This window comes from Sinomonas susongensis (assembly GCF_005877005.1).
GTDB lineage: Bacteria > Actinomycetota > Actinomycetes > Actinomycetales > Micrococcaceae > Sinomonas > Sinomonas susongensis.
Genome location: NZ_SSNH01000005.1, coordinates 227,225 through 273,755 on the forward strand (window position 1 = coordinate 227,225; position 46,531 = coordinate 273,755).

The window sequence follows — 46,531 nt, forward strand, 5'->3', positions numbered from 1 at the left end:
GGAGGTTGCCCTCCGGTGAGGGATCCGGGACTTCGGCGAGCAGCACGGCTGTGCCTTTGTCCAGGCCGTCCGGGCTGAAGATGCCGCCGGACGTTTCGAGGGACCGCTCGGCTCCTTCGAGGACGACGGCGAGGGGTCGCCGGACATCGGGCACGGCCGGCTGGGCGTTGAAATAGTGGGCGGGTTCCATCATCAAGTAGAATAGATCCATGCGCCTGTTCAAGTAGCCACCTCTCCCCGCTGGCCCACGCCCCGCCGTCGACCTCTGTCCGGTCGGGGCCAACAGGACAAACCCTTTGGAGACGCTTTGACGCGTGACCTCTCTTCTGTCACCCCTGAGACCTATTCTGGAAAGGAATCCCCTACGAAGGAGAACATGACCAACAACAACGCAGCGCCCGAGCCGCAGCCGCAGGACCTGAGTGCGCAGGACATCCAGGCAGTGATCGACCGGATCCTCGCCAAGGAGGAGGCTGCAACCGCCAAGGGCGCCGCCCACCGAGCGGAGGACGACGGCGACGGCGCCCCGTCCGCTCGGCGCGGGGGCCTCACGAGCGGCAAGGCGCTCGCGCTGTCGGAACTGGACGACGAGCACGGCGAGTACGACGGCGAACAGCGAGACCTCGAAGAGCGCCGGGCCCTTCGCAGGACCGCGGGACTCTCGACGGAGCTCGAGGACGTCACCGAGGTCGAGTACCGGCAGCTGCGCCTCGAGCGCGTCGTGCTCGCAGGACTCTGGAGCGAAGGAACGCTCGAAAACGCCGAGAACTCGCTCCAGGAGCTTGCAGCACTCGCTGAGACCGCGGGATCCGAAGTGCTCGACGGCATCGTCCAGCGCCGGCTCAAGCCCGACGCAGGGACGTTCCTCGGCTCAGGCAAGGCCCAGGAGCTCAAGGACATCGTCTACGCGACGGGTGCCGACACCGTGATCGTCGACTCGGAACTGTCGCCGTCGCAGCGACGCGGACTCGAGGACATCGTCAAGGTCAAGGTCATCGACCGCACCGCGCTCATCCTCGACATCTTCGCGCAGCACGCCAAGAGCCGCGAGGGCAAGGCACAGGTCGAGCTCGCGCAGCTCGAGTACCTCCTCCCGCGCCTCCGCGGCTGGGGCGAGTCGATGTCCCGACAGGCCGGTGGCCGCGTGGGTGCCGCCGGCGGCGGCATCGGCTCGCGTGGTCCTGGCGAGACGAAGATCGAGCTCGACCGGCGCCGCATCCGCACGCGCATGTCGAAGCTGCGGCGGGAGATCGCGGGGATGAAGCCCGCGCGCGAGACGAAGCGCGCGAACCGCAAGCGCAACGAGGTCCCCTCGGTCGCGATCGCCGGGTACACGAACGCAGGCAAGTCCTCCCTGCTCAATCGGCTCACCGATGCCGGGGTGCTCGTGGAGAACGCGCTGTTCGCGACGCTCGATCCGACGGTCCGTCGGGCGGAGACGCCGGACGGCCTGCCCTACACGCTCTCCGACACCGTCGGCTTCGTGCGGTCGCTTCCGACGCAGCTCGTCGAGGCGTTCCGCTCGACGCTCGAGGAGGTCGCGGACGCGGACCTGATCCTCCACGTCGTCGACGCCTCGCATCCCGACCCGGAGGGCCAGATCGCCGCCGTGCGGGCGGTCTTCTCGGAGGTCGACGCGCGCAAGGTCCCGGAGATCATCGTCCTCAACAAGGCCGACGCCGCGGATCCCTTCGTCCTCGAGCGCCTTCGCCAGCGCGAGCCGCGCAACGTCGTCGTCTCGGCGAGGACGGGACTGGGAATCGAGGCGCTCAAGCAGGCCATCAGCGCCGCGATCCCGCGGCCGGATGTCCTGCTCACGCTGCTGATCCCCTACAACCGGGGCGATCTCCTCAGCAAGCTCCACGAGAGCAGCTCGGAGATCCGCTCGCTCGAGCACACCGCGGACGGCACCGTCGCCCGCGTCGTGGTGCGCGAGGAGTTCGCGGCAGAGCTGGAGCCGTTCGTCGTCCATGACTGATGTGAGGGTGAGCGGGGCTGAGGAGACCGCCGTGCGCCTGCTCGACGTGGCCGTTGCCGCGATGGGCGGCCAGCAGCGTGACGGCCAGCACGAGATGGCGCGGCAGGTGGCCCGCTCGATCGAGGAGGGCAGGCACCTTCTCGTCCAGGCGGGGACGGGAACCGGAAAGTCGCTGGCCTACCTGGTCCCGCTCATCGCCCACGCACAGCAAAGCGACCGCCCGGCCGTCGTCGCAACGGCCACGCTAGCCCTCCAGGCCCAGATCGTGGGCCGGGATCTCCCTCGACTGCTCTCGGCGGTCACTCCGGAGCTCGAACGCCCCGTCGAGGTCGCCCTCATCAAGGGGCGTTCGAACTACCTGTGCAAGCACAAGCTCTCGGGAGGCTTCCCTTCCGACGAGGGCGGCGAGGGGACGCTCTTCGCCCTCGGCGAGGACACCGGCGTCGCCCATCCTGGGGCCTCCGGCCCCTCCTCCCAGCTCGGCCGCGAGGTCAAACGACTTCGGGAGTGGGCGGAGGAGACCGAGACGGGGGACCGCGACGACCTCGTCCCTGGGGTCACCGACCGAGCGTGGCGCCAGGTCTCGGTCACCGCACTCGAGTGCCTCGGCGCCCAGCGGTGCCCTCTGGCGGCGGAATGCTTCAGCGAACTCGCACGCCAGCGGGGCTCGGAGGCAGACATCGTCGTGACAAACCACGCGATGCTTGCGATCAACGCGTTCGCCGGGCTCAACGTCCTGCCGGAGCACGACGTCGTCGTCGTCGACGAGGCACACGAGCTCCAGGACCGTGTGACCGGGGCGGTGAGCGGGCAGCTGTCCGCAGCGATGGCGACAGCCGCAGCGTCGAGCCTGCGACGGCACTGCGGACTAGCGGTCGAGGCGCTGCAGTCCGCCGCTGCTCAGCTTGAGCTCGCGCTGGCGAACGTACCGACCGGGCTCCTGGCCCGGGGACTCACCGAGGAGCTCGGCCAGGCCCTGGTGCTGCTGCGCGACGCGAGCCGCGCGGCGCTCTCAGACTCCAAGCCCGCGGACGGGCAGAGCGCCGACGGCGGGCGGCAGGTCGCACGGTCGAGGACGAGCGCCGTGCTCGAATGCTGCGAGCGCATGCTCGACGCCGAGGCCCAGGGCGAGGTCGTGTGGGTTTCGCGAACGGGGACCTTCGATCCCGCGTCCGGCTACTCCGCGCCCGGCGACGACGCGCCCGCGACCCTATGCATTGCCCCGCTCAACGTGGGAGGAAAGCTTCGGGACGGGCTCTTCGCCGACCACACCGTGGTGCTGACGTCCGCCACCCTGGCGGTCGGAGCGGCGTTCGAACCCGCGGCGGGAGGTCTCGGGCTGCTCGGCAACGGAGCTCCGAGCTGGACCGGGGTCGACGTCGGCTCTCCCTTCGACTATCCGCGCCAGGGCATCCTATACGTCGCGCGTCACCTGCCGAAGCCGGGCCGGGGAGTGTCCGTCGAGGCGATCGACGAGCTCGAGGCCCTCATCCGTGCGTCCTCCGGTGGGGCGCTGTGCCTCTTCTCGTCGCGGCGGGCTGCCGAGGACGCCGCCGACGAGCTCCGCGGGCGGCTTGACGTTCCGATCCTCTGCCAGGGCGAGTCCTCGATGAGCGCCCTCGTGCGCCAGTTCGCGGACGAGCCGAACACGTGCCTCTTCGGGACGATGTCCCTGTGGCAGGGAGTCGATGTGCCCGGGCGCTCGTGCCGCCTCGTCGTGATCGACCGCATCCCGTTCCCGCGCCCCGACGACCCTCTTGCAACGGCGCGCTCTCGCGCCGTCGCCCAGGCGGGTGGGAACGGCTTCATGAGCGTTTCGGCCTCGCACGCCGCGGTGCGCCTTGCCCAGGGCGCGGGGCGGCTCATCCGCTCCACTGAGGACCGCGGCGTCGTCGCCGTCCTGGACTCCCGGCTCGCCACCGAGCGCTACGGGGCCTTCCTCCGCGCGGCGCTTCCTCCCCTGTGGGGAACGACCGACCGTGGGGCAGTCCTCAGTGCGCTCGAGCGCCTCGCCGCGGCGGGGTAGGGCTGACCGGGGGTAGCTCAGACCGACCGGGGGCAGGTCAGACCGACCGGAGGTAGCTCAGACCGAGCGGAGCACCGAGACGACGCGGCCCATGATGGTGGCGTGGTCGCCGAGGATGGGCTCGTAGCGGGTGTTCTGGGGGAGCAGCCACGTGTGGCCGTCACGCTGCCGGAACGTCTTGACCGTCGCCTCGTCGTCGAGGAGGGCGGCAACGATGTCTCCGTTGTCCGCGTTGTTCTGGCGCCGCACGACGACCCAGTCGCCGTCGCAGATCGCGGCGTCGACCATCGAATCTCCCCGGACGCGGAGCATGAAGAGCTCGCCGTAGCCCACGAGCTGCCGGGGGAGCGGCATGACGTCCTCGACGACCTGGTCGGCGAGGATCGGGCCGCCCGCGGCGATGCGTCCGACGAGCGGGACCATCGCCGTGTCCGCCGCGCTCGCCATATCGTCCAGGGGAATGCCGCCGATGCCGAGGACAGGGGCCGTGCGCTCGGCATCCATGGTGAGCGGACCCTCGTCGAGGCTCAGCGGCATGAGGACCTCCATCGCCCGCGGGCGCTTCGGGTCGCGGCGCAGGTATCCGAGCTTCTCTAGCTGGGCGAGCTGATGCGTCACACTCGACAGGCTCGCGAGGCCCACTGTGTCGCCGATCTCGCGCATCGACGGAGGGTAGCCCTTCGTCTGGACTGAGCGCTGGATCGTCTCGAGGATCTTCCGCTGGCGGACCGTGAGTCCCTTGGCGGCTCTGGCCACTCCTGCCATGCGTGCCCTCTTTCCAAGTCTGGTGGTTCTTATTTTGTCGGTGCCCGTCTGGATGCTGGTTCCACCGTAGGGGACACAGCGGCACCTTTCAAACATGTGTTCTAGCGAGTCTGGACATCATTCGTCGAGAAGTGCTAAAAGTGTTCTGGATGGTTCGAAGACATGTTCGAAAACATTCCTGAGGAGGAAGAACCGTGGCACACGCATTCGCAGTCCCGTTCGGAACGGCACCGGCCCAGCGCACCCGCCTGCGGCTGACGCGCCGCGGCCGGCTCGTGCTCATCGCGCTCCCGGCATTCCTCGCCTCGGTGCTCCTGCTCGCGGTCCTGAGCGGACTCATCGCGCCGGCGCACGCTGGCGATTCGCCGGCTTCGGTGACGCACACGACGCAGGTCACGCTCCAGGAGGGGCAGTCGCTCTGGACGGTCGCCTCGCAGTACGCTCCCGACCGTGACCCGCGCGTCGTCATCGGAGAGATCGTCGAGCTCAACAACCTCGACTCCACAAAGGTCCTTCCGGGGCAGCAGATCCAGGTGCCGACCGCCGGTTGAACCCGCCGTTTCGCGGAGCGGCCGGTTCAGGTCACGAATACGGGCCGCCAGCAGTGCGGGCGTAGGCTGGACCGGTGAACGAGCAGACTGTCCAGCCCACCTCCGCCGAGGAGCGCCTCGCGCGGCTCCCCTTGCGTGAGGACCTGCGCGGTCAGCATCCCTACGGGGCGCCGCAGCTGGATGTTCCCATCATGCTGAACGTCAACGAGAACACCTACGGTGTGCCGCAGGATGTGCAGGATGCCATCGCTCGCGCGATCCGCGATGCCGTCTCTAGCCTCAACCGCTATCCGGACCGTGAGTTCACCGAACTGCGCGAGGCGCTGGCCGAGTACTTGGGGCATGGCCTGAGTCCGGACCAGCTGTGGGCAGCGAACGGGTCGAACGAGGTGCTCCAGCAGCTCCTCCAGGCTTTCGGCGGCCCCGGTCGCTCGGCGCTCGGCTTCCCCCCGACGTATTCGATGTACCCGCTGTTGGCCGCAGGCACGGGGACCGCCTACCTCAAGGGCGTCCGCGACGACGACTACGCGCTCACCGCCGAATCCGCCGCGCGCCAGGTCCGCGAGCTCGCACCCAACGTGGTCTTCCTCTGCTCTCCGAACAATCCGACGGGGACGGCGCTGGGCTTGGACGTCGTCGAAGCGGTGTACGAGGCCGGCGAGGCAAGCCAGGCCATCGTGATCGTCGACGAGGCGTATGCGGAGTTCGCCAAGCTCGGGACGCAAAGCGCCCTCACGCTCCTCCCCGGCCGCCCACGGCTCGTCGTCAGCCGGACCATGAGCAAGGCGTTCGCCCTTGCGGGCGCGCGTCTGGGGTATCTGGCCGCGGCGCCCGAGGTGACGGATGCGCTCCGCCTCGTCCGGCTCCCGTATCACCTTTCCGCAGTGACCCAGGCGACGGCGCTGGCCGCCCTGCGCCATCGTGCGTCCCTCATGGCCGAAGTCGAGGCCATTAGGCACCAGCGCGACCGCATCGTGAAGGAACTCAAGCGGCTCGGCCTGAGTCCTGCCTCCTCCGACTCGAATTTCGTGTTCTTCACGGGACTCGCCGATCAGCAGCGGATCTGGCGCGGCCTGCTCGAGGCCGGGGTGCTGGTCCGCGACGTCGGGATTCCGGGCAGCCTTCGCGTGACCGCCGGGACCGAGTCCGAGACCTCCGCGTTCCTCTCGCGGCTCGAGGAGCTCCTCGAGGAGGAGCGAGCCGAGGTCCACGCGAACTGAGCGCCGGGCATGCCAGCTGTCTGGCTCCTGCGCGCCCAATGTCCCGCCCGTAGAATGAATTGGTCCCCCGCATTAGCTTCAGTGAAGGACGTTCACCCATGACCACCGAGCTGCAGTCCGCGCTTCGTACTTCGCGAACCGCCAGGATGGAGCGCATCACGTCAGAGTCGTCCGTGTTCGTCGAGATCAACCTCGACGGCACTGGGCGATCTGACATCTCGAGCAGCGTCCCGTTCTACGACCACATGCTCACGGCGCTGTCGAAGCACTCCCTCATCGACCTCACGGTCAAGGCAACGGGGGACACCCACATCGATGTCCACCACACGGTCGAGGACATCGCGATCGCGTTCGGCGAGGCGCTCAAGGAGGCACTGGGTTCGAAGGCCGGCATCCGTCGGTTCGGCGAGGCGACGATTCCGCTCGACGAAGCTCTCGCGAACGCCGTCGTCGACGTTTCCGGGCGCCCCTACCTCGTGCACTCCGGAGAGCCTGCGGGGCAGGAGTACCACCTCATCGGAGGCCACTTCACGGGTTCCCTCACCCGCCACGTCTTCGAGGCGATCACGCTGCACGCGGGCATCTGCCTGCACATGACCGTGCTGGCCGGCCGGGACCCCCACCACATCGTGGAGGCGCAGTTCAAGGCGTTCGCGCGGGCCCTCCGCGCCGCCGTCGAACGCGATCCGCGCATCGGGGAGGCGATTCCGTCGACGAAGGGTGCCCTGTGAACGAGGTAGGCCCGGCGGGCGGGGAAGCGAACTCCACCCCCAACGGCATTGCCGTCGATGCCCGCAACGAGGGCGGTCCCGCCCCGGACCCCGAGGGCCGGCCGACCGTCGTCGTCCTCGACTACGGTTCGGGAAACGTGCGCTCCGCCGTGCGGGCGCTCGAGCGCGCGGGTGCCGCCGTGACGCTGAGCTCCAAGCCGCAGGACGCCCTCAATGCCGACGGGCTCGTCGTGCCGGGGGTCGGCGCCTTCGCGACCGTCATGGACGAGCTCAAGTCCGTGGACGGCCTGCGGATCATCGGCCGACGCGTCGCCGGCGGCCGTCCTGTCCTCGCGATCTGCGTGGGCCTGCAGGTCATGTTCGAGCGAGGGGTCGAGCACGGCGTCGAGTCCGAAGGACTGGGGGAGTGGCCCGGAACGGTGGAGCTGCTGCCCGCGCCCGTCGTCCCGCACATGGGGTGGAACACGGTGAGCGTCCCCGAAGGGTCGACGCTCTTCGACGGAGTGGAGAACGAGCGCTTCTACTTCGTGCACTCCTACGGGGTGCAGGAATGGGAGTTCGACGCGAGCCACCCCGGCATGGCCGCGCCCCTCGTGACCTGGTCGGAGCACGGCGCGCCGTTCATCGCTGCCGTCGAGAATGGCCCCCTGTGCGCGACGCAGTTCCACCCCGAGAAGTCGGGCGACGCCGGCGCGCGGCTCCTGCGGAACTGGGTTGCCTCGCTCAAGCCGAAGAAGTCGCCGTCGACGGATACGGCATCGACGAATACACCGTCGACGGATACGGCATCGACGAATACACCGTCGACAAATACACCGTCGAGCAGTGGCGGGGCCGTCTGATGTGGTCCGTCCTGCTGTTCGGCCTCGCCGGAATCCTCATCGGCGGAGTCGTGTCCTTCCGCCGTCAGGGCATGGCGAACTGGATCTGGATCTCGTTCGGCGTCCTCGCCGCAGCGTCCCTGGTTGCTGCGTACCTGTTCACCCAATCGGCCTGACCGCCGCCCCACCATCCCAAGGAGATCCTCCATGACCGTTGGCGAGTCCATCCTCGAGCTGCTGCCTGCCGTCGACGTTGCCGACGGCCAGGCCGTGCGCCTCGTGCAGGGCGAGGCCGGGAGTGAGACGAGCTACGGAGAGCCGCTCGAGGCGGCCCTCGCCTGGCAGAACGACGGGGCCGAGTGGGTGCACCTCGTCGACCTTGACGCCGCCTTCGGCCGCGGCAGCAACCGTGAGCTGCTCGCCGACGTCGTCCGCCAGCTCTCGGTGAAGGTCGAGCTCTCCGGCGGCATCCGGGACGACGAGTCGCTCGATGCCGCGCTTGAACTCGGGGCGGCGCGCGTCAATCTCGGCACTGCCGCGCTCGAGGACCCGGCCTGGACGGCGCGCGCCATCGAGCGCTACGGCGACCAGATCGCCGTCGGCCTCGACGTCCGCGGCACGACCCTCGCGGCGCGCGGCTGGACGAAGGAGGGCGGGGACCTCTGGGAGGTGCTCGAGCGCCTCGAGGACGCCGGCTGTTCGCGCTACGTCGTCACGGACGTCACGAAGGACGGGACCCTCCGCGGCCCCAACGTCGACCTCCTCCGCGAGATGTGCGAGCGCACCGACAAGCCTGTCGTGGCCTCGGGCGGCATCTCGAGCCTCGACGACCTCCGCGCGCTCCGCGAGCTCGTGCCGCTGGGCGTCGAGGGCGCGATTGTGGGCAAGGCGCTCTACGCCGGAAAGTTCACCCTGCCGGAGGCGCTCGACGTCGCCGGCCGGCGCTGACATGGGCGAAGAGCACGCACCCCGGCACCTTCCGGGACACATCGCTGCCGCCCTCGCGCGCGCCGGCGAGCCGTCGGATTCGGCCGGAAGGCCGTGGTCGGGGCGTGACCTCGCAGGAGAGGGCAACCCGCTCCATCGCTTCGACGCGGACGACGGCGCGGCGGATCCCGGCGTCGAAGCAGCCCTGGAGGCCCTCGCGGCGGACGGCGACGAGGAGTCGGTGCATGTCGCGCTGGCCACAGCACGGCTGTTCGTGCCCGTCGTGGCAACCCTTGCTGAGGGTGCCGTGGGGCTCGAGGGCTTCACGGAGGACAAAGAGGCGGACATGGCGCTCGTGACGCTCAGCGCGCCCGACGGCCGCAAGGCGCTGCCGGCATTCACGTCGGTCGACCGGCTCGCGGCATGGCACGCGGAGGCACGCCCCGTGGCTGTCTTCGCTCCCCGGGCCGCCCTCTCCGCGGTCTCCGAGGGGGCGGAGCTGCTCGTCCTCGATCCGGGTGCCGAAACCACGTTCGTGCTGCGACGGCCGGCCGTGTGGGCGTTGGCCCAGCAGAGGGTCTGGACGCCGTCGTACCGCGACGAGGGACTCGTGGATGTCGTCGGAGACGCGATCGAGGGGATCGGCCAGATTCGGGGCGTCCGCCTCGAACCGGGCAGGGGGGTCGTGAGCCGGGCGCGCTCTGGGAGGATCCTGAACGGCGGCGGGCACGGCCCGGAGCTCCGAATCGTGCTCGAGCTGAGCCCCGGCTTGCCTGCCGACTCCGTGCGTGACATCGTGGCAGAGCTGAACGGCCGTCTCGCCGGCAGCGAGCGCTTCGCGGAGGCCGTGGACTCGGTCGAGATCTCCCTCCGCTCTGCGGCGGACTGAACGCTGCCGACCCGGTCCTCTACGGTGAGGCCCGGGGACGGGAATGAGGGGGATCGATGGACTTCGCCCTGTATGGGCAACTATGGCGGCGGCGCCCGGTGCGGAAGCTGCTGCTGGTCGCGATGGTCGCCAGGCTCCCGCACTCGGCGGCAGGCATCCTCCTGACCCTCCACGTGGTCCAGACCCTCGGGCTCGGCTACGGCGCGGCCGGCGCAGTTGCCGCGGTCCTCACCATCGGCATCGCGGTCGGTGCGCCCTGGCGTGGTCGCCGCGTCGATACGGCTGGGCTGCGCGTGGCGCTCATCCCGTCGATCGTGGCGGAGGCCGTCGTCTGGGCCATCGCACCGCACCTCAACTATCCGGGGCTCCTTGCAGCCGCCCTCGTCGGCGGCATGTTCGCCCTGCCGATCTTCTCAGTGGTACGTCAGTCCCTCGGCGTCATGACGACCGCGGCCCAGCGGCGGACTGCCTTCGCGCTCGACTCGATCTGCACCGAGGTCACCTTCATGGTCGGCCCCGCCCTCGCGGCCCTCGTCGCGGTGCAGCTTTCGACGACGGTCGGCCTGACCGCGGTCGGGCTCTCGGCTGCCCTCGCGGGACTGGCCCTGGTCTGGTTCAACCCGCCCACGCGCTCCGGCCAGCCGGGCGCCGTGGCGAACGAGGGCGACGAGGCCTGCGAGAGCGACGTGGCTGCTGGTGTCGAATCGGCTGAGAGTCCCGCGCCCACAGAGGTCGCCGCGGGCCAGGCCGACGGCGCCTCGGGCCTCCGGCGCCTCGTGGGCCGCACCCGTGGAGGGCTCGCCTGGCTGACGATCGGCGTCGTCGTCGTCCTCGTGGTCGCCGCCGGCGCCGGGATCGTCCTCTCCGGGACGGACGTCGGGATCGTCGCGGTGCTCCGGGGCCACGGCGAGGGAGAGCAGCTGGGCGTCGTGTTCTTCGCGTGGTGCCTGGCCTCGCTCGTCGGAGGCCTCGTCTACGGGGCGATGACCCGCAAGGTGCACCCGCTCGTGCTCCTGCTGCTCATGGCCGCGCTCACGACGCCCATGGGCTTCGCAAGCGATGTGTGGAGCCTCGCCCTGCTTTCGTTGCCCGCGGGACTCCTCTGCGCGCCCACGCTGTCGGCGGCCTCGGAGGCGGTGGCCTCGCTCGTCGACGAGGCGCGCCGGGGCGAGGCGATGGGCTGGTACGGATCGGCCCTCACAGCTGGGACAGCGCTTGGCTCACCGTTCACAGGACTCATGATCGACACGACGGGACCCTGGGCGGGCTTCGTGGGAATCGGGGTGGTCGGCGTCGTGCTGTGTGCCGTGGGCCTTCTTGCGCAGGCGGTCCGACGGCGGCGGCGAGCCGCCGTCGGGCGCGTCAGTTGACCGGACCGGTGTACTTCTCGCCCGGGCCCTTGCCCGGCGCGTCCTGGATGGCGGACGCCTCGCGGAACGCGAGCTGAAGCGAGCGCAGGCCGTCGCGGAGCGGGGCGGCGTGCTGGGACCCGATTTCGGGGGCGGCGGCGGTCACGAGGCCAGCGAGGGCGGTGATGAGCTTCCGTGCCTCGTCGAGGTCCTTGAGCTCGTCACCCTCGTCGGCCAGACCCACCTTGACGGCGGCCGCGCTCATGAGGTGAACGGCGGTCGTCGTGATGACCTCGACGGCGGGAACCTCCGCGATGTCCCGGAGTTCGGTGCTGGCTTCAGTGTTCGTGCCTGCGCTCATGCCGTGCTGGTCAGTGTGGTTGGTGCTCATGCTGCTAAGCTTGGCACAGACCGACTGGATGTCGTTATTCAGGTGCCCGTTTGCCTGTATACTTGATTGACAGTTTGCAAGCGGAGTTCTCTCCCACCCGCGTCGGCGTGCAGATTGCTAAGGATTCAAATCCCTAGGAATCGCATTGCTGCCGGGTACTCAGGTTGGCTGGCGCGGCTTCCGCCGCAGCCGGACATGGCGTTCACAGGGACGTTCACCTTCCGAGGCCTCCGATTGCACCGGCAATCGGGGGCCTTCCTCGTTGCCGGGCTGTACCGGACAACTTGAGGAGCTTGAACATTAGCGATCCACGCATCAATGAGCGAATCCGCGTCCCTGAGGTGCGCCTCGTGGGGCCTGCTGGCGAGCAGGTCGGCATCGTGCGTATCGAGGACGCGCTGCGTCTGGCGGCGGAGTCAGACCTTGATCTCGTTGAGGTAGCACCCCAGGCGAAACCGCCGGTGTGCAAGCTGATGGACTTCGGCAAGTACAAGTACGAGGCCGCGGTCAAGGCCCGCGAGGCGCGCAAGAACCAGACGAACACCGTTCTGAAGGAAATTCGCTTCCGCCTGAAGATCGACACCCACGACTACGAGACGAAGAAGGGCCATGCGCTGCGCTTCCTCGGAGCCGGGGACAAGGTCAAGGCGATGATCCAGTTCCGTGGCCGCGAGCAGCAGCGTCCCGAGATGGGCATCCGCCTTCTCCAGCGCTTCGCGGAGGACGTGGCGGAGGTCGGCACGATCGAGTCCGCTCCGCGTATCGACGGCCGCAACATGGTCATGGTGATCGGTCCGCTCAAGAACAAGGCCGAGGCGAAGGCCGAGGCCCGCAGGGTTGCACAGCGTGCTGCCGACAAGGCCAAGGCCGAGGCAGCGAAGACCGCGAGCGTGACCGAGGGCCAGGCGCCGCTGACGCAGTCTCTGGGCGATGCGCTGCCCGAGGCCCTGCGTCAGGCCGCGATGCAGGCCGACGAGCAGCCCTCGGAGGTCGGCGAGCTTGCTGAGGCTCCTGAGGCTCCCGAGGCCTCGGAGGAGCAGGCCCCTGACGAGGCGCCTGAAGCCCCTGAGCCGGTCGAAGAGCCGGCCCCGGTGGCTGAAGAGCCCGCCGCGGAGGCTGAAGAGCCGGCGGCTGAGGCTGAAGAGCTGGCCGCTGAGGCTGAAGAGCCTGCGGCTGAGGCTGAAGAGCTGGCCGCTGAGGCTGAAGAGCCTGCCGCTGAGGCTGAAGAGCCTGCCGCTGAGGCTGGCCAGCCTGCGGCGGAGGCTGAAGAGCCGGCCCCGGCTGCTCAGGCTGAGCGCCGTCCGGCCGCCCCTGCTGCGCCAAGGCCGGCACCGGCTCCTCGTCCGCAGGCACCCAAGCCAGCTGAGGCAGCCAAGCCCGCAGCGCCGAAGCCGTCGGCGCCCCGGCCCCAGGCCCCGAAGCCCGGTGCGCCCCGCCCCGGAGCGGGAACGCCCAAGCCCTCGGCACCCCGCCCGTCGGGACGCCGGGGCAACTAGCCCACCGCAGCCGCTCTGACCTCCAGGTCTGGCGGCCAGCGGAACCACCAGTCGGCCCGCGAAAGCGGGCCGCCAGAGAAAGCCGCGGCCTCGTGCCGCGGGAAACGAAGGAGATCGGTCACCATGCCGAAGATGAAGACCCACAGTGGCGCCAAGAAGCGCTTCAAGCTGACCGGCTCGGGCAAGCTCAAGCGCCAGCAGTCGAACCGCCGCCACTACCTCGAGCACAAGCCGACGACGCTCACGCGCCGCCTGCACGCGGACAAGATCGTGTCCGGTGGCGACGCCAAGGTCATCAAGCGGATGCTCGGCATCTGAGTTCTTTCCCAGTCAACCGGCCCTTCGGGGCCACCTAGCCGTCCCGGCCGGGCGCAGGGCGCCCGCGGCTCTGGGAAGGATTTTGAAGGAGTACCCCCATGGCACGTGTGAAGCGGGCGGTCAACGCCCACAAGAAGCGCCGTACAGTCCTCGAGCGGGCGTCCGGCTACCGAGGCCAGCGTTCGCGCCTGTACCGCAAGGCCAAGGAGCAGCTGCTGCACTCGTTCGTGTACAGCTACCAGGACCGCCATAAGCGCAAGGGCGACTTCCGTCGCCTCTGGATCCAGCGCATCAACGCCGCTGCCCGTGCGAACGGCCTGACGTACAACCGCCTCATCCAGGGCCTCAAGGCCGCCGAGGTTGAGGTCGACCGCCGCATGCTCGCCGAGCTCGCAGTCTCCGACGCGGCCGCGTTCGCCGCGCTCGTCGAGGTTGCCAAGAAGGCGCTCCCGTCGGACGTCAACGCTCCGGTCGCAGCAAAGTAGTCTTCGCTCTCACAGCGTTCCGAACGCCCGCACTGCCGCTCGGCAGTGCGGGCGTTCGCTTTGGCAAGGATTGCGGCTCCGATCACCTCAGGGCCGATCAGTTTAAGGTGGACCCGTGACCTCAATGACCAACCCGCGCGCCGACCGCGTCCGGGATGTCGCCAAGCTCGCCCAGCGCTCGGCCCGGCAACGGCGGGGCCTGTTTCTCGCCGAGGGGCCCCAGGCCGTGCGGGAAGCGCTGAGGCTCGATGCCCGGCGCCGCGGCCCGCTGGCGGCTGGGGAGACGAAGGCGGCTGGGCAGACGAAGGCGGCTGGGGAGACGAAGGCGGCTGGGGAGACCATTTCGCCGCTCGTCACCGAGGTCTACGCAAGCCCTGCCTGCCTCGAGCGGTATCCCGAGCTGGACGAGCTGGCCTCAGCCGCGGGCGTCCTCCGCGTCGCGACGGAGGAAGTGGTCGCGGCGATGGCCGACACCGTCAACCCGCAGGGCATCGTCGCCGTGTGCAGGCAGCTCGACGTGTCCCTCGACGAGGTCCTCTCCCGATCACCGCGCCTCGTCGCCGTCCTCTGCCGGGTGCAGGACCCGGGGAACGCCGGGACCATCCTGCGGGCCGCGGACGCGGCGGGCGCGGACGCGGTGGTCTTCGCTGAGGGCAGCGTCGACATCTACAACCCGAAGGCGGTCCGCAGCACGGCCGGGTCGCTGTTCCACGTGCCCGTCGTAGTCGGAACCGACGCCGACCAGCTTGCCGTCCGGATGCGGGCCGCGGGCTTGGGCGTTCTCGCCGCAGACGGCTACGGCTCTATAGACCTCGATGTGCTGCAGGACGAGAGCGCTTCCCGCCGGCTGGGACTGCCAGCGAGCGCCGGCCCGAGCGCAGCCTCCGGCCCGAGCGCTACTGGGAACGCGCCGTCGTACGCCCTCGAGGCGCCCACCGCGTGGCTCTTCGGCAATGAAGCCCAGGGCCTTTCTGGAGACGAGCTCGCGCTTGCCGACGCAAGGGTCGCGGTGCCCGTCTACGGCGAGGCCGAGAGCCTGAACGTCGGGACGGCGGCCACCGTCTGCCTGTACGCGAGCGCTCGGGCGCAGCGGCTTGGCGTCGGAGCGAACGGGTAGATTCAGAAGCATGTCGGCTTCCGGGGGTCCCAAGGCAGTGGTCGCTGCGCTCGCGGCCAACCTCTCCATCGCGGCGATGAAGTTCGTCGCGTTCGTCCTGACGTCCTCATCGTCGATGCTCGCAGAGGCCATCCACTCGGTGGCCGACTCGGGCAACCAGATCCTGCTGCTCATCGGCGGGAGGCGCTCCGCGCGGCACGCGAGCCCCCAGCACCCTTTCGGCTACGGGCGCGAGCGCTACATCTACGCGTTCCTGGTGTCCATCGTCCTGTTCACGCTCGGTGGCCTGTTCGCGCTGTTCGAGGCCTGGGAGAAGTTCCAGCATCCGCATGGGATCGAGGGCCCGTGGTGGTGGGTTCCGCTGGCAATCCTCGTCGGCTCCATCGTTGCCGAGGGCCTCTCGTTCCGGACGGCTATCAGCGCCTCGAGGCCGGACCGCGGAGGGCAGAACCTCGTGCAGTTCATCCGTGCGGCCAAGCAGCCAGAGCTTCCGGTCATCCTCCTCGAAGACTTTGGTGCACTTGTCGGCCTTGCCTGCGCACTGTTCGGTGTCTCGCTCACGCTTGCCACGGGCAACGGGGTGTGGGACGCCCTGGGTACCGCGATGATCGGGATCCTGCTCGTGGTCATCGCCGTCGTCCTCGCCTTCGAGACGAGTTCGCTCCTGCTCGGCGAGTCGGCCACCTCGGCGGACATCGCGAAGATCGAGTCGGCGCTCGAGAGCGACGGGACGCGCATCATCCACCTTCGCACGCTTCATCTGGGTCCGGAGGAACTGCTCGTCGCTGCAAAATTCAGCGTCGGAACGGCGTCGACCGGTGCGGAGATCGCGAAGGCGATCGACGACGCCGAGGCTCGGATTCGCGCCGCCGTACCGAGCGCCCGGGTGATCTACCTCGAACCCGACATCCCGCGCGGACGGGTAGCGGTTGCCTCAGACGAGCGGGCGACGCCGCTCGAGCCGCCCGCTCACGGCGGCAACGCCGAGTCCTAGGACGGCGAGCACTGCGCCCACGAGGGCGGGTGCCGTGAAGCCCCAGCCCCAGCCGATGACGATGCCGCCGAGGAACGCGCCGAGGGCGTTCGCCACGTTGAGGGCCGAGTGGTTGAGCGAGGACGCGAGCGTGGGTGCGTCCGGCGCCGAGTCCAGCAGGCGGGCTTGGAGCGCAGGAATGAGGATCGAGCCCGAGCCGCCGACGACGAACACCATGAGGAGCGCCGTGGGCCACCAGAGCGCGCCGAGCGCGTAGAGGACCATGCAGACCGCCACGATCGCCAGGCCGCGGTAGACGGTTCCCATGACCGACTGGTCGGCGAGCCGGCCCCCCACGATGTTGCCGAGCACCATGCCCAGCCCGTAGAGCCCGACGACGAGCGGCATCAGGTCCTCGGGCAGCCCGGAGACACTCGTCATGGTGTGCGAGATGTACGTGTACGTGGCAAAGAAGCCTCCGAAGCCCACGATGCCGATCAGTAGGGCGAGCCACATCTGCGCGCGCGAGAGCGCGCCGAGCTCTCGGCGGATGCTGGCCTCCGGGTGCGCGGGCTCGAACGGCACGAAGCGCCAGATCATCGCCACGGCGACCAGCCCGATGAAGGCCGTCAGGACGAACAGAAGGCGCCAGCCGAAGGACTGGCCGAGCCACGTCGCGAACGGGACGCCCAGGACGTTGGCGACAGTGAGCCCGGACATGACGGTCGCGATCGCCCAGCCCCGCTTGGTCGGGGCGACGAGCGAGGCGGCGAGCACGGCTGCCGCGCCGAAGTAGGCGCCGTGCGGGAGGCCGGACGCGAACCGCGACACGAGCATCTGGCCGAAGCCGGCGGCGAAGACGGAAGACAGGTTCGCGAGGCCGATGAACCCCGCGAGGCCCATCACGAGGAACTTGCGCGGGAGGCGTGCGCCGACGGCAGCAAGCACCGGCGCCCCGACGACGACGCCGAGCGCGTACGCAGAGATCAGCTCGCCGGCCTGCGGCGTCGTGATGCCGAGGCCCCGCTCGATCTCCTTGAGCAGGCCCATGGTCGTGAACTCCACGGTGCCGATCCCGAAACCGCCGATCGCGAGCGCGACCATGGCCCAGAACAGGGCTTTCGGGGCAAGCGGTGGTCGGTGGGCGGGACTGTGGTCTGAGCTTGGGGATCGGGTAGGGGACGGTACGCGGGCGGAGCCCGGCGCGAGCTGAGCGTCGGATGTCGTCACGCGGGCGTCAACCCCCGACGGCACCCGTGCATTCCTTGGATCCTCATCGGAGGCCCCGCAGGTCCGTCTCGGAGCTGCGCAAGTCCAACGGCTGGCGTCTACACTTGCACGGTGCAGCTGGGTCGAGCGCAAGTCACGGTACAGGTAGTGGGCGCGGCGATCGTCGATTCGCTTGAACGCCCTACGCGGATGCTCGCGGCCCGAAGGACGGCCCCGCCTGCCTTGGCCGGGATGTGGGAGTTCCCGGGCGGGAAGGTCGAGGCCGGCGAATCCCCAGAGGGGGCGCTTCACCGTGAACTCGCCGAAGAGCTCGGCGTGCGCGTTGAGCTCGGACAGGAAGTCCTGGCGCCACAGCCCAGCGGGTGGCCGCTCAACGCCAAGGCGGCGATGCGCGTCTGGTTTGCCGAGATCGTCGATGGTGATCCGGCCCCCCTCGAGGACCACGACGAGCTCTGCTGGGTGGGGCTGGACGACGTCGGAGGGCTGACAGGACTCGCCTGGATCCCCGCCGACTTTCCCATCGTCGAGGCAGTGCGATCGGCGGTCCGAGCCTAGAAGAGCTCGCCCTGCACGCCCGCCGGTCGGAGCTCGATGGCGGGCTCGGAGCCCCCGGGGCCGGTGCCGTCGGGCCCGGTGCCTTCGGGGCCTCCGCTGCCGGCCATGCGGTGTCCAAAGCTCTCGGAACCGCCAAAGCCGTGTCTTGTCTTGGCCGCATTGACGCGGCGCGCCAGCCATGCCCGGTAGTCCTTGGGGGCGTACGCCCCGTTGCCGTAGAGCCTCCGGTAGCGGCCGACGAGGCGCGGGTGCTCGCGGGCGAGCCATTGCAGGAACCATTCCTTGGTGCCTGGGCGCAGGTGGAGCGCCCCGGCCGTGACCCCTGTGGCTCCCGCCGCGGCGAGGGAGCCGAAGAGCGCATCGAGCTGGTCCTCTCCGTCCGTGAGCCAGGGCAGGATCGGCATGGCCATGACGCCGCATGCCAGGCCCGCGTCGCGCAGCTTCGAGATGAGCGACAACCGGGCCGCGGGTGCCGGGGTGCCCGGCTCGATCATGGACTGGAGCTCTGGGTCGAGCATCGCGAGTGAGATCGCGGTTCCCACGGGCACGTGCGCAGCCGCCGCCTTGAGCAGCGGCAGGTCCCGGGCGAGGAGCGTCCCCTTGGTCAGGATCGAGAACGGGGTGCCCGATTCGGCAAGAGCGCGGATTATGCCGGGCATCAGGGCGTACCGCCCCTCGGCACGCTGGTACGGATCAGTGTTGGTGCCGAGGGCCACGTGCTCGCGGGACCACGAGGGCCGGGCGAGCTCGGCCTTCAGGACGTCGACGACGTTGACCTTGACCACGAGCTGCCGGTCGAAGTCCAGGCCTGCATCGAGGTCCAGATAGGTGTGGGTGCCGCGCGCAAAGCAGTAGACGCATGCGTGGCTGCACCCCCGATAGGGATTGATCGTCCACCTGAACGGCATGGAGGACGCCGGCGGCACCTTGTTGAGCGCCGATCTCGCGGCGACCTCATGAAACGTGATGCCTTGGAACTCCGGCGTCCGGACGGCGCGGAGGAGGCCGGCAAGCGGAATGAGGGGAGCGCCCCCAGTCCTCTCTTCGGTGTCACCCTGCGCTGTCTGCGTGTTCCATCGCATAGAACCTATTCGAATACATTTTCGAACCGGCTGTCAAGCGCTGTGGCCGTTGCCCTCGTGCTCACGCCTCGGCGCCGGCGAGAGCCTCCACACGACGGAGACCGAGGCGCTGACCGTGGTCTCGCCCGCTTCAATCGGCATGGGTTCGACAGAGCTGGCCAGTGCTGCGCGCGCGAGCGGGACGGGCGTCCCGGGCGGGCTGAAGGCCGCGGCGTCGATCCGCAGGACCGGCCCCAAGGTGCGCCCGGCCATTCGGGCGAGCCGCTCAGCCGCCGCCCGCGCGTCGTCGAACGCCGCCTCCTGGGCGGCCGCCTGGAGGCCCGACCGATCGCCCACCTCGAAGGACAGCCCGTGGAGCCTCAAGCTGTCGCCCGCACTGCGGACGACGGCGTCGAGCAGCTCGGGCGCCCGCCCGAGCTCGCGGACGGTGACGGTGAGCTCCGAGCTCGCCACGTAGGCGACCACCTGCTGGCCGCTCGTTTCGCGCCACACCGTCTCGCTCCTGACGCTGAGGCCGCCCGTCGAGAGGTCCGGGCGCGCAACGCCGTGCTCGACAATGCTGTCCACCACCCTGCGGGCAGCGGCGGACGCGCCCGCGTAGGCCTGGGCAAGGCCGGGTTCGCGCACCTCGACGGAGAGGCGGAGGACGGCGGCGTCCGGTGCGGTGCGGACAACCCCCACGCCGGTCGTGCTGACAATGTCGGGCTTGTGTACCACGCCTCTCACGGTAGCCGTGCTCCGTCCCGTCGCCCAGAGCCGAGCGCGTCTGCCGAGGGCGCGTCTACTAGACTGAGGGCGCAAACCCACCCGCTGCGTAAGAACGGTCCATGACTGATACATTGCCCGGCGCCACCGTCCCGGATCCTCTGGACGAGGCCGCTGTCACCGCCGCCGTCGAACGCGCCCTCGAAGATGTCTCGGGCGCGTCCACCCTGGACGAGCTCAAGGCCGCCCGCATCGCCCACACCGGGGAGAAGTCCCCGCTTGCCCTCGCGAACAGGGCCATCGGTTCCCTGCCCAAGGAGTCGAAGGCCGCCGCGGGCAAGATCGTGGGTTCGGCGCGCGGGCGCGTCAACAGGGCGATCGCCGAGCGCATCGAGGCGCTCGAGGCGGAGAACGACGCCCGCATCCTCAGGGAGGAGACCGTCGATGTGACGGCTGCGCCCCGACGCCGGCGCGCTGGGGCACGCCACCCGCTCTCAACCCTCCAGGACCGCGTGAGCGACATCTTCGTGGGCATGGGCTGGGAGATCGCCGAGGGGCCCGAGGTCGAGTCCGAGTGGTTCAACTTCGACGCCCTCAACTTCAAGCCCGACCACCCCGCGCGCGAGATGCAGGACACGTTCTTCGTGGACCCGCCCGAGCGGCACGTCCTCATGCGAACGCACACTTCGCCGGTCCAGGTGAGGGCGATGCTCGAGCGCGAGGTGCCGATCTACGTCCTGTGCCCCGGGAAGGTCTTCCGGACGGACGAGCTCGACGCGACGCACACGCCCGTCTTCCACCAGTTCGAGGGCCTCGCCGTGGACAGGGGGCTCAGCATGGCTGACCTCCGCGGGACGCTCGAGCACTTCGCGCGGCTCATGTTCGGCCAGGAGGCCCAGATCCGGCTCCGCCCGAACTACTTCCCGTTCACCGAGCCGAGCGCCGAGCTCGACGTGTGGCACCCGGGTGCGAAGGGCGGCCCCCGATGGATCGAGTGGGGCGGCTGCGGCATGGTCAACCCCAACGTCCTGCGGGCAGCCGGGATCGACCCGGACGTCTACTCCGGGTTCGCCTTCGGCATGGGCATCGAGCGGACGCTCATGTTCCGCAACGACGTCGTCGACATGCGGGACATGATCGAAGGAGACGTCCGCTTCAGCGAGCACTTCGGGATGGAGATCTAAGCACATGCGAATCCCCCTTTCCTGGCTGCGCGAATACACGCAGCTCCCGGCGGACGAGACCGCCGAAGACCTCATGGCGGACCTCGTCTCGGTCGGGCTCGAGGAGGAGGCCGTCCACCGGCCCTCCGAGAGCATCAGCGGGCCCATCGTGGTCGGGCAGGTCCTGAGCCTCGTCAAGGAGCCGCAGACCAACGGCAAGACCATCAACTGGTGCCAGGTCCGCGTGGTCCCCGAGGGCCAGGAGCAGACCCTCACGGGCAAGGGCATCGACCCCTCGGGCGTGCAGGGCATCGTGTGCGGAGCCCACAACTTCGTCGAGGGCGACAAGGTCGTCGTGACGCTGCCGGGTGCGACGCTGCCCGGCGACTTCCACATCGCCGCCCGCAAGACCTACGGCCACGTTTCGGCCGGCATGATCGCTTCGGCCCGAGAGCTCGGCATCGGGGAGGACCACGACGGGATCATCGTCCTCTCGCGCCTCGGCCTCGACCCTGAGATCGGAACCGACGCGCTCGCGCTCTTCGGCCTGGACGACGAGGCTGCCGAGATCAACGTGACGCCGGACCGCAGCTACTGCTTCTCGATCCGCGGGATCGCCCGCGAGTACGCGCATGCCACGGGAACGTCGTTCGAGGACCCGGCCACGCGCGTCACGCCGCCGGCATCCCTTGAAGGCGGCTACGACGTCGTCCTCGACGACCGGGCCCCCATCCACGGCGTGCTCGGCTGCGATCGCTTCGTGGCCCGCACCGTCCGCGGGATCGATCCGACCCGCCCGACCCCTCAGTGGATGGTCTCGCGCCTCCGGCTTGCGGGCGTGCGCTCGATCTCGCTGCCGGTCGACATCTCGAACTACGTCATGTTCGAGCTCGGCCAGCCGACCCACTGCTACGACCTCGACAAGCTCACCGGAACGATCACCGTGCGCCGCGCGGAGGATGGCGAGAAGCTCGAGACCCTCGACGGGAAGGTCCGCGAGCTCGATCCCGAGGACCTGCTCATCACGGACGAGTCGGGACCGATCGGCATCGCCGGCGTCATGGGCGGCGCGTCCACCGAATGCTCCGACACGACGGTCAGCGTGCTCATCGAGTCCGCCCACTTCGACACGGTCACCGTCGGCCGCTCGCGCCGTCGGCACAAGCTGCCGTCCGAGGCATCGAAGCGCTTCGAGCGCGGCGTCGACTGGCAGGTCGCCGACGAGGCCGCCCAGCGAGTCGTCGACCTGCTGGTCGAGCTCGGCGGCGGTGTCGCGGACGAGGCCGGGACCGACGTCGGCAGCGCGCCGGCGCCCACCCGGATCCTCCTGCCCGGGACGTTCGCCTCGGAACGCATCGGCATGGAGTTCAGCGAGGAGCTCATCGCCCGGACCCTCGGCGACCTCGGGGCGGCAGTCGAACGGCGCGGCGCAGACTTCCTCGTGACGCCGCCGAGCTGGCGCCTCGACCTCGAGACCAAGGAGGACCTCTCCGAAGAGATCGCGCGGCTCGTCGGCTACGACAAGATCCCGTCGCGTCTCCCGGTTGCCCCTCCCGGTCGAGGCCTCACAAGGACCCAGCAGCAGCGCCGGCGCCTCGTGCAGGCGCTCGCCGACGCTGGGCTGACCGAGGTCCTCGCCTACCCGTTCGTCTCGGAGACGGCCAACGCGACCTTCGGTATGGCGGAGGCGGGCGCGCCGCGCCCTGCCGTCAAGCTCGCGAATCCGCTGAGCGAGGAGCTCGGCTGGCTGCGGACGTCGATGCTGCCAGGCCTCCTCGAGGTCGCCAAGCGGAACAACGCCCGTGGCCTCCGCGACCTCGCGCTGTTCGAGGCGGGACTCGTGTTCCTCCCCGAGGACGGTGCGATCGGCTCCGCCTCGATCCCCCCGCTCGGGGAGCGGCCCACCGACGACATCCTCGACGCCCTCGAGGCTGGGCTCCCGCACCAGCCGCTGCACGTCGCGGCCGTCTTCACGGGTCACGACTCGCCAGCCGCCGCGAACCACACGCCGCGGCTCTGGGACTGGTCCGACGCGATCGATATCGCGCGTCTCGTCGGGGACGTCCTCGGGGTCGATCTCGTCGTGGCCCAAGGCGCCCATCAGGCGTTCCACCCGGGACGCACGGCGCAGCTCGCCCTGCGCACAGGCGAGGTGGTCGGGTACGCCGGCGAACTCCACCCGAAGCTGCTCGCGGCGCATGACCTGCCGGCGCGCTCGGTCGTGCTCGAGCTCGATGCCGACGCACTGTTCGAGGCCGCCCCGGACGTCATCGTCGCGAAGCACATCTCGACGTTCCCCGTGGCCACCCAGGACGTCGCGCTCATCGTCGACGCCGGGATCCCGGCCGACGAGGTCAAGGACGCCCTGCGCGAGGGAGCGGGTGAGCTCCTCGAAGAGGTTCATCTCTTCGATGTGTACTCGGGTCCCGGCATCGGCGAGGGCAAGAAGTCCCTCGCCTTCGGACTCCGGTTCCGGGCCGCGGACCGCACGCTCACGGCCGACGAGGCCTCCGAGGCCAGGGCGGCCGCCGTCGAGCGCGCCGCCGAGCGCTTCGGGGCCGTCCAGCGCTGAGCCGGGCGGGACACGCTCTGCCGGCCGGCGAGTCAGCCCGGACTCCGATGATCCTGAGGACCCTGCAGCTCGGGAACGCGGAGCCTCCCTGGCCGGTGGGCGAGCCGACGGCGGGGGAGGCCCAGCGGGCCCGGGCCATGGCCGACCCTGTGAGGGCCGTGGAGTTCACGACGTCGCGGCTCGCCCTGCGGGGGCTCGTCGCGGAGGCGCTCGGGCTCGCCCCGGGGCTCGTCTTCCCGGCCTATGAGTGCCCCGAATGCGGTCGCGGCGAGCACGGCGCCCCGGGCTTCGTCGTGCTCCTCGGCGACGGGCGCGGCCGGACCCTCCCGGTTGCCGCAAGCATGTCGCGGGCCGGTGGATGGGCGCTGTTCGCGGTCGAGGTGCTGCCTGCCGAGGTGCTGCCTGCCGACTGCGCGCGTCCGGGGCTGGGCATCGACCTCGCCGCGGTCGCGGACTTCCGCCGCTCGATCCCCGATGCCGCCTTCTCCGCCGGCGAGCGCCGTCGTCTGTCCCGCGCCAGTGACCCGCCCGCCGAAGCAGCCCGCCTGTGGGCCCGCAAGGAAGCCCTGCTCAAGGCCCGGGGGGAGGGGCTTCGCACGGATCCCGCGGCCGTCGAGACCCTGGGCGACCCGCGCGTGACGGACCTTGCCGCGAAGCCGCTCGGGCTCCCCTCCGGCCTGGTGGCCGCCTTCGCCACCGTCACGCCGTGACGGTGTCGCCCTCCGGGAGGGCCGGTAGCTGCCCGGAGTACAGCCAACGGTCCAGGACGCGCGCGGCGTCGATGCCGGGGATCCCGCGGGACACACGGTCGAAGACTACGACGAGGTCCGACGTCGAGACGTTGCCGTGGCGGTACTCGGTGGCGAAGGTCCGCAGCGAGCGGAAGAAGAGCTCGTCGCCCACGGCGCAGCGCAGGGCGTGCAGCGCGAGCGCCCCCCGCTTGTACACGCGGTCGTCGAACATGAGGTGCGCGCCCGGCCGGCCGATCTCGAGATCCTGCGGCTCGTCCTTGAGGTAGCGCCAGGCCGCAGCGGCCCGTTCGGCCGCCGACCGGAGCCCCGCGCGCTCGCTCCACAGCCACTCGGCGTAGCACGCAAAGCCCTCATGGAGCCAGATGTCCTGCCAGCGCAGGACCGTCACCGAGTTGCCGAACCACTGGTGGGCGAGCTCGTGGGCGAGCAGACGCTGCGCGTCCCACGTCAGCCTGATGTGGTTCGGCCCCACGATCGAGAGCGTTTGCGACTCGAGCGGGATCTCGAGTTCGTCCTCGGTGACCACGACGGTGTAGTCGCGGAAGGGGTAGGGGCCGAACAGCTCGATGAACAGCTCCACCATCCGCAGCTGGTCCTTCAGGCCATTCCGGGCTTCGGCGAGGAGGCTGGGCGGCACCGCGGCCCGCACCCGGACGGTGCTGCCGCTCTCCGTGGGGCACGCACCGAGCTCGAGTTCCCGGTACCGCCCGATGAGCAGGGTCGCGAGATAGGGCGCCATGGGCTCGCGCTGCTCGTACACCCAGGTTTCCCGGCTCGACTTCTTGCTCTGGCCTACGAGGAGGCCGTTCGAGACGGCCCGGTAGCCCGCGTCGGTCGTCGCCGAGATCCGGAAGGACGACTTCTGGGTCGGGTGGTCGTTGCACGGGAACCAGGTCGGGGCCCCCGTCGGCTGGCCCGCCACGAGCACGCCGTCCTCGAGCTCCTCCCACCCGATCTCCCCCCAGACCCCGCGGACGGGTCGGGGCGTGCCCTCGTAGCGGACGTCGAGCTCGAAGGTGCGCCCCGCGGGGATGGGGACGCGCAGCCTGATGACGAGCTGGTCGTCGCGCTGGACGGTCTTCGCGGCCTTCGCGCCGTCGACGTAGACCTTCGAGGCCTTGAGGCCTGCGAGACTCAGGACGACGGAGTCGAGATCCTCGCGCGCCTCGGCAAGGAGGCGCGCACGGCCCTCGAGGCGGTTGCTCGAGAGTTTGACGTCGAGGTCGAGATCGTAGTGCTGGACCCGGTAGGAGTCGGTCCCGTGCCCGGGCGTGTACGGGTCGAGGAGTTCGGGGCTCTGGTTCTTCGTGGGACTCATGGCGTCGGTGCGTTCTGACTGGGCGACTCGGCCGGTGCCTCCTGGTCCGCTGCCCTCTGAGCCGGTGACTTCTCGCTCGGCGCCTTGTCGCCGGGCGCCTTCGGCTCGGCCCACGGGACGACGGGGTTGCCGCGCCAGTAGGTTCCGGCGGGGACGTGCTCGCCGCGCATGACGAGGGACGCCGGTCCGACGGTTCCGCCGCGGCCGATGGCGGCGCCCGGCAGGATCACGCCGTGCGGTCCCATCGTGGCACCCTCAGCGAGCGTCACGGCGTCGATGCTCATGATCCGGTCATGGAACAGATGCGTCTGGATCACACATCCGCGGTTCACGGTCGAGCTCGGGCCGAGTTCCACGAGGTCTGCCTCGGGCAGCCAGTAGCTTTCGCACCACGTCCCGCGGCCGATCCGCGCGCCGAGCGCCCGCAGCCACCAGACAAGCGCCGGCGTCCCCGACGCAGCCCTGGCGAACCAGGGCGCCGTGACCGATTCGACAAACGTGTCCACGACCTCGTTGCGCCACACGAACGAGCTCCAGAGGGGATGCTCTCCCGCGCGGATCCGGCCGACGAGGACCCACTTGGCCGCGACCGCCGCGGTCGCAGCGACGGCACCGGCAACGAGCATGACGGCCCCGCACAGGAGGGCCGCACCGGCGTAGCCCAAGGTTGCCGTGAGCCAGTCGAGGGCGGCGAGGACACCGACGGCGATCGCGACCGTGAGCATGATCGGCACGATCCGGCACAGCTCCCAGAAGCCCCGGGCGAGCTTGAGCCTCACGGGGGGATCGAACGTGCGGCTCGTGTCGGCTTCGACGGACGTGCGCCGCAGCCGGACGGGCGGGCTGCCGAGCCAGGACGATCCGGACTTCGCCTTCTTCGGCGTCGCCGACAGCACCGCGACGAGCCCGTCCTTCGGCACGGAGCGGCCCGCGGCCGTCATGCCGGAATTACCGAGGAACGCCCGCTTGCCGACCTTCGCGGGGGCGATGCGGAGCCAGCCTCCGCCGAGCTCGTAGGAGGCGACCATCGTGTCGTCGGCGAGGAACGCGCCGTCGCCCACGGTGGTCATCTTGGGCAGGAGGAGCACGGTGGAGGCCTCGACGTTCCTGCCGATGTCGGCCCCGAGCAGCCGAAGCCACGCGGGCGTGAGGAGGCTCGCATACAGCGGGAACAGGAGGTCGCGGGCCAGGTCCAGGACCCGTTCGGTCGCCCAGACCTGCCAGCCGACCCGGCTGCGGACGGGATAAGTGCCCTCCCGGAGGCCGATTCCCAGGAGGCGTGTCGACGCGGCGACGAGGAGCAGATTCAGCACGAACCAGACGGCAGCCGCGAGCGGGGCTGCGGCGAGGAGCGAGGGGAGGGCGGCGTGGAGGCTCGCATGCCCCGCGGCGGCCCACGCGAACACGGCGCCTGCCCCAAGACCCGAGGCGTACGGAATGAGCGCGAGCACGGTGGAGGCTGCCGCGAAGGCGCCGATCCACGCGCCCTCGGCGAGCGGCGACCGGTGGGGGAGCGCCGGCCACTCAGGCTTGGCCTTCCCTACGCGCTGCGCCGGGGACCCGGCGACGCGGAGGCCGGCCTTGACCTTCCCCGAGACCGCGGAACCCGGGTCGACGACGGCGCCCGCGCCGATCTGGGCGCCCGGGAGGAGGGTGGAGCGGGAGCCGATGGTCGCCCCCGCACCGATGCGAACCCCACCCACGTAGACCCAGTCGCCGTCGATCCACCAGCCGGCCAGGTCCACCTCGGGTTCGACCGATGCCCCGTCGCCGATGGAGAGCATGCCCGTGACAGGGGGCACCGAGTGCAGCACGACGTTCCGCCCTATGGTCGCGCCGAGCGCGCGGGCGTAATAGGGGACCCATGGTGCGCTTGCGAGGCTCACGGCCTGCGAGAGGTCCGAGATCTGTTCGGCGAGCCAGAGCCTCAGGTGGACGCTTCCCGACCGCGGGTGACGGCCTGGGGCAACCCCGCGGAGGAGCAGTCGCGCCGCGCCGACGGCGATCGCCATCCGCCCGAGCGGGCTGACGAAGACGAGCCACGAGGCCGCTACCCACCACCACGAGACGGTGGGCGCTCCCACGAAGGGGCCGATAGCGGCAGGCGCCGAGGCGAGCAGGTTGTTGGCGGCCATGAGGTACGTGAGCCAGCGCATGCCGACGAGGATGAAGAGCGGGATTCCCAGGAGGGTCTGGGCGAGCTGGGTACGCCCCGAGGTCGGTGCGACAGAACGGTCGACGGCGGGCGCGGCACCTCGCGGGGCGGCACCCAGGACGGCTTCCATGAGCGCCCCGAGCCGGGGGTGCGAGTAGATGTCCGCGACCGTGACGGTCGGGTAGCGGCGGCGCAGTGCCGAGACGAGCTGGGCGGCCGCGAGGGAACCCCCGCCAGCCGCGAAGAAGTCGGCGTCGAGGCCGGACGGCTTGGTCCCCAGCACACTGCCCCACTGCTCGAAGATCCACGCGGCGTCCTCGGGCAGCTCGAGGTCCTCGTCCGCATCCTGCCCAGCGGCCGGGAGCGGCCACGGCAGCGCGTTGCGGTCGACCTTGCCGCTCGTCTTGGTCGGGAGGGATTCGACGACGGTGAGCAGGGGGACGAGGGCTGCCGGGAGGGCCTCCGCCAACCGCGTCCTTGCAGCGTCCAGGTCGGGCCGTGTCCCGTCCGCAGCCGCCAGGTACCCGACGAGGATCTGGTTCCCGGCCGCCGTCGTCCGCACTGCTGCAGCCGCGCCGGCGATGCCCGGGAGGGCTTGGAGCGCGGCGTCCACCTCGCCCAGTTCGATGCGGCGCCCGCCGAGCTTGACCTGCTCGTCGGCGCGCCCTTGGAAGATGAGGCCCTCGGGCTCGAACTTCACGAGGTCCCCGGAACGGTAGGCGCGTTCCCAGCCCAGCGGTCCAAGCGGGGCATACTTGGCGGCGTCCTTCTCCGGGTCCAGGTAGCGGGCGAGCCCGACGCCTCCGATGATGAGCTCGCCGACGCCACCCTCCGGGACCGGCACGCCGTCCGGGTCGACGACGGCGAGGTCCCAGCCGTCGAGCGGCAGGCCGATGCGCACGGGGCCCTCGCCGCCGAGAGATGCGGCACACGCGACCACGGTGGCCTCGGTCGGACCGTAGGTGTTCCACACCTCACGCCCTTCCACGGCGAGCCGCTCCGCGAGCTCCGGGGGGCAGGCTTCGCCGCCGAAGATGAGGAGGCGAACGTTCTCGAGTGCTTCGGCCGGCCACAGCGCCGCGAGGGTCGGGACAGTGGAGACCACCGTGATGCCCCGTGCTACGAGCCAGGGACCGAGGTCCATCCCCGTCCGCACGAGCGAGCGCGGGGCCGGAACGAGGCACGCGCCGTGGCGCCAGGCGAGCCACATCTCCTCGCACGAGGCATCGAAGGCGACCGAGAGGCCCGCGAGCACGCGGTCCTCTGGTCCGATGGGCTCCGCCTGGAGGAACAGGCGCGCTTCGGCGTCCACGAACGCTCCAGCCGAGCGGTGCCGCACCGCGACGCCCTTGGGGGTTCCAGTGGAGCCGGACGTGAAGATGATCCACGCGTCGTCCTCGAGGCCCGGCGGGCGCGGCGCGGGGAACGGCCGGGGCCTCTTCCGGTCGACGACCATCTTGCCGTCGGCCCGCAGGATTCCGGCAACCCCGGCCTCGGCGAACACGAGCTTCGCCCGTTCGTCGGGGTCGTCGGCGTCAACCGGCACGTAGGCGGCGCCCACCATGAGGGTTGCGAGGATCGCGATGTAGAGTTCGCAGGTCCCGGAGGGGATTCGGATCCCGATCCGGTCCCCGGCGCCCAGCCCTGCCGCATGCAGCTTCCGGCCGAGGTTTCGGACCTCGGGGATGAGCTCGGCATAGCTGAGCACTCTGGACCCGTCGTCGAGCGCGGGCGCCTCGGGGAACGCGTCCGCCGTTGCGAGGAGGATCTCGATGAGAGTCCGCGCTGGCGGTGTGCGGGAGGAGCCCAGCAGCTGGGCGCGGTGCGCTGGCCCGGAAGGCCCGGCGGCGAGGGACTGGGTATCGCTCACGATTGCGATGGTGTCGTAGGTATGGCCGTCAGGGGACCAGCAGGACTTTGCCCGTCGTGGCGCGGGCCTCGAGCGCCCTGTGGGCGTCGGCCGCCTCGGAGAGCGGGAACGTCGCTCCGATCCGCACGGAGAGCGAGCCGTCCGCGGCGGCCCCGAAGACCTCCGAAGAGCGCCACAGGCGCTCCTGGGGGTTAAGCAGGTGGTGCCTGAGCGTGGGCCGGGTGAGGAAGAGCGATCCGCCGGCGTTGAGCCGCTGGGGATCCACGGGCGGCACGGGACCCGACGCGGCGCCGAACAGCACGAGGTATCCCCGCGGACGGAGGCTCGCGAGGGAGCCGTCGAACGTGTCGCGGCCGACGCCGTCGTACACGACGTCCACTCCCGCACCCCCGGTGAGCTCCCGGACGTGCTCGGAGAACTGGGAGTAGCCGAGGACGTGGTCGGCGCCGGCCTCTGAGGCGAGCTGCGCCTTCTCCTCCGTCGAGACGGTCGTGAGGACGCGTGCGCCCTTGGCCTTGAGCATTTGGATGAGGAGCAGGCCTACCCCGCCCGCGCCTGCGTGGACGAGCGCCGTCTGGCCCGGTTCGACCCTGAACGTCGAGTTGATGAGGTAATGCGCCGTCATGCCCTGGAGGGGGAGGGCGGCAGCTGTCTCGAGGTCGAGGCCCTCGGGGACGGGGAGCGCCTTGTCGGCGTCCACGAGCGTGTACTCGGCGTAGGCGTGCTCGCCCTCGGCCGTGACCACCCTGTCCCCGACTGCATAGCCTTCGACGCCTTCGCCCACTTCCTCGACCGTGCCAGACGCTTCGCCTCCCGGGACGAAGGGGAACGGCACGTTGTAGATGCCCTGGCGCTGGTAGGTCTCGATGAAGTTGACGCCGATCGCGGCGACTCTGACCAGAAGCTGGCCGGCGCCCGGCTGAGGCCTCTCGACCTCCTGCTCGACCAGGACTTCGGGTCCGCCCGGCTCGACGGCGACGATGGCTTTCATCATGGAGTCTTCCTCTTCCCAGCGTTTCCAGCGTTGCTTCACGAGTTCTCGTCCGCACCCATCCTAAGGAGAGCGCTCGCCGATTCTTGCATGCATAAATATTGATAGAACTGCATAAGTTTGCCTATAGTGGCAGGGTGACTATTACCGCAGCAGTGTCCGGAGCCAGCGGCTACGCCGGGGGAGAGGTCCTCCGCCTGCTGGCCAACCACCCTGACATCGAGATCGGGGCCATCACCGCGCACAGCAGCGCGGGACGCCGTCTGGGCGAACTTCAGCCGCATCTCCTGACCCTCGCGGACCGGACCGTCACCGAAACCACGGCAGAGAACCTGGCCGGCCACGACGTCGTGTTCCTCGCACTCCCGCATGGCGCCTCGGCCGCGGTCGCCGCGCAGCTCCCCGATGACACCCTCGTGATCGACGCCGGCGCAGACCACCGGCTCGAGGACCCCGAGGCGTGGTTCAGGTTCTACCGCTCGGAGCACGCTGGCACGTGGCCCTACGGGCTTCCGGAGCTTCCGCTGGGCGGCGGCCAGAGGCAGCGCGAGAAGCTCCGGGGTGCGCGCCGGATCGCCGTCCCCGGCTGCTACCCGACTTCCGCGCTGCTGGCGCTCGTGCCCGGCTTCGCCGCGGGGCTCCTCGAGCCGAACGACGTCGTCATCGTCTCTGCCTCCGGAACCTCCGGCGCGGGCAAGTCCGTGAAGCCGCACCTGCTCGGCTCCGAGGTCATGGGCTCGATGAGCCCGTACGGCGTGGGCGGCGGCCACCGGCACACGCCCGAGATCGAGCAGGGACTCTCGAACGCAGCGGGAGAAGCCGTCACCGTCTCGTTCACGCCGACCCTCGCGCCCATGAGCCGGGGCATCCTCACGACGGCGACGGCCCGCGTCAGGGCCGAAGCCGTGAAGGGCACGGACGCCGGTTCGACGTACGAGGCGCTGCGGGCCGCGTGGACCGACGCCTACCGCGACGAGGCCTTCATCCACGTCCTGCCCGAGGGCCAGTGGCCCGCGACGCAGATGGTCCTCGGCTCGAACAACGCCGCCATCCAGCTCGCGTTCGACGAGCATGCGGGCCGCGTCATCGTGAGTTCCGTGATCGACAATCTCACCAAGGGCACCGCGGGTGGCGCGGTGCAGTCCATGAACATCGCGCTGGGGCTCCCGGAGGGCGCCGGCCTCGCACAGCTGGGAGTCGCCCCGTGACCATCACCGCACCCAAGGGTTTCCGGGCCGCCGGCGTGACTGCCGGAATCAAGGCGTCGGGCAAGCCCGATATGGCCCTGGTCGTGAACGACGGGCCCGACAGGCACGCCGCTGCCGTCTTCACCTCGAACCGGGTTGCGGCGGCGCCCGTCCGCTGGTCCCGCCAGGCCATCACCGACGGCCGCGCGGACGCCGTCATCCTCAACTCGGGTGGAGCCAACGCGTGCACCGGCCCGCAGGGCTTCCAGAACGCCCACGGGACCGCCGAGAAGACGGCCGACGTGCTGGGCATCTCGGCCGCCGACGTCGTCGTCTGCTCGACCGGGCTCATCGGCGAGCAGCTCCCGATGGACAAGGTGCTCGCGGGCGTCGACGCAGCCGCCGCGGCGCTCGCGGACGACGGCGGGCACGCGGCCGCCGTCGCCATCATGACGACCGACACGGTGCCCAAGGAAGCCGTCTTCACCGGCACTGACGAGGCGGGGACCGCCTACACCATCGGCGGCATCGCCAAGGGCGCCGGGATGCTCGCGCCGGGCCTCGCGACGATGCTCGTGGTCCTCACGACCGACGCCGCGACGGCACCCGGGATGCTCGACGCCGCGCTCCGGGATGCCACGCGGGTCACCTTCGACCGCGCCGACTCGGACGGCTGCATGTCGACCAACGACACCGTGGTGCTGCTCGCCTCCGGCGCGTCCGGGGCCGTGCCCGCCGCCGCGGACTTCACCGCCGGACTCACCCAGGTCTGCGCCGAGCTCGCGCGCAAGCTCATCGGCGACGCCGAGGGCGCGAGCCACGACATCGCGATCCGCGCGTTCAACGCGGCCTCCGAGAGCGACGCCGAAGTGGTCGCGCGCGCCGTCGCCCGCTCGAACCTCTTCAAGACCGCGATCTTCGGCAAGGACCCGAACTGGGGCCGCGTCCTCTCGGCCGTCGGCACGACCGACGCGGTCTTCGACCCGGACGAGCTAGGCGTCTCCATCAACGGAGTGCAGGTGTGCCGGAAGGGCGGGATCGGGGAGGACCGTTCGCTCGTCGACCTCGAGCCCCGAGAGGTGCTCGTAGAGATCGACCTCCAGGCCGGGGATGCCGAGGCGACGATCCTGACCAATGACCTCACGCACGACTACGTGCACGAGAACAGCGCCTACTCGAGCTGAGGCCCGCATGACAGAGGCAGGACCCAACACCAATATCCGGCTGGCCATGGACAAGGCGGCAACCCTCATCGAGGCGCTCCCGTGGATCCAGAAGTTCGCGGGCAGCACGATGGTCGTCAAGTACGGCGGCAACGCGATGGTGAACGAAGGGCTCCGGCGTGCATTCGCCGAGGACATCGTATTCCTCCACCACGTCGGGATCCGGCCCGTCGTCGTGCACGGCGGCGGGCCCCAGATCAACCGCATGCTCGAGCGCGTGGGGATTGAGAGCGAGTTCAAGGGCGGCCTCCGCGTGACCACCCCGGAGGCGATGGACGTCGTCCGGATGGTGCTCACGGGGCAGGTCGGGCGCGAGCTCGTGGGCCTCATCAACTCCCACGGCCCGTACGCTGTGGGCCTCTCGGGCGAGGACGCGGGCCTCCTTCGCGCCGTGCGCACGGCGGCGGTCGTCGACGGCGAGGAGGTCGACCTCGGGCTCGTCGGCGAGGTGGTCGGCGTCGACCCCGCGGCGGTGCTCGACATCCTCGAGGCCGGCCGCATCCCGGTCATCTCGACCGTCGCCCCCGAGGTCGCCGGACGTGGCGCCGAGGGGGAGGCGGACGACGGCGCGGGCCCCTACCAGCCGACCGGCCAGGTCCTGAACGTCAACGCCGACACGGCGGCAGCCGCGGTCGCGGTCGCGCTCGGCGCGTCGCGGCTCGTGGTGCTCACCGACGTCGAGGGCCTCTACCGCAACTGGCCGGACAGGGATTCGCTCGTCTCGCAGATCTCGGCCTCCGAGCTGCGGGACATGCTCCCGAGCCTCGAATCGGGAATGATCCCCAAGATGAGCGCGTGCCTCAAGGCCGTGACCGAGGGCGTGGACCGCGCGGCCATCGTCGACGGCCGCAGCCCGCACACCATGCTGCTCGAGGTCTTCACCGACGCCGGTGTCGGCACACAGGTTGTACCCGATGAGGCTGGACCTCATGAAGACAAGCGCGGAGGAACCGCATGAGCACCCCCAATACCCCAGAGGCCGCCCGGACTCCGGAGGGCCGGCTGCCGGAGGCCCGGACTCCGGAGGCCCGAGAGGTTTCCGAGCTCGTGGGCGCGTCGAGCGGCGAGGCATGGCTCGCCCGCTACTCGAACTCGCTCATGGGCGTGTTCGGCACCCCACAGCGCGTGCTCGTCCGCGGCCAGGGCTGCTACGTGTGGGACGCCGACGGCAGGCAGTACCTCGACCTGCTCGGGGGGATCGCGGTCAACGCGCTGGGCCACGCGCACCCGTTCGTCACGAGTGTCATCTCGTCGCAGCTCGCGACGCTCGGGCACGTCTCCAACTTCTTCACGAGCCCCACCCAGGTCGCGCTCGCCGAGAAGCTCCTCGAGATCGCCCATGCTCCGGCCGGTTCCAAAGTGTTCTTCGCGAACTCGGGCACCGAGGCGAATGAGGCGGCGTTCAAGCTCGCACGGATGAACAAGGACACCGGCGGTGGCCAGTCGGGGGAGCGCACCAAGATCGTCGCGCTCGAGGGGGCATTCCACGGGCGCACCATGGGCGCCCTCGCCCTCACCGCCAAGAAGGCCTACCGGGAGCCGTTCGCGCCGCTGCCGGGCGGCGTCGTCCACGTACCGTTCGGCGACCTCGACGCGCTCCGCGCCGCCGTGGACGAGACCACCCAAGCGCTCTTCCTCGAGCCGATCCAGGGCGAGGCGGGCGTCATTCCGCTTCCGGGCGGATACCTCGAGGAGGCGCGCAGGATCACCCGGGACGCCGGCGCCCTCCTCATCGTCGACGAGGTCCAGACGGGCATCGGCAGGACGGGATCGTGGCTCGCAATCGACGGGTCCGGGGTCGTGCCCGACGCCGTGACCCTCGCGAAGGGCCTCGGCGGCGGGTTCCCGATCGGCGCGCTCATCACGTACGGCCCCGAGAACAGCGCCCTCCTCTCTGCCGGCCAGCACGGGACGACGTTCGGCGGCAACCCCGTCGCGACGGCTGCCGCGCTCGCGACGCTCCACACGATCGAGACCCAGAGCGTGCTCGAGCACGTCCTGTCCGTGGGCGAGCACGTCAGGGCCGGGCTCGCGAGCCTGCCGGAGGTCGCCGAGGTGCGCGGACGCGGCCTCCTCGTGGGCTTCGACCTCACGGGCCCCGGAGGGGACGCGGCAGCAGTCCCCGAGGACGCGAACCTGGCCGCCGCCGTCGTGAACGCGGCCCTCGCCGCGGGCTTCATCGTGAACGCACCAGGTCCGCGAACCATCCGGCTCGCCCCGCCGCTCATCCTCACCGCCGATCAGGCGGACACGTTCCTGGCCGCGCTGCCGAGCCTCGTGGAGGCCGCCGCGTCCGCACTCACGCAGAAGGATCACTCATGACAGCACAAGCCCCAGGGCCAGTCCGCCACTTCCTCAAGGACACCGATCTGAGCCCGGCCGAGCAGGCCGAAGTCCTCGACCTCGCGCTGCGGCTCAAGGCCGCGCCGTACTCGCTCCAGCCGCTCGCGGGCCCGGGCAGCGCCCGCAAGACGGTCGCCGTCATCTTCGACAAGACGTCGACGCGGACCCGCGTCTCCTTCTCGGCCGGGATCTCCGACCTCGGCGGTGCCCCGCTCGTCATCAACCCCGGGGAGAGCCAGATCGGCCACAAGGAGTCCGTCGAGGACACCGCCCGCGTGCTCGAGCGCATGGTCGCGGCGATCGTCTGGCGCACGGGCCCCCACCAGGGCCTCGTCGACATGGCAGCCCATTCGCGTGTCCCGGTCGTGAACGCGCTCTGCGACGACTACCACCCGTGCCAGCTCCTCGCGGACCTCCTCACCGTCCGCGAGCACAAGGGGAAGCTCGCGGGGCTCTCGATGGCGTATCTGGGCGACGCGGCCAACAACATGGCGAACTCCTACCTGCTCGCGGGCGTCACGGCAGGCATGCACGTCCGGATCGCAGGGCCCGAGGGCTACCTTCCAGCCCCCGAGGTTGTCGCGGAGGCCGAGGCCGTCGCCGGGGAGACCGGCGGCTCGGTGCTCGTGACGGCCGATCCCGCGGCGGCTCTCGAGGGCGCTGACGTGGTCGCGACCGATACGTGGGTCTCAATGGGCCAGGAGGCCGAGAAGGAAGCCCGCATGACCCTCTTCCGCGACTACAGCATCAACGCGGCGGCCATGGGCCTCGCGGCCGAGGACGCCGTCTTCCTCCACTGCCTCCCGGCCTACCGAGGGTATGAGGTCGCGGCCGACGTCATCGACGGCCCGCAGTCCGTCGTGTGGGACGAGGCAGAGAACCGCCTCCACGCCCAGAAGGCCCTGCTGGCATGGCTTCTCCACCGCTCCGGCTACGCCGACGTCGAGGGCCTGGACTAGTGCGGCTGACCCCATGAGCCTCGCCCCCGGACCCGCGCCACAGACGAAGGCGGCCCGCCAGGCGCGCATCCGCGCGATCCTTGCGGGCCAGCCCGTGCGCTCCCAGGCGGAGCTCGCGGCGCTCCTCGCGGACGACGGCGTGCAGGTCACCCAGGCCACGCTCTCACGCGACCTCGTCGAGATCGGCGCGGTCCGTGTACGGGGAGCAGACGGCGGGCTCGTCTACGCCGTGCGCGGCGAGGGCGGCGACCGGAGCCCCCGCATCGGGCTCGATCCCGAGGTGCTCGACGCGCGGCTCGCGAAGCTGTGCGCCGAACTCCTCGTGACTGCCGAGGCAAGCGCGAATATCGTCGTCCTCCGCACCCCTCCCGGAGCCGCCAACTTCCTGGCGCTCGCGATCGACCACTCCGCCATCCCGTCGATCCTCGGGACCCTGGCGGGCGACGACACCGTCATGATCGTCACGCGCGATGCGCTCGGCGGGGAGGCGGTTGCGGCGCGGTTCCTCGAACTCGCTTCCCACGGGGCGTGACGGGGCGGGACGATGGGGCCATGACAGCGTCCAACGAGGCAGCCTCCGGTACGACAGTGTCCCATCCCATCTCCTCAGGCCCGGCCGTCACCGACCGCATCGACAAGTCCATCGACATCGCCGCCCCGCCCGAGCGCGTCTTCGCCCTCGTCTCGGAGCCCGGCTGGTTCATCAACGACGGGGAATACCGCGCGCACGAGATCGACCGCGACGGCGACGTGAGCCTCGTGCACGACCCTGTCCACGGTGATTTCGGAATCCTCACTGTCGCCCTCGAGGCTCCGCGGCTCGTGGTCTTCCGCTGGGTGGGGGAGGGCGCAGGGTCGACGCTCCTCGAGTTCTCCGTCGAGGCGAACGACGGCGGCTCGCGGCTTCGCGTCGTCGAGACCGGCTTCGCGTCCCTGCCGGGCAGCGACGCGGACCGGCGGGCTGCCTTCGAGGGGAACAGCCAAGGGTGGGACATCGAATTGGAAGTCGCGCGGGCAGTGTGCGAGAACGCTGCATAGGTATGTAGACTTCTGAATAGTCATTCATCCAGACCCGGTCGCCCAGGCCCGGTCGTTGCACACCCTGTCGTCCAGACCAGTCACTCCAAGGAGAAAACGTGAAGGATCGCATCATCCTCGCCTACTCGGGCGGCCTCGACACCTCCGTCGCGATCGGGTGGATCGCCGACGCCACCGGCGCCGAGGTCGTCGCCGTCGCCGTCGACGTCGGGCAGGGCGGCGAGGACCTCGAGACGGTTCGCCAGCGCGCCCTCGGCTGCGGCGCCGTCGAGGCCTACGTGGCCGACGCGCGCGACGAGTTCGCCGAGGAGTACTGCATGCCGACCCTCAAGGCGAACGCGCTCTACCAGGGGCACTACCCGCTCGTCTCGGCGATCTCCCGCCCCGTCATCGTCAAGCACCTCGTCCAGGCCGCCCGCGAGTTCGGCGCGACCACCGTCGCCCACGGCTGCACCGGCAAGGGCAACGACCAGGTGCGCTTCGAGGTCGGCATCCAGACCCTCGGGCCCGACCTCAAGTGCATCGCGCCGGTCCGCGACCTCGCCCTGACCCGCGACAAGGCGATCGCGTACGCGGAGGAGAAGCACCTCCCGATCGTCACGACGAAGAAGAACCCCTACTCGATCGACCAGAACGTGTGGGGCCGCGCGATCGAGACGGGCTACCTCGAGGACATCTGGAACGCTCCGACCAAGGACATCTACGACTACACGCAGAGCCCGGAGTTCCCGCCGGCGCCCGACGAGGTCACGATCACGTTCAAGGAGGGCGTCCCGACGGCGATCGACGGCGTCGAGCACACCCCGCTGCAGATCATCCAGGAGCTCAACCGCCGGGCGGGCGCACAGGGCGTCGGCCGCATCGACGTCGTCGAGGACCGGCTCGTCGGCATCAAGAGCCGCGAGATCTACGAGGCGCCCGGCGCGATGGCCCTGATCACGGCCCACAAGCACCTCGAGGACGTCACGATCGAGCGCGAGCACGCGCGCTTCAAGGCGACGGTCGGCCAGCGCTGGTCCGAGCTCGTGTACGACGGCCAGTGGTTCTCACCGCTCAAGCGCGCCCTCGACGTCTTCATCGACGACAGCCAGAAGTACGTCTCGGGCGACATCCGCATGGTGCTGCACGCCGGCACCGCCGTGGTCAACGGCCGCCGTTCCGACACCTCGCTGTACGACTTCAGCCTCGCGACGTACGACACCGGCGACACGTTCGACCAGTCGAGCGCGAAGGGCTTCATCGACATCTGGGGCATGGCCTCCAAGGTGGCGTCGGGCCGCGACCAGCGCGTCGCGGGGGAGTAGCAGTCGTGGCTGAGCCGAAGGCCGCTACGAATCAGGGGACGCTGTGGGGCGGCCGGTTCGCCGGGGGACCGGCCGACGCCCTCGCCGCCCTGAGCAAGTCGACGCACTTCGACTGGCGGCTCGCGCGCTACGACATCGCAGGCTCCCGCGCGCATGCCCGCGTGCTCCACCAGGCGGGCCTCCTCGACGACGGGGAGCTCGCCGGGATGCTCGCAGCGCTCGACGAGCTCGACACCGACGTCACGTCGGGCGCCTACGTGCCCGCCGATTCGGACGAGGACGTGCACGGCTCCCTCGAGCGCGGCCTCATCGAACGAGCGGGCGCACAGCTCGGCGGGAAGCTGCGTGCGGGCAGGTCGCGCAACGATCAGGTGGCCACTCTCGGGCGCATGTTCCTGCGCGACCACGCGCGCCTCATCGCGCGAGGCGTGCTCGGGACCGTCGACGCGCTCGTCGCGCAGGCCGAGGCCCATCCCGAGGCAGCCATGCCGGGGCGGACGCATCTCCAGCACGCCCAGCCGGTCCTCCTGAGCCACCACCTGCTGGCCCACGCGTGGGCCCTGCTGCGCGACGTGCAGCGTCTCCAGGACTGGGACAGGCGGGCCGCCGTCTCGCCCTACGGATCGGGTGCGCTCGCGGGCTCGTCGCTCGGCCTCGATCCAGAGGCAGTCGCGTCCGATCTCGGCTTCGACTCCGCCGTCCACAATTCCATTGACGGGACCGCCTCGCGGGACGTCTTCGCGGAATTCGCGTGGGTCGCCGCCATGATCGGCGTCGACCTCTCGCGGATCAGCGAGGAGGTCATCCTGTGGGCGACGAAGGAATTCTCCTTCGTGGTGCTCGACGATGCCTTCTCGACGGGGTCGTCGATCATGCCGCAGAAGAAGAACCCGGACGTGGCCGAGCTCGCGCGGGGCAAGGCGGGCCGCCTCATCGGCGACCTCGCGGGGCTCCTCGCGACGCTCAAGGGCCTCCCGCTCGCGTACAACCGGGACCTCCAGGAGGACAAGGAGCCCGTGTTCGATGCCGCGGACACCCTCGAGCTCCTGCTCCCCGCCGTGTCCGGGATGATTGCGACGCTCTCGTTCAACACTGAGCGCATGGCGGCCCTCGCGCCGCAGGGCTTCGCCCTCGCGACGGACATCGCCGAGTGGCTCGTGCGGCAGGGTGTCCCGTTCAGGGAGGCGCACGAGCTCTCGGGCGCCGCGGTGCGGCAGGCCGAGAGCCGCGGCGTGGAGCTGTGGGACCTCACGGACGAGGAGTATGCGGCCATCAGCCCCGCCCTCACCCCGGAGGTGCGCTCGGTCCTCAGCACAGAAGGCTCGCTCGCGAGCCGGAGCGCGCAGGGCGGCACCGCGCCGTCGGCCGTCTCGCGACAGCTCGAGGCGCTCAGGGCGCAGCTGAAGGAGGTCAGGGGCTTCGCCGGCTGATCTCCTCGCGGGCTGATCCCCGTGAGGGGCTCGACTGGCTACTCTGGTGGCATGGGAACCGAAGCCGCTGCCCTTACCGATGAGCGCCTCCTGGCCGAGATCCGTTCGGCCGCCGCGGGGATCCGCCACGAGCTCGAACGCCTGACGGATGACTCCGTCGGGCAGCCCTCCGAGCTGCCCGGCTGGACCCGGGGGCACGTGTTCGCGCATCTGGCCGGCATCTGCGCTGCCGTCGCGCGGCAGGTGGAGGCTGCCCGCCGCGGAGAGAAGGTCGAGCTCTATGACGGCGGGCAGGCGGGACGCGACCAGGCCATAGAGGCGGGCGCCTACGCGACCGCCGACGAGCACCGCGAGCGTGTGGGCGCCGCGCTGGACAGGTCCATCGCGGCGCTCGCCTCGCTCGAGCCGGACGAGTGGGATGCTCCCGTGCGGTTCCGCAACGGAAACGTCCGTGATGCGGCGTTCGCGCTGTGGCGCGAGCTCGAGATCCACCACAGTGACCTCGGCACCGGCTGCACGCAGCAGGAGTGGAGCGCGGCCTTCTGCCGGCATCTGCTCGGATTCCTCGAACCGCGCGTGCCCGAGGGGGAGACGTTCGTCCTCCGGCCGCACCACGGCGAGGAGATCCGGCTCGGAGAGGGTGAGGACGGCGTCGTCCTCGCGGGCCGGCTGCAGGACCTCGCCGCGTGGCTCGCGGGACGCGAGATAGGTCGGGGCTCGGTCCGTGCCGAGCACGCAGGGGAGGCCGTTCCGCTGCCGGCCATCGGTCCGTGGCCGTCGGCGCTTGCGTCGAAGTAGGCCGGCGCGCCGGCTGATGGAGCACGAAGATCTCGTCCACTGGCTCCTGCGCGACCCTGTCGCAGTCGCCCCAGACCTTTTGGGTGCCGTCCTCACGCATACGACGGCGGAGGGCACCGTCGGCGTGCGCCTCACGGAAGTCGAGGCCTACCGGGGCCACCGGGACTCGGAGCACGCCGACCCGGGCTCCCATTCCTACAACGGGCGGACGGCCCGGAACGAGGTCATGTGGGGGCCGCCCGGTCATCTCTACGTCTACTTCACGTACGGCATGCACTACTGCGCCAACATCGTGTGCGGTCCGGCTGGCCGATCCTCCGGATGCCTGCTTCGCGCGGGGGAAGTGGTCGAGGGGGTCGAGCTGGCCCAGCGGCGCCGGGCCGCGGCCCGCAAGGAGGCTGAGCTTGCCCGCGGCCCGGCGAGGCTCGCACAGGCGCTCGGCATCAGCCGCGAACACAACGGGGCAGCGCTCGACGGCGGGGAATTCCGGCTCGTGCGGCCCAGCCGCCGGGCGCCCGCGGTCCTCAACGGCCCTCGGGTCGGGGTAGCCGGCGCTGGGGGCTCCGCCGACTATCCCTGGAGGTTCTGGCTGCCCGGCGAGCCGACCGTCTCGGCCTATCGCGCCGCGAAGCCGCGCACCCGCGCACGCGCCGCCGGCAGCGCCGTCGTCCGCTGACGGCGGGAGGGCCGCTGGGGAAGGCTGCGCCGCCAAGTTCTGCGCCGGTTGCCCCAGGTTCTGCGCCGAACTCCCCGTGCCTCTGCGCCAGTTTCCCCGGGTTCTGCGCCAGTTTCCCCGGGTTCTGCGCCGGTTTCCCCGGGTTCTGCGCCGGCTTCCCCACGTTCTGCGCCGAACTCCCCGGCTTCAGCCTTCAATCCACGGCGTGTCGCCCAGCTCTACCGGCGTGTCGGTTCGGGCAAGCGTCTGAACTTGGGGAAGCAGGTCCTGAACTTGGGGAAGCAGGTCCTGAACTTGGGGAAGCAGGTCCTGAACTTGGGGAAGCAGGTCCTGAACTTGGGGAAGCAGGGCCTGAAGTTGGGGAACTTGGGGCCTGAACTTGGGGAATCCGGCCCGCTACAGGCCGCCGTGACAGCCCGCGACGCAAGGGTGGACATGAACATTCGGTAACGTGGAACGGTGATCCGAGATACCGCCCCCGACCAAAGCGTCATCGACATCCTCAACCGGCTCTGCGCCACGGTGGAGGACTATCCGAGGCCAGGGATCACGTTCAAGGACCTGACCCCGGTCTTCGCGGACGGCGAAGGTCTGCGCGCCATGGTGGACGCACTGACCGCTCCGTTCCAGGGGCAGTTCGACCTCGTGGCGGGCGTCGAGGCGCGCGGCTTCCTCCTCGCGGCAGCGGCCGCCTATGCGACTGGCACCGGAGTCATCACGGTGCGGAAGAAGGGCAAGCTGCCGCGGCGGACCCTGTCCGAGGACTACGCCCTCGAATACGGGCACGCCACTATCGAGGTCCACGAGGACGACGTCCCGCCGGGGTCCCGCATCCTCCTGCTCGACGACGTTCTCGCCACCGGCGGCACCCTTTCGGCGGCGACTCGGCTCATGGAGCGGTCGGGCGCGCACGTCGTCGGCATCGGCGTCGTGCTGGAGCTGGCCGGGCTGGGGGGACGCGCCGCACTTGAGGGGCACGACGTCCATTCGCTTCAGCGCATCGAGCTCTAGTCGAGCAGGCCCCTCGCTGGGCTGCTCCCCTCGGCCCAGAGCCTCCGACAGACGCTCGAATGCGGTTTCCGGCATGTTCACCGGAATCGCTGTAGAATGGACGGTCCGTCATTGCAGTAGACGGCCCGTCATTGCAGTTAGGGGAACATGCCGATGCCCGACGCCGATCTGGCTCACGAACGCGACTACGTGCGCGGCCTCTACCGCCGGCTCGATGAGCTGCGCGATGAGAAGCGCAGCCAGCTCGCTTCAGTGCGCAAAGCGGGAGCAGTCGGCTCCGTGCAGAACATCTCCGAGCGCGATGCGTTCGCAGCCATGTACGAGGACCGGCTGGCGCAGCTCGATGCGGTCGAGGATCGGCTGGTCTTCGGCCGCCTTGACCTTGACGACGGCGAGGCGCAGTACATCGGCCGCATCGGCCTGAGCACGGATGACCTCCGTCGGCTCATGGTTGACTGGCGGGCGCCCGAGGCGAGCCATTTCTACCAGGCGACCGCTTTCGACAGGCAGGGGGTGCGCCGCCGCCGTCACCTCATCCTGCAGGGGCGGGACGTCAAGGCGATCGAGGACGACATCCTCGACGCGGACATGCTCGACGGCGGGCACCACCAGGGCGAGGGCGCCCTGCTCGCCGCGGTCAACTCGAAGCGCACGGGCCGCATGGCAGACATCGTGAGCACCATCCAGGCCGAGCAGGACCGCATCATCCGTGCGCCCATGCCCGGCGCGCTCGTCGTCCAGGGCGGTCCGGGCACTGGCAAGACTGCGGTTGCCCTGCACCGCGCCGCCTACCTTCTGTACAGCCATCGCAATCGCCTCAAGTCCGCAGGCGTCCTGCTTGTCGGGCCTTCGCCGTCGTTCATGAAGTACATCGAACGGGTGCTCCCCTCGCTCGGCGAGACCGGCGTCGTGATGTCAAGCCTCGGGCGGCTCCTGCCGGGCATCAATGCCGTACCGGAGGAGGATCCGCGCGTCGCGAGGCTCAAGGGCAGCAAGCGCATGGTCGACCTCATCGCGGCGGCCGTGGCGAATCGCCAGCGGATCCCGGCGGGGGATCGCATCCTCGATGTCGAGGGCCAGAAGCTCCTGCTGACGCCCCGGCAGGTCCGCCGGGCGCGCGACAAGGCGCGTGCGACGGGCAAGCCGTACAACGAGGCCCGGAACACGTTCGTCAAGATCCTGCTGCGCGAGCTCACCGAGCAGCTCCAGTCGAAGCTCGAGGCCTCGAGCGTGGGGAACAACGCCGACCGCTCGTATCTGGCCGAGGACGTGCGCCAGTCGCGGGACGTGCGCGTCGCGCTCAACCTCTGCTGGATGCCCATGACGGCCCAGAAGCTCCTCACCGAGCTGTTCTCGCGGCGCGCGATCCTCGACACGGTCGCGAGCGGGCTGAACTCCGAGGAGCGCGACCTCCTCGAGCGCCCCGCCGACCAGCCTTGGACGGAAGCGGACATACCGCTCCTCGACGAGGCGGCCGAACTGCTCGGGGAGCCGGACGCCGCGGGCAGCGCGGAGGCCGGCCGGCGCGAAGCCGAACGACGGCGTGATCTCGAGAATGCCGAGCGGACTCTCGCGAACCTGAACAACGCGCTGCGGGAACAGGGGGTCGACGGCGTCGTGAGCGCGGAGGACCTCGCGGACTTCCAGCAGGCCCCCGAGGCGCGGCTCACGGCGGCGGAGCGTGCAGTGGGGGACCGCACGTGGGCGTACGGCCACATCATCGTCGACGAGGCGCAGGAGCTCTCCTATATGCAGTGGCGGCTGCTCGTGCGCCGGTGCCCGCTCAAGTCCTTCACGATCGTGGGGGACATCGCCCAGACGAGCTCTGCGGCCGGCGCTTCCTCGTGGAGCGCGGCGCTCACCCCGTTCTTCGGGGACCGCTGGCAGCTTGAGGAGCTCACGGTGAACTACCGGACTCCCAGCCAGATCGCGGAGTCCGCGGCGCGCATGGCCGCGGCGGCCGGCCTGACTGTGTCCGCGCCCAAGGCCGTGCGGGAAGGCCTCTGGCCGCCGATCGTCGATCGCGTGGAGGCGGGCGCCGTCGTCGAACGCTTGGTTGCCGTCATGCCGGAGGAGCTCGAGGCGGCCGACGGCGGTCTGGTCGCCGTGATCGCGCCCGAGGAGTTCGTGGAGGGCGCGCGCAGTGCGCTGCGCGAGGTCTACGGCTCCCGCGTGGGTGCTGGGGCAGGGAGCTTCGATCAGGACATCGTCGTGATCGATCCGCGCGAGGCCAAGGGGCTCGAATTCGACGGCGTGATCGTCCTCGAACCGAGCCGTCTCGTCGACGAGCATCACGGCCGCGTCGGGGATCTGTACGTCGCCATGACCCGCGCTACTCAGCGCCTCCGGCTCATCGCCGCGGACCCTCTGCCCGCGGGAATCGAAGCCCAATTCGCCGATGCCTGACTGATACCGTAGAAGCCGTGCCGCAGACAGTACTCGATACGCAGAAGAACGATCCGAGCTTCCCGAACATCTGGCAGGAGCTCAAGTGGCGTGGCCTCGTCCACGTCTCGACCGACGAGGCCGAGCTCGAGGCCCTCCTCTCGGGAGATCCGATCACGTACTACTGCGGCTTCGACCCGACGGCCCCCAGCCTCCACCTCGGCAACCTGGTCCAACTCCTCCTGCTGCGGCGCCTCCAGCTGGCCGGTCACCGCCCGCTGGGGCTCGTCGGCGGCTCGACAGGGCTCATCGGGGACCCGCGTCCGACGGCGGAGCGCACCCTCAACACGAAGGACACCGTCGCGGAGTGGGTCGGCTACCTCAGGGCGCAGGTGCAGCGGTTCCTGAGCTTCGAGGGTGAGAACGCTGCGCGCATGGTCAACAACCTCGACTGGACGGCCCCTCTCAGCGCGATCGACTTCCTGCGGGAGATCGGCAAGCACTTCCGCGTGGGGACGATGCTCCGCAAGGATGCGGTTGCCTCCCGACTCGCTTCCGACGAGGGCATCTCGTACACCGAGTTCAGCTACCAGATCCTCCAGGGGATGGACTACCTCGAGCTGTTCCGGGCCTACGACTGCGTCCTGCAGACGGGCGGCTCCGACCAGTGGGGGAACCTGACGAGCGGAACGGAGCTGATCCGCAAGGTGGAGGGCAAGACCGTCCACGCCTTGGGCACGCCGCTCATCACCAACGCGGACGGGACCAAGTTCGGCAAGAGCGAGGGCAACGCGATCTGGCTGGATCCGGCCATGTGCTCGCCGTACGCGTTCTACCAGTTCTGGCTCAACACGTCCGACTCTGATGTGGTCGACCGGCTCAAGGTCTTCACCTTCCTGACCCGGGCCGAGATCGAGGAGCTCGACGCCGCCGTCAGGGACCGCCCCTTCGCACGCGAGGCCCAGCGCCGGCTCGCCTTCGAGGTGACCTCGACTGTCCACGGCGTGGACGCTACGGAGAAGGTCATCGCGGCTTCGGCCGCACTCTTCGGAAACGGTGATCTCGGGGTGCTCGACGAGGGGACGCTCGAGGCGGCGACGGCCGAGCTCACGACGGCGGCGGTGACGCCCGCCCAGCTCGGGATCGTCGATCTGCTCGTCGTCACCGGGCTCTCCGACAGCAAGTCGGCCGCGCGACGGACGGTGGGAGAGGGGGGTGCCTACGTCAACAACGTCAAGGTCACCGACCCCGAGGCCGTCGTCGATTCCGGGATCGCCCTGCACGGTCGTTACTTCCTCGTCCGGCGCGGCAAGAAGAGCCTCGCGACAGCCGTCCTGACCGACTGAGTCGCGCTTCGGCGGCGACTAGCATCTCATCCGCCCAGAGTCCCGGTGCGACACGCCCGGGAGTCTGGGCGGATTTGCCGTCTCCGGGGCGGGCGTGTACCGTATTTCGAGTCGCCACCACAGAGTGGAGGCGGAAATCCTTCCCCCAACAGCCTCACGGCAAGGATCCTCGGATTCAACTCCAGGATTTGCAGTGAGGGGCGCGGGAAGGTAAATTAGAACCTCGTTCGGTTGGGAGATATCCCGGGTTGTTTGCCTGGGGGATGTACTTTCTGGGCCTGTTGTTTGAGAACTCAATAGTGTGCCATGTTTGATTCGATGCCGTTTTTTTGAATGGCTGGATTGTCTGGCCTGTGCTGCCGTTGTGGTGGTGTGGGCTGGGTTTTTTGGCTGGGATCGGG

The 46,531-nt window shown here is 70.2% G+C and carries 42 protein-coding genes (1 of these 42 only partly in view); 33 read left to right on the top strand and 9 right to left on the bottom strand.

Features of this window, described 5'->3' with window-relative positions; translation table 11 throughout:
* On the bottom strand, nucleotides 1-190 hold the start of the coding sequence (locus tag E6A21_RS09010; protein WP_138443857.1) for a class I SAM-dependent methyltransferase. Its footprint begins 437 nt before the window's first position; 190 of the gene's 627 nt are visible here — the first part of the coding sequence; it begins with the start codon at nucleotides 188-190; its stop codon lies beyond the left edge, outside the window.
* A 186-nt stretch (nucleotides 191-376) separates the two neighbouring features.
* Between E6A21_RS09010 and hflX the strand changes: the two genes are divergently transcribed.
* Together hflX and E6A21_RS09020 are read left to right on the top strand one after the other, a co-directional pair.
* A complete protein-coding gene (gene hflX, locus E6A21_RS09015) occupies nucleotides 377-1,978 on the top strand; it encodes a GTPase HflX (RefSeq protein ID WP_138443795.1) in 1,602 nt (533 codons plus the stop codon).
* A complete protein-coding gene (locus E6A21_RS09020) occupies nucleotides 1,971-4,004 on the top strand; it encodes an ATP-dependent DNA helicase (protein WP_138443796.1) in 2,034 nt (677 codons plus the stop codon). Before hflX ends, E6A21_RS09020 begins: the two co-directional genes overlap by 8 nt.
* A gap of 57 nt (nucleotides 4,005-4,061) precedes the next feature.
* On the opposite strand, the gene lexA is transcribed toward E6A21_RS09020, so the two are convergent.
* A complete protein-coding gene (gene lexA, locus E6A21_RS09025) occupies nucleotides 4,062-4,769 on the bottom strand; it encodes a transcriptional repressor LexA (protein WP_138443797.1) in 708 nt (235 codons plus the stop codon).
* Between the two features lie 194 nt (nucleotides 4,770-4,963).
* Here lexA and E6A21_RS09030 point away from each other — a divergent pair, with 194 nt between their 5' ends.
* The 8 genes from E6A21_RS09030 (at nucleotide 4,964) to E6A21_RS09060 (ending at nucleotide 11,278) form a co-directional block, all read left to right on the top strand.
* Nucleotides 4,964-5,320, top strand: a complete 357-nt coding sequence (locus E6A21_RS09030) for a LysM peptidoglycan-binding domain-containing protein (protein ID WP_246036304.1) — start codon at nucleotides 4,964-4,966, stop codon at nucleotides 5,318-5,320.
* 74 nt (nucleotides 5,321-5,394) lie between these two features.
* Nucleotides 5,395-6,540, top strand: coding sequence for a histidinol-phosphate transaminase (locus E6A21_RS09035; protein WP_138443798.1), 1,146 nt, complete (start codon nucleotides 5,395-5,397; stop codon nucleotides 6,538-6,540).
* 98 nt (nucleotides 6,541-6,638) lie between these two features.
* Nucleotides 6,639-7,271: an imidazoleglycerol-phosphate dehydratase HisB gene (hisB, locus tag E6A21_RS09040; protein WP_138443799.1), complete on the top strand. Its 633-nt coding sequence runs from the start codon at nucleotides 6,639-6,641 to the stop codon at nucleotides 7,269-7,271.
* 47 nt (nucleotides 7,272-7,318) lie between these two features.
* Nucleotides 7,319-8,113 carry an imidazole glycerol phosphate synthase subunit HisH gene (gene hisH / locus E6A21_RS09045; protein WP_138443859.1) on the top strand — a complete coding sequence of 265 codons (795 nt, stop codon included), beginning with the start codon at nucleotides 7,319-7,321 and terminating at the stop codon, nucleotides 8,111-8,113.
* Nucleotides 8,113-8,268, top strand: a complete 156-nt coding sequence (locus E6A21_RS17860; RefSeq protein WP_171041335.1) for a hypothetical protein — start codon at nucleotides 8,113-8,115, stop codon at nucleotides 8,266-8,268. Before hisH ends, E6A21_RS17860 begins: the two co-directional genes overlap by 1 nt.
* A 31-nt stretch (nucleotides 8,269-8,299) precedes the next feature.
* Nucleotides 8,300-9,040 (top strand): bifunctional 1-(5-phosphoribosyl)-5-((5-phosphoribosylamino)methylideneamino)imidazole-4-carboxamide isomerase/phosphoribosylanthranilate isomerase PriA, encoded by a 741-nt coding sequence (priA, locus tag E6A21_RS09050; RefSeq protein ID WP_138443800.1) that lies wholly within the window; start codon nucleotides 8,300-8,302, stop codon nucleotides 9,038-9,040.
* Between the two features lies 1 nt (nucleotide 9,041).
* Complete coding sequence (locus tag E6A21_RS09055) at nucleotides 9,042-9,908, top strand: SseB family protein (RefSeq protein ID WP_138443801.1); 867 nt, start codon at nucleotides 9,042-9,044, stop codon at nucleotides 9,906-9,908.
* A gap of 56 nt (nucleotides 9,909-9,964) precedes the next feature.
* The gene (locus E6A21_RS09060; RefSeq protein ID WP_138443802.1) at nucleotides 9,965-11,278 is read left to right on the top strand and encodes an MFS transporter; all 1,314 of its coding nucleotides are present in this window, start codon (nucleotides 9,965-9,967) and stop codon (nucleotides 11,276-11,278) included.
* On the opposite strand, the gene E6A21_RS09065 is transcribed toward E6A21_RS09060, so the two are convergent.
* The gene (locus E6A21_RS09065) at nucleotides 11,271-11,648 is read right to left on the bottom strand and encodes a DUF1844 domain-containing protein (RefSeq protein WP_138443803.1); all 378 of its coding nucleotides are present in this window, start codon (nucleotides 11,646-11,648) and stop codon (nucleotides 11,271-11,273) included. The two genes, E6A21_RS09060 and E6A21_RS09065, sit on opposite strands and share 8 nt — an antisense overlap.
* Before the next feature lie 293 nt (nucleotides 11,649-11,941).
* Here E6A21_RS09065 and infC point away from each other — a divergent pair, with 293 nt between their 5' ends.
* The 5 genes from infC (at nucleotide 11,942) to E6A21_RS09090 (ending at nucleotide 16,058) form a co-directional block, all read left to right on the top strand.
* On the top strand, nucleotides 11,942-13,144 hold the full coding sequence (gene infC, locus E6A21_RS09070; RefSeq protein ID WP_246036306.1) for a translation initiation factor IF-3: 1,203 nt from the start codon (nucleotides 11,942-11,944) through the stop codon (nucleotides 13,142-13,144).
* A 123-nt stretch (nucleotides 13,145-13,267) separates the two neighbouring features.
* The gene (rpmI, locus tag E6A21_RS09075; protein WP_138443804.1) at nucleotides 13,268-13,462 is read left to right on the top strand and encodes a 50S ribosomal protein L35; all 195 of its coding nucleotides are present in this window, start codon (nucleotides 13,268-13,270) and stop codon (nucleotides 13,460-13,462) included.
* A 98-nt stretch (nucleotides 13,463-13,560) separates the two neighbouring features.
* Nucleotides 13,561-13,947, top strand: coding sequence for a 50S ribosomal protein L20 (rplT, locus tag E6A21_RS09080; RefSeq protein ID WP_138443805.1), 387 nt, complete (start codon nucleotides 13,561-13,563; stop codon nucleotides 13,945-13,947).
* Nucleotides 13,948-14,071: 124 nt separating this feature from the next.
* Nucleotides 14,072-15,064, top strand: a complete 993-nt coding sequence (locus E6A21_RS09085; RefSeq protein WP_138443861.1) for a TrmH family RNA methyltransferase — start codon at nucleotides 14,072-14,074, stop codon at nucleotides 15,062-15,064.
* Between the two features lie 10 nt (nucleotides 15,065-15,074).
* Nucleotides 15,075-16,058 carry a cation diffusion facilitator family transporter gene (locus E6A21_RS09090; protein ID WP_138443806.1) on the top strand — a complete coding sequence of 328 codons (984 nt, stop codon included), beginning with the start codon at nucleotides 15,075-15,077 and terminating at the stop codon, nucleotides 16,056-16,058.
* Here the strand turns inward: E6A21_RS09090 and E6A21_RS09095 are convergent.
* A complete protein-coding gene (locus tag E6A21_RS09095; RefSeq protein WP_138443807.1) occupies nucleotides 15,999-17,141 on the bottom strand; it encodes an MFS transporter in 1,143 nt (380 codons plus the stop codon). The genes E6A21_RS09090 and E6A21_RS09095 overlap by 60 nt on opposite strands.
* Nucleotides 17,142-17,378: 237 nt before the next feature.
* On the opposite strand from E6A21_RS09095, the gene E6A21_RS09100 reads away from it, so the two are divergent.
* On the top strand, nucleotides 17,379-17,822 hold the full coding sequence (locus tag E6A21_RS09100; protein ID WP_281281572.1) for a (deoxy)nucleoside triphosphate pyrophosphohydrolase: 444 nt from the start codon (nucleotides 17,379-17,381) through the stop codon (nucleotides 17,820-17,822).
* Here the strand turns inward: E6A21_RS09100 and E6A21_RS09105 are convergent.
* Together E6A21_RS09105 and E6A21_RS09110 are read right to left on the bottom strand one after the other, a co-directional pair.
* Nucleotides 17,819-18,904 (bottom strand): Rv2578c family radical SAM protein, encoded by a 1,086-nt coding sequence (locus tag E6A21_RS09105; protein ID WP_138443808.1) that lies wholly within the window; start codon nucleotides 18,902-18,904, stop codon nucleotides 17,819-17,821. The genes E6A21_RS09100 and E6A21_RS09105 overlap by 4 nt on opposite strands.
* 33 nt (nucleotides 18,905-18,937) lie before the next feature.
* Nucleotides 18,938-19,621: an SIMPL domain-containing protein gene (locus E6A21_RS09110; protein WP_171041336.1), complete on the bottom strand. Its 684-nt coding sequence runs from the start codon at nucleotides 19,619-19,621 to the stop codon at nucleotides 18,938-18,940.
* Nucleotides 19,622-19,731: 110 nt separating this feature from the next.
* On the opposite strand from E6A21_RS09110, the gene pheS reads away from it, so the two are divergent.
* Genes pheS through E6A21_RS09125 form a run of 3 tightly spaced genes read left to right on the top strand, consistent with a single transcriptional unit; the run spans nucleotide 19,732 to nucleotide 24,054 of the window.
* Nucleotides 19,732-20,793, top strand: coding sequence for a phenylalanine--tRNA ligase subunit alpha (gene pheS, locus E6A21_RS09115; RefSeq protein WP_138443810.1), 1,062 nt, complete (start codon nucleotides 19,732-19,734; stop codon nucleotides 20,791-20,793).
* Between the two features lie 4 nt (nucleotides 20,794-20,797).
* Nucleotides 20,798-23,344 (top strand): phenylalanine--tRNA ligase subunit beta, encoded by a 2,547-nt coding sequence (pheT, locus tag E6A21_RS09120; RefSeq protein ID WP_138443811.1) that lies wholly within the window; start codon nucleotides 20,798-20,800, stop codon nucleotides 23,342-23,344.
* A gap of 47 nt (nucleotides 23,345-23,391) precedes the next feature.
* Nucleotides 23,392-24,054: a 4'-phosphopantetheinyl transferase family protein gene (locus E6A21_RS09125; protein WP_212745896.1), complete on the top strand. Its 663-nt coding sequence runs from the start codon at nucleotides 23,392-23,394 to the stop codon at nucleotides 24,052-24,054.
* Here E6A21_RS09125 and E6A21_RS09130 read toward each other — a convergent pair.
* From E6A21_RS09130 to E6A21_RS09140, 3 genes are read right to left on the bottom strand one after another with little or no spacing between them, the layout of a single operon-like run.
* The gene (locus E6A21_RS09130; RefSeq protein ID WP_138443812.1) at nucleotides 24,044-25,414 is read right to left on the bottom strand and encodes a M1 family metallopeptidase; all 1,371 of its coding nucleotides are present in this window, start codon (nucleotides 25,412-25,414) and stop codon (nucleotides 24,044-24,046) included. The genes E6A21_RS09125 and E6A21_RS09130 overlap by 11 nt on opposite strands.
* Nucleotides 25,411-29,439 (bottom strand): Pls/PosA family non-ribosomal peptide synthetase, encoded by a 4,029-nt coding sequence (locus E6A21_RS09135; RefSeq protein WP_138443813.1) that lies wholly within the window; start codon nucleotides 29,437-29,439, stop codon nucleotides 25,411-25,413. Before E6A21_RS09135 ends, E6A21_RS09130 begins: the two co-directional genes overlap by 4 nt.
* Nucleotides 29,440-29,467: 28 nt before the next feature.
* Nucleotides 29,468-30,433: a quinone oxidoreductase family protein gene (locus E6A21_RS09140; RefSeq protein ID WP_138443814.1), complete on the bottom strand. Its 966-nt coding sequence runs from the start codon at nucleotides 30,431-30,433 to the stop codon at nucleotides 29,468-29,470.
* 134 nt (nucleotides 30,434-30,567) lie between these two features.
* Here E6A21_RS09140 and argC point away from each other — a divergent pair, with 134 nt between their 5' ends.
* The 14 genes from argC (at nucleotide 30,568) to tyrS (ending at nucleotide 46,130) form a co-directional block, all read left to right on the top strand.
* Entirely contained in the window at nucleotides 30,568-31,638 is a 1,071-nt protein-coding gene (gene argC / locus E6A21_RS09145; RefSeq protein ID WP_138443815.1) for an N-acetyl-gamma-glutamyl-phosphate reductase, read from the top strand.
* Nucleotides 31,635-32,801: a bifunctional glutamate N-acetyltransferase/amino-acid acetyltransferase ArgJ gene (gene argJ, locus E6A21_RS09150; protein ID WP_138443816.1), complete on the top strand. Its 1,167-nt coding sequence runs from the start codon at nucleotides 31,635-31,637 to the stop codon at nucleotides 32,799-32,801. Before argC ends, argJ begins: the two co-directional genes overlap by 4 nt.
* A 7-nt stretch (nucleotides 32,802-32,808) precedes the next feature.
* On the top strand, nucleotides 32,809-33,798 hold the full coding sequence (argB, locus tag E6A21_RS09155; RefSeq protein ID WP_138443817.1) for an acetylglutamate kinase: 990 nt from the start codon (nucleotides 32,809-32,811) through the stop codon (nucleotides 33,796-33,798).
* On the top strand, nucleotides 33,795-35,162 hold the full coding sequence (locus tag E6A21_RS09160; protein WP_138443818.1) for an acetylornithine transaminase: 1,368 nt from the start codon (nucleotides 33,795-33,797) through the stop codon (nucleotides 35,160-35,162). The genes argB and E6A21_RS09160 overlap by 4 nt, the downstream gene beginning before the upstream one ends.
* Nucleotides 35,159-36,142: an ornithine carbamoyltransferase gene (gene argF / locus E6A21_RS09165; RefSeq protein ID WP_138443819.1), complete on the top strand. Its 984-nt coding sequence runs from the start codon at nucleotides 35,159-35,161 to the stop codon at nucleotides 36,140-36,142. Before E6A21_RS09160 ends, argF begins: the two co-directional genes overlap by 4 nt.
* A 13-nt stretch (nucleotides 36,143-36,155) precedes the next feature.
* Entirely contained in the window at nucleotides 36,156-36,674 is a 519-nt protein-coding gene (locus E6A21_RS09170) for an arginine repressor (protein WP_138443820.1), read from the top strand.
* Nucleotides 36,675-36,694: 20 nt separating this feature from the next.
* A complete protein-coding gene (locus tag E6A21_RS09175; RefSeq protein ID WP_212745897.1) occupies nucleotides 36,695-37,180 on the top strand; it encodes an SRPBCC domain-containing protein in 486 nt (161 codons plus the stop codon).
* 98 nt (nucleotides 37,181-37,278) lie between these two features.
* Complete coding sequence (locus E6A21_RS09180; protein ID WP_138443821.1) at nucleotides 37,279-38,484, top strand: argininosuccinate synthase; 1,206 nt, start codon at nucleotides 37,279-37,281, stop codon at nucleotides 38,482-38,484.
* Between the two features lie 5 nt (nucleotides 38,485-38,489).
* Nucleotides 38,490-39,914 (top strand): argininosuccinate lyase, encoded by a 1,425-nt coding sequence (gene argH / locus E6A21_RS09185; RefSeq protein WP_138443822.1) that lies wholly within the window; start codon nucleotides 38,490-38,492, stop codon nucleotides 39,912-39,914.
* Between the two features lie 51 nt (nucleotides 39,915-39,965).
* Nucleotides 39,966-40,712, top strand: a complete 747-nt coding sequence (locus E6A21_RS09190; RefSeq protein WP_138443823.1) for a maleylpyruvate isomerase family mycothiol-dependent enzyme — start codon at nucleotides 39,966-39,968, stop codon at nucleotides 40,710-40,712.
* Between the two features lie 16 nt (nucleotides 40,713-40,728).
* Nucleotides 40,729-41,388 (top strand): DNA-3-methyladenine glycosylase, encoded by a 660-nt coding sequence (locus tag E6A21_RS09195; RefSeq protein WP_138443824.1) that lies wholly within the window; start codon nucleotides 40,729-40,731, stop codon nucleotides 41,386-41,388.
* A gap of 459 nt (nucleotides 41,389-41,847) precedes the next feature.
* The gene (locus E6A21_RS09205) at nucleotides 41,848-42,399 is read left to right on the top strand and encodes an adenine phosphoribosyltransferase (RefSeq protein ID WP_246036307.1); all 552 of its coding nucleotides are present in this window, start codon (nucleotides 41,848-41,850) and stop codon (nucleotides 42,397-42,399) included.
* Between the two features lie 153 nt (nucleotides 42,400-42,552).
* Nucleotides 42,553-44,805, top strand: coding sequence for a HelD family protein (locus E6A21_RS09210; RefSeq protein WP_138443866.1), 2,253 nt, complete (start codon nucleotides 42,553-42,555; stop codon nucleotides 44,803-44,805).
* Between the two features lie 17 nt (nucleotides 44,806-44,822).
* Nucleotides 44,823-46,130: a tyrosine--tRNA ligase gene (gene tyrS / locus E6A21_RS09215; RefSeq protein ID WP_138443825.1), complete on the top strand. Its 1,308-nt coding sequence runs from the start codon at nucleotides 44,823-44,825 to the stop codon at nucleotides 46,128-46,130.
* Nucleotides 46,131-46,531 lie beyond the last annotated feature (401 nt).

What these genes read in the sequence shown, in the direction of transcription:
- hflX (WP_138443795.1), top strand. Translation starts at nt 377, where the DNA reads ATGACCAACAACAACGCAGCGCCCGAGCCGCAGCCGCAGGACCTGAGT.
- E6A21_RS09020 (WP_138443796.1), top strand. Translation starts at nt 1,971, where the DNA reads ATGACTGATGTGAGGGTGAGCGGGGCTGAGGAGACCGCCGTGCGCCTG.
- lexA (WP_138443797.1), bottom strand. Translation starts at nt 4,769, where the DNA reads ATGGCAGGAGTGGCCAGAGCCGCCAAGGGACTCACGGTCCGCCAGCGG.
- hisB (WP_138443799.1), top strand. Translation starts at nt 6,639, where the DNA reads ATGACCACCGAGCTGCAGTCCGCGCTTCGTACTTCGCGAACCGCCAGG.
- E6A21_RS17860 (WP_171041335.1), top strand. Translation starts at nt 8,113, where the DNA reads ATGTGGTCCGTCCTGCTGTTCGGCCTCGCCGGAATCCTCATCGGCGGA.
- priA (WP_138443800.1), top strand. Translation starts at nt 8,300, where the DNA reads ATGACCGTTGGCGAGTCCATCCTCGAGCTGCTGCCTGCCGTCGACGTT.
- E6A21_RS09055 (WP_138443801.1), top strand. Translation starts at nt 9,042, where the DNA reads ATGGGCGAAGAGCACGCACCCCGGCACCTTCCGGGACACATCGCTGCC.
- E6A21_RS09060 (WP_138443802.1), top strand. Translation starts at nt 9,965, where the DNA reads ATGGACTTCGCCCTGTATGGGCAACTATGGCGGCGGCGCCCGGTGCGG.
- E6A21_RS09065 (WP_138443803.1), bottom strand. Translation starts at nt 11,648, where the DNA reads ATGAGCACCAACCACACTGACCAGCACGGCATGAGCGCAGGCACGAAC.
- rpmI (WP_138443804.1), top strand. Translation starts at nt 13,268, where the DNA reads ATGCCGAAGATGAAGACCCACAGTGGCGCCAAGAAGCGCTTCAAGCTG.
- rplT (WP_138443805.1), top strand. Translation starts at nt 13,561, where the DNA reads ATGGCACGTGTGAAGCGGGCGGTCAACGCCCACAAGAAGCGCCGTACA.
- E6A21_RS09085 (WP_138443861.1), top strand. Translation starts at nt 14,072, where the DNA reads ATGACCAACCCGCGCGCCGACCGCGTCCGGGATGTCGCCAAGCTCGCC.
- E6A21_RS09090 (WP_138443806.1), top strand. Translation starts at nt 15,075, where the DNA reads ATGTCGGCTTCCGGGGGTCCCAAGGCAGTGGTCGCTGCGCTCGCGGCC.
- E6A21_RS09095 (WP_138443807.1), bottom strand. Translation starts at nt 17,141, where the DNA reads ATGGTCGCGCTCGCGATCGGCGGTTTCGGGATCGGCACCGTGGAGTTC.
- E6A21_RS09105 (WP_138443808.1), bottom strand. Translation starts at nt 18,904, where the DNA reads ATGCGATGGAACACGCAGACAGCGCAGGGTGACACCGAAGAGAGGACT.
- pheS (WP_138443810.1), top strand. Translation starts at nt 19,732, where the DNA reads ATGACTGATACATTGCCCGGCGCCACCGTCCCGGATCCTCTGGACGAG.
- pheT (WP_138443811.1), top strand. Translation starts at nt 20,798, where the DNA reads ATGCGAATCCCCCTTTCCTGGCTGCGCGAATACACGCAGCTCCCGGCG.
- E6A21_RS09125 (WP_212745896.1), top strand. Translation starts at nt 23,392, where the DNA reads ATGATCCTGAGGACCCTGCAGCTCGGGAACGCGGAGCCTCCCTGGCCG.
- E6A21_RS09130 (WP_138443812.1), bottom strand. Translation starts at nt 25,414, where the DNA reads ATGAGTCCCACGAAGAACCAGAGCCCCGAACTCCTCGACCCGTACACG.
- E6A21_RS09140 (WP_138443814.1), bottom strand. Translation starts at nt 30,433, where the DNA reads ATGATGAAAGCCATCGTCGCCGTCGAGCCGGGCGGACCCGAAGTCCTG.
- argB (WP_138443817.1), top strand. Translation starts at nt 32,809, where the DNA reads ATGACAGAGGCAGGACCCAACACCAATATCCGGCTGGCCATGGACAAG.
- E6A21_RS09160 (WP_138443818.1), top strand. Translation starts at nt 33,795, where the DNA reads ATGAGCACCCCCAATACCCCAGAGGCCGCCCGGACTCCGGAGGGCCGG.
- argF (WP_138443819.1), top strand. Translation starts at nt 35,159, where the DNA reads ATGACAGCACAAGCCCCAGGGCCAGTCCGCCACTTCCTCAAGGACACC.
- E6A21_RS09170 (WP_138443820.1), top strand. Translation starts at nt 36,156, where the DNA reads ATGAGCCTCGCCCCCGGACCCGCGCCACAGACGAAGGCGGCCCGCCAG.
- E6A21_RS09175 (WP_212745897.1), top strand. Translation starts at nt 36,695, where the DNA reads ATGACAGCGTCCAACGAGGCAGCCTCCGGTACGACAGTGTCCCATCCC.
- E6A21_RS09190 (WP_138443823.1), top strand. Translation starts at nt 39,966, where the DNA reads ATGGGAACCGAAGCCGCTGCCCTTACCGATGAGCGCCTCCTGGCCGAG.
- E6A21_RS09195 (WP_138443824.1), top strand. Translation starts at nt 40,729, where the DNA reads ATGGAGCACGAAGATCTCGTCCACTGGCTCCTGCGCGACCCTGTCGCA.
- E6A21_RS09210 (WP_138443866.1), top strand. Translation starts at nt 42,553, where the DNA reads ATGCCCGACGCCGATCTGGCTCACGAACGCGACTACGTGCGCGGCCTC.